The 49,996-nt window shown below is 68.2% G+C and carries 44 protein-coding genes, 2 pseudogenes and 1 riboswitch; of the genes and pseudogenes, 33 read left to right on the top strand and 13 right to left on the bottom strand.

Annotated elements, in window-relative coordinates:
- Positions 1-449 (top strand): annotated as a pseudogene (locus JMF86_RS23625) (MCP methyltransferase); the annotation flags it as partial.
- 63 nt (positions 450-512) lie between these two features.
- On the opposite strand, the pseudogene JMF86_RS23620 reads toward JMF86_RS23625, so the two are convergent.
- Positions 513-875, bottom strand: a pseudogene (locus tag JMF86_RS23620) (RNA-guided endonuclease InsQ/TnpB family protein); the annotation flags it as partial.
- A 44-nt stretch (positions 876-919) separates the two neighbouring features.
- Here JMF86_RS23620 and JMF86_RS23615 point away from each other — a divergent pair.
- The 5 genes from JMF86_RS23615 to JMF86_RS23595 all read left to right on the top strand — a co-directional run bounded on the left by JMF86_RS23615 (position 920) and on the right by JMF86_RS23595 (position 7,113).
- Positions 920-1,621: a chemotaxis protein CheW gene (locus JMF86_RS23615; RefSeq protein WP_011548225.1), complete on the top strand. Its 702-nt coding sequence runs from the start codon at positions 920-922 to the stop codon at positions 1,619-1,621.
- Complete coding sequence (locus JMF86_RS23610; RefSeq protein ID WP_011548224.1) at positions 1,618-3,927, top strand: hybrid sensor histidine kinase/response regulator; 2,310 nt, start codon at positions 1,618-1,620, stop codon at positions 3,925-3,927. The genes JMF86_RS23615 and JMF86_RS23610 overlap by 4 nt, the downstream gene beginning before the upstream one ends.
- Positions 3,924-4,943, top strand: coding sequence for a chemotaxis response regulator protein-glutamate methylesterase (locus JMF86_RS23605; protein ID WP_006479514.1), 1,020 nt, complete (start codon positions 3,924-3,926; stop codon positions 4,941-4,943). The genes JMF86_RS23610 and JMF86_RS23605 overlap by 4 nt, the downstream gene beginning before the upstream one ends.
- A 79-nt stretch (positions 4,944-5,022) precedes the next feature.
- A riboswitch (Fluoride riboswitch) is annotated at positions 5,023-5,127 on the top strand.
- 79 nt (positions 5,128-5,206) lie between these two features.
- Positions 5,207-6,448: a voltage-gated chloride channel family protein gene (locus JMF86_RS23600; protein ID WP_011548223.1), complete on the top strand. Its 1,242-nt coding sequence runs from the start codon at positions 5,207-5,209 to the stop codon at positions 6,446-6,448.
- 86 nt (positions 6,449-6,534) lie between these two features.
- Positions 6,535-7,113 carry a hypothetical protein gene (locus JMF86_RS23595; protein ID WP_012338504.1) on the top strand — a complete coding sequence of 193 codons (579 nt, stop codon included), beginning with the start codon at positions 6,535-6,537 and terminating at the stop codon, positions 7,111-7,113.
- Positions 7,114-7,131: 18 nt separating this feature from the next.
- Here the strand turns inward: JMF86_RS23595 and JMF86_RS23590 are convergent, their stop codons facing one another.
- The 3 genes from JMF86_RS23590 to JMF86_RS23580 form a co-directional block, all read right to left on the bottom strand.
- On the bottom strand, positions 7,132-7,845 hold the full coding sequence (locus JMF86_RS23590) for a riboflavin synthase (protein ID WP_011548221.1): 714 nt from the start codon (positions 7,843-7,845) through the stop codon (positions 7,132-7,134).
- A gap of 158 nt (positions 7,846-8,003) precedes the next feature.
- Positions 8,004-8,561, bottom strand: coding sequence for a GNAT family N-acetyltransferase (locus JMF86_RS23585; RefSeq protein ID WP_226292293.1), 558 nt, complete (start codon positions 8,559-8,561; stop codon positions 8,004-8,006).
- A gap of 77 nt (positions 8,562-8,638) precedes the next feature.
- A complete protein-coding gene (locus JMF86_RS23580) occupies positions 8,639-10,501 on the bottom strand; it encodes an ABC transporter ATP-binding protein (protein WP_011548219.1) in 1,863 nt (620 codons plus the stop codon).
- A gap of 492 nt (positions 10,502-10,993) precedes the next feature.
- Here JMF86_RS23580 and JMF86_RS23575 point away from each other — a divergent pair, with 492 nt between their 5' ends.
- Positions 10,994-11,875 carry a Dyp-type peroxidase gene (locus JMF86_RS23575; RefSeq protein ID WP_011548218.1) on the top strand — a complete coding sequence of 294 codons (882 nt, stop codon included), beginning with the start codon at positions 10,994-10,996 and terminating at the stop codon, positions 11,873-11,875.
- A 104-nt stretch (positions 11,876-11,979) separates the two neighbouring features.
- Here JMF86_RS23575 and JMF86_RS23570 read toward each other — a convergent pair whose 3' ends face one another.
- Both JMF86_RS23570 and JMF86_RS23565 read right to left on the bottom strand, forming a co-directional pair.
- Complete coding sequence (locus JMF86_RS23570) at positions 11,980-12,381, bottom strand: OsmC family protein (protein ID WP_011548217.1); 402 nt, start codon at positions 12,379-12,381, stop codon at positions 11,980-11,982.
- 97 nt (positions 12,382-12,478) lie between these two features.
- On the bottom strand, positions 12,479-13,402 hold the full coding sequence (locus tag JMF86_RS23565; RefSeq protein WP_011548216.1) for a LysR family transcriptional regulator: 924 nt from the start codon (positions 13,400-13,402) through the stop codon (positions 12,479-12,481).
- 495 nt (positions 13,403-13,897) lie between these two features.
- On the opposite strand from JMF86_RS23565, the gene JMF86_RS23560 reads away from it, so the two are divergent.
- The 6 genes from JMF86_RS23560 (at position 13,898) to JMF86_RS23535 (ending at position 19,921) form a co-directional block, all read left to right on the top strand.
- A complete protein-coding gene (locus JMF86_RS23560) occupies positions 13,898-14,962 on the top strand; it encodes a helix-turn-helix domain-containing protein (protein WP_034196433.1) in 1,065 nt (354 codons plus the stop codon).
- Positions 14,911-16,227, top strand: coding sequence for an Nramp family divalent metal transporter (locus tag JMF86_RS23555; RefSeq protein WP_011548214.1), 1,317 nt, complete (start codon positions 14,911-14,913; stop codon positions 16,225-16,227). Before JMF86_RS23560 ends, JMF86_RS23555 begins: the two co-directional genes overlap by 52 nt.
- An 80-nt stretch (positions 16,228-16,307) precedes the next feature.
- The gene (locus JMF86_RS23550; RefSeq protein WP_011548213.1) at positions 16,308-16,898 is read left to right on the top strand and encodes a phosphatase PAP2 family protein; all 591 of its coding nucleotides are present in this window, start codon (positions 16,308-16,310) and stop codon (positions 16,896-16,898) included.
- Positions 16,899-17,370: 472 nt separating this feature from the next.
- A complete protein-coding gene (locus JMF86_RS23545) occupies positions 17,371-18,159 on the top strand; it encodes an SDR family oxidoreductase (RefSeq protein WP_011548212.1) in 789 nt (262 codons plus the stop codon).
- Positions 18,160-18,196: 37 nt separating this feature from the next.
- Positions 18,197-19,213 (top strand): NADP-dependent oxidoreductase, encoded by a 1,017-nt coding sequence (locus JMF86_RS23540; RefSeq protein ID WP_011548211.1) that lies wholly within the window; start codon positions 18,197-18,199, stop codon positions 19,211-19,213.
- 195 nt (positions 19,214-19,408) lie between these two features.
- On the top strand, positions 19,409-19,921 hold the full coding sequence (locus JMF86_RS23535) for a hypothetical protein (protein WP_011548210.1): 513 nt from the start codon (positions 19,409-19,411) through the stop codon (positions 19,919-19,921).
- Positions 19,922-19,964: 43 nt separating this feature from the next.
- On the opposite strand, the gene JMF86_RS23530 is transcribed toward JMF86_RS23535, so the two are convergent.
- The 4 genes from JMF86_RS23530 to JMF86_RS23515 all read right to left on the bottom strand — a co-directional run bounded on the left by JMF86_RS23530 (position 19,965) and on the right by JMF86_RS23515 (position 24,443).
- Positions 19,965-21,017 (bottom strand): AI-2E family transporter, encoded by a 1,053-nt coding sequence (locus JMF86_RS23530; protein ID WP_012338503.1) that lies wholly within the window; start codon positions 21,015-21,017, stop codon positions 19,965-19,967.
- Between the two features lie 235 nt (positions 21,018-21,252).
- Positions 21,253-21,837: a YSC84-related protein gene (locus tag JMF86_RS23525; protein ID WP_011548208.1), complete on the bottom strand. Its 585-nt coding sequence runs from the start codon at positions 21,835-21,837 to the stop codon at positions 21,253-21,255.
- Between the two features lie 59 nt (positions 21,838-21,896).
- Positions 21,897-22,283, bottom strand: coding sequence for a YqjD family protein (locus JMF86_RS23520; protein ID WP_011548207.1), 387 nt, complete (start codon positions 22,281-22,283; stop codon positions 21,897-21,899).
- Positions 22,284-22,580: 297 nt separating this feature from the next.
- Positions 22,581-24,443 carry an ExeM/NucH family extracellular endonuclease gene (locus JMF86_RS23515; protein ID WP_011548206.1) on the bottom strand — a complete coding sequence of 621 codons (1,863 nt, stop codon included), beginning with the start codon at positions 24,441-24,443 and terminating at the stop codon, positions 22,581-22,583.
- Positions 24,444-24,649: 206 nt separating this feature from the next.
- Here JMF86_RS23515 and JMF86_RS23510 point away from each other — a divergent pair, with 206 nt between their 5' ends.
- The 8 genes from JMF86_RS23510 (at position 24,650) to JMF86_RS23475 (ending at position 31,683) form a co-directional block, all read left to right on the top strand.
- On the top strand, positions 24,650-25,003 hold the full coding sequence (locus JMF86_RS23510) for a YciI family protein (protein ID WP_011548205.1): 354 nt from the start codon (positions 24,650-24,652) through the stop codon (positions 25,001-25,003).
- Positions 25,004-25,128: 125 nt separating this feature from the next.
- Positions 25,129-25,548, top strand: a complete 420-nt coding sequence (locus JMF86_RS23505) for a YciI family protein (protein ID WP_011548204.1) — start codon at positions 25,129-25,131, stop codon at positions 25,546-25,548.
- A 26-nt stretch (positions 25,549-25,574) separates the two neighbouring features.
- Complete coding sequence (locus JMF86_RS23500) at positions 25,575-25,991, top strand: VOC family protein (protein ID WP_006479494.1); 417 nt, start codon at positions 25,575-25,577, stop codon at positions 25,989-25,991.
- Entirely contained in the window at positions 25,988-27,256 is a 1,269-nt protein-coding gene (locus tag JMF86_RS23495; RefSeq protein WP_011548203.1) for an RNA polymerase sigma factor, read from the top strand. The genes JMF86_RS23500 and JMF86_RS23495 overlap by 4 nt, the downstream gene beginning before the upstream one ends.
- A gap of 254 nt (positions 27,257-27,510) precedes the next feature.
- On the top strand, positions 27,511-27,933 hold the full coding sequence (locus JMF86_RS23490; RefSeq protein ID WP_006479492.1) for a rubrerythrin family protein: 423 nt from the start codon (positions 27,511-27,513) through the stop codon (positions 27,931-27,933).
- Between the two features lie 124 nt (positions 27,934-28,057).
- Positions 28,058-29,395, top strand: coding sequence for a heterodisulfide reductase-related iron-sulfur binding cluster (locus tag JMF86_RS23485; protein ID WP_011548202.1), 1,338 nt, complete (start codon positions 28,058-28,060; stop codon positions 29,393-29,395).
- 29 nt (positions 29,396-29,424) lie between these two features.
- On the top strand, positions 29,425-30,006 hold the full coding sequence (locus tag JMF86_RS23480; RefSeq protein WP_011548201.1) for a DUF3501 family protein: 582 nt from the start codon (positions 29,425-29,427) through the stop codon (positions 30,004-30,006).
- A 735-nt stretch (positions 30,007-30,741) separates the two neighbouring features.
- Complete coding sequence (locus tag JMF86_RS23475; protein ID WP_011548200.1) at positions 30,742-31,683, top strand: transposase; 942 nt, start codon at positions 30,742-30,744, stop codon at positions 31,681-31,683.
- Between the two features lie 118 nt (positions 31,684-31,801).
- Here the strand turns inward: JMF86_RS23475 and JMF86_RS23470 are convergent, their stop codons facing one another.
- The gene (locus tag JMF86_RS23470; RefSeq protein WP_011548199.1) at positions 31,802-33,358 is read right to left on the bottom strand and encodes a mannose-1-phosphate guanylyltransferase/mannose-6-phosphate isomerase; all 1,557 of its coding nucleotides are present in this window, start codon (positions 33,356-33,358) and stop codon (positions 31,802-31,804) included.
- 431 nt (positions 33,359-33,789) lie between these two features.
- Here JMF86_RS23470 and JMF86_RS23465 point away from each other — a divergent pair, with 431 nt between their 5' ends.
- The 10 genes from JMF86_RS23465 (at position 33,790) to JMF86_RS23420 (ending at position 46,608) form a co-directional block, all read left to right on the top strand.
- Complete coding sequence (locus tag JMF86_RS23465; RefSeq protein WP_012338501.1) at positions 33,790-35,163, top strand: undecaprenyl-phosphate glucose phosphotransferase; 1,374 nt, start codon at positions 33,790-33,792, stop codon at positions 35,161-35,163.
- Between the two features lie 75 nt (positions 35,164-35,238).
- Positions 35,239-36,651 carry a UDP-glucose/GDP-mannose dehydrogenase family protein gene (locus JMF86_RS23460; RefSeq protein ID WP_006479486.1) on the top strand — a complete coding sequence of 471 codons (1,413 nt, stop codon included), beginning with the start codon at positions 35,239-35,241 and terminating at the stop codon, positions 36,649-36,651.
- 30 nt (positions 36,652-36,681) lie between these two features.
- A complete protein-coding gene (locus JMF86_RS23455) occupies positions 36,682-37,125 on the top strand; it encodes a low molecular weight protein-tyrosine-phosphatase (protein ID WP_011548197.1) in 444 nt (147 codons plus the stop codon).
- Positions 37,119-38,297, top strand: a complete 1,179-nt coding sequence (locus tag JMF86_RS23450; protein ID WP_012338500.1) for a polysaccharide biosynthesis/export family protein — start codon at positions 37,119-37,121, stop codon at positions 38,295-38,297. Before JMF86_RS23455 ends, JMF86_RS23450 begins: the two co-directional genes overlap by 7 nt.
- A gap of 50 nt (positions 38,298-38,347) precedes the next feature.
- Positions 38,348-40,573 (top strand): polysaccharide biosynthesis tyrosine autokinase, encoded by a 2,226-nt coding sequence (locus tag JMF86_RS23445; protein ID WP_011548195.1) that lies wholly within the window; start codon positions 38,348-38,350, stop codon positions 40,571-40,573.
- Between the two features lie 62 nt (positions 40,574-40,635).
- On the top strand, positions 40,636-41,595 hold the full coding sequence (locus tag JMF86_RS23440) for a glycosyltransferase family 2 protein (RefSeq protein ID WP_011548194.1): 960 nt from the start codon (positions 40,636-40,638) through the stop codon (positions 41,593-41,595).
- A 43-nt stretch (positions 41,596-41,638) separates the two neighbouring features.
- Positions 41,639-42,784: a glycosyltransferase family 4 protein gene (locus JMF86_RS23435; protein WP_011548193.1), complete on the top strand. Its 1,146-nt coding sequence runs from the start codon at positions 41,639-41,641 to the stop codon at positions 42,782-42,784.
- Between the two features lie 10 nt (positions 42,785-42,794).
- A complete protein-coding gene (locus JMF86_RS23430) occupies positions 42,795-44,261 on the top strand; it encodes an O-antigen ligase (RefSeq protein ID WP_011548192.1) in 1,467 nt (488 codons plus the stop codon).
- A complete protein-coding gene (locus JMF86_RS23425; protein WP_011548191.1) occupies positions 44,258-45,442 on the top strand; it encodes a glycosyltransferase family 4 protein in 1,185 nt (394 codons plus the stop codon). Before JMF86_RS23430 ends, JMF86_RS23425 begins: the two co-directional genes overlap by 4 nt.
- The gene (locus JMF86_RS23420; RefSeq protein WP_011694671.1) at positions 45,442-46,608 is read left to right on the top strand and encodes a glycosyltransferase family 4 protein; all 1,167 of its coding nucleotides are present in this window, start codon (positions 45,442-45,444) and stop codon (positions 46,606-46,608) included. The genes JMF86_RS23425 and JMF86_RS23420 overlap by 1 nt, the downstream gene beginning before the upstream one ends.
- 321 nt (positions 46,609-46,929) lie before the next feature.
- Here the strand turns inward: JMF86_RS23420 and JMF86_RS23415 are convergent, their stop codons facing one another.
- Positions 46,930-48,165, bottom strand: a complete 1,236-nt coding sequence (locus JMF86_RS23415; RefSeq protein ID WP_011548189.1) for an MFS transporter — start codon at positions 48,163-48,165, stop codon at positions 46,930-46,932.
- A 152-nt stretch (positions 48,166-48,317) separates the two neighbouring features.
- On the opposite strand from JMF86_RS23415, the gene JMF86_RS23410 reads away from it, so the two are divergent.
- Positions 48,318-48,788, top strand: a complete 471-nt coding sequence (locus JMF86_RS23410; RefSeq protein ID WP_011548188.1) for a helix-turn-helix domain-containing protein — start codon at positions 48,318-48,320, stop codon at positions 48,786-48,788.
- Between the two features lie 40 nt (positions 48,789-48,828).
- Positions 48,829-49,002, top strand: coding sequence for a hypothetical protein (locus JMF86_RS23405; protein WP_155123311.1), 174 nt, complete (start codon positions 48,829-48,831; stop codon positions 49,000-49,002).
- Between the two features lie 10 nt (positions 49,003-49,012).
- Here JMF86_RS23405 and JMF86_RS23400 read toward each other — a convergent pair.
- Positions 49,013-49,996: MFS transporter (locus JMF86_RS23400; RefSeq protein ID WP_201317159.1), on the bottom strand; the 984-nt coding region annotated here is incomplete at its 5' end.

The raw sequence follows: 49,996 nt of genomic DNA, 5'->3' as shown, positions 1-49,996 counted from the left end.
CGGCCTGGCTCGGCGACGTGCGTCAGCCGTTTGCGGTGCCGCCGCCGGCCGTGACGACGGCTGCGATCGACGCACGGGCCGACCTGGCGGTGGCCGCCGCGGCGGCGGCCGCACCGGCCAACGACGGTATCGCGCCGACGCTCGACGAGGCGCCGACGCTGGAGGATGCGCAGGCGCTGGCGAACGCGGGCGCGTTCGACGAGGCCGAGCGCGTGCTCGCGCAGTTCTCAGCGCGCGTTGGCCCGCATGCCGATGCGTTCTACCTGAACGGACTGATCGCGGATGCGCGCGGGCGCGCCGCGGAAGCGAGCGACTTCTACCGCAAGGCGCTGTACCTGCGCCCCACGCATCACGAGGCGCTGACGCATCTCGCGACGCTGCTCGACGTCGGCGGCGATCGTGCGGGCGCGCAATGGCTGCTCGAACGCGCCCGGCGTTCGGCCGGCTGACACGACGACGGGAATGGGACCGACACCGCGATGACCAGAGGAACGCTTGACGTCCTCCACCGCCTAAAGGCGGAGGATTCCCACACCTGGCGATGCACGTCCGCATCGGAGAATGTTCAGCGCAGCGTTGATATCACGATCATGCTCGACACCACAGTCACTGCAGGCCCATTCTCTTATTCTCAGTCCCGCGATACCTTTCGGCCGCGTCGTGCTGTCTTTCGATCCGCACGACGAACAGGACTGGGTCGAACCGCTTTCGTCGACTTCCTCGAACGTGGCCCCGTGCGCGATCGCTTTGTAGCGAAGCTTGTGTCGGAAGGACGACCAGGATGCGTCGTAGACGCTCTTCGCCATCCTGGTTCTGGCGAGTTTTGCGGCCGACACGTTGCCGACCGCGATGTAATCGAAGCGCCGCACCAGATCGTCCTTCCCGCCATCAATGGCGGAGTTTCTCGGAGAAAATTCTGATGAACCGCGCCGCCACTGACGACGCGACGCTCGACGTCGACGATTGCTGGAACCGGATCGGCACGCGCGGCGACCGCTCGTGCGAGCGGTTGAACGACTGCCTGCGCTGCCTGAACTGCCCGGTCTACGCGTCGAACGCGGCCAAGCTGCTCGAGCGTCCGCTCGACGTGGCCGAGATGACCGACGTCACGCGCCGGATGAGCGCGTTCGGCACGGCACACGCGAGCGACGACGACGGCGTGGCGCGCCATGCGGCGCTCGCGTTCCGGGTGGCCGACGAATGGCTCGCGCTGCCGATCGGCGTGCTGCGCGAGATCGCCGGCACGCGCCCGATCCATTCGCTGCCGCATCGCCGCAATTCGGCCGTGCGCGGCGTGGTGAACATCCGCGGCACGCTGCGCATCGCGATCTCGATCGGCGCGCTGCTCGGCCTCGATGCCGGCAAGGCCGGCAGCGGCAGCGACGACGGCCGTTTCACGCGGCTGCTGGTGGCTGCGCACCAGGGCGAACCGGTCGTATTCCCGGTGGACGAAGTCGAGGGCGTGCTGCGCTTCGGCGCCTCCGACTGGGTGCCGGTACCGGCGACGGTCGGGCGCGCGAGCGCCGGCCTGTCGCGCGGCGTGCTGTCGTGGCGTGGCAAGTCGGTGGGGCTGCTCGACGACGATCGTCTGTTCGACGCCGTGACAAGGAGCATGCGATGAGCGGCGATGACGACCTGAGCCACCTGTCGCTGCTCGAACTGTATCGCGAGGAGACGCGCACGCAGACCCAGGCGCTGTCGGAGCGGCTGCTCGCGCTCGAATCGGGCGAGCCCGATGCCGTCGCGCTCGAAGCGTGCATGCGCGCCGCGCACTCGCTGAAGGGCGCCGCGCGTATCGTCGGCGTGCCGCTCGGCGTCGAGATCGCCGGGCGGATGGAAGAATGCTTCGTCGCCGCGCAGGCCGGCACGATCGCGCTGACGGCCACGCACGTCGACGTGCTGCTGGCCGGCGTCGATTTGCTGGTGCGGGTCGGCGATCCGCAGGGGCAACCCGTGTCGCAGACCGAGATCGACGTGTTCGCGGCGGCGCTGACGGGCGCCGACGGCGCGCAGACGATACAGGCGCCGGCCGCCGCGCCACCGCCCGTGCCGCCGTCGTTCGCGCCGTATCGCGATCACGACGGCGCCGCGAACGAGCCGGTCGGGGCCAGTGCCGCGGTGCCGCCGCTCGCCGTGTCGGGCGCGGTGCCCCATCCGGCCCAGGCCGGCCGCGTGTCGGGCGCCGGCGCGATGCGCCGCGTGCGCGCCGATACGCTGAACCGGCTGCTGAGCCTGTCCGGCGAATCGCTGGTCGAATCGCGCTGGCTCAAGCCGTTCGCCGAATCGATGCTGCGCGTGAAGCGCGCGCAGCGCGACGCAGCCCGTTCGCTCGACCTGATGGTCGAGCAGTTCGCCGACGATCTCGACGCCGGCATGCTCGCGTCGATGAACGAAGTGCGGCACATGCTCAACGACCTGCAACGCTCGCTCGCCGAGCGCATGGACGAATTCGACCGCTTCGAGCGGCGCAGCACGCATATCGCCGAGCAGTTGTACGACGAGGCGCTGCAATGCCGGATGCGGCCGTTCGGCGATGCGACGCGCGCGTATCCGCGCATCGTCCGCGATCTCGCGCGCTCGCTCGGCAAGCAGGTGCGTTTCTCGATCGTCGGTGAAGGCACGCAGGTCGATCGCGACATCCTCGACCTGCTCGACGCGCCGCTCGGCCACCTGCTGCGCAACGCGATCGACCACGGCGTCGATTCGCCCGACGCGCGCCACGCGCGCGGCAAGCCGGCCGAGGCGAGCGTCACGCTCGAGGCGCGCCACAGCGCCGGCTCGCTGCTCGTCAGCGTGATCGACGACGGGCCGGGGGTCGACATGGACGCGCTGCGCGCGGCCGTCGTGCGCCAGCGCCTGACCGACGACGAGACGGCCGCGCGGTTGTCCGATCCGGAATTGCTCGAATTCCTGTTGCTGCCGGGCTTCTCGATGCGCGATGCGGTGACCGACGTATCGGGCCGCGGCGTCGGTCTCGACGCGGTGCAGGAGATGGTGCGCGGCGTGCGTGGCGCGGTGCGGATCTTCAACGAGCCGGGGGCCGGCATGCGCTTCGTGCTGCAGTTGCCGCTCACGCTGTCGGTGATCCGCAGCCTGCTCGTCGAAGTCGGCGGCGAACCCTATGCATTCCCGCTCGCGCACGTGCGCCGCACGCTCGAACTCGCGCACGACGACATCGACGTGCTCGAAGGGCAGCCGCATTTTCCGTTCGACGGCCGGCGCGTGGGCCTCGTCGCCGCGCACCAGCTGCTCGATGCGGGCGAACCGGACGTGGCGCGCGCGAGCACGGCGGTCGTGGTCGTCGGCGGCGAGCCGGAGTTGTACGGCGTCGCGGTCGACCGTTTCCTCGGTGAGCGGATGCTCGTCGTGCAGCCGCTCGACAGCCGCCTGCACAAGATCCAGAACATCGCGGCCGGCGCGTTGCTCGAGAACGGCGACCCGGTGCTGATCGTCGACGTCGAGGACCTGATCCGCTCGGTCGACAAGCTCGTGCGCGGCGGCCAGCTCGCGCGGCTCACGCGCGATCCGCAGCTCGCGCTCGCCGACCGGCGCCGCCGCGTGCTCGTCGTCGACGATTCGCTGACGGTGCGCGAGCTCGAACGCAAGCTGCTGGAAAAGCGCGGCTACGACGTGACGGTCGCGGTCGACGGGATGGAAGGGTGGAACGCGGTGCGCAGCGATGCGTTCGATCTCGTCGTGACCGACGTCGACATGCCGCGCATGGACGGCATCGAACTCGTCACGCTGATCAAGGGCGACCCGATGCTCAAGCGCGTGCCGGTGATGATCGTGTCGTACAAGGATCGTGACGAGGATCGCCGCCGCGGGCTCGACGCCGGCGCCGATTACTACCTCGCGAAGAGCAGCTTCCACGACGAGGCGTTGCTCGATGCCGTGCACGACCTGATCGGAGATGCGCGCGGATGAACATCGGTATCGTCAATGATCTGCCGCTGGCCGTGGAGGCACTGCGCCGCGTGATCGCGCTGCGCGCGGATCATCGCGTGCTGTGGGTCGCGACCGATGGCGACGAGGCGGTGGATTTCTGCGTCGCGCATCCGCCCGACGTCGTGCTGATGGACCTCGTGATGCCGAAGGTCGATGGCGTCGCCGCGACGCGCCGGATCATGGCACGCGCGCCGTGCGCGATCCTGATCGTGACGGCGAGCGTCAGCGCGAACACGTCGTCGGTGTACGAGGCGATGGGCGCCGGCGCGCTCGACGCGGTCGACACGCCGACGCTCGCGCTCGGGCTGTCGACCGACGCATCGCCGCAGGCGCTGCTCGCGAAGATCGACCAGATCGGCCGGCTGCTCGAAAGCCGCACCACGGCGCTTGTGCCACCGGGGCCGGCCCCCACGCGCGGACAGCCGACGCTCGTCGCGATCGGTGCGTCGGCGGGCGGCCCGACCGCGCTCACCGCGCTGCTGCGCGCGCTGCCGGCCGATTTTCCGGCGGCGATCGTGATCGTCCAGCACGTCGACCAGGCATTCGCGTACGGCATGGCCGAATGGCTCGACGGCTATACGCGGCTGCCGGTGCGCGTCGCGCGGCAGGGCAGCGTGCCCGAGGCCGGTGCGGTGCTGCTCGCGGCGACCAACGACCATCTGATGCTGTCGCCGCGCGGCGTGCTCGGCTATACGCGGCATCCGGCCGAAACGCCGTACCGGCCGTCGATCGACGTGTTCTTCAACAGCGTCGCGGACGGCTGGCAGGGCGATGCGCTCGGCGTGCTGCTGACCGGCATGGGACGCGACGGCGCGCTCGGCCTGAAGGCGATGCGGGCGAAGGGCTGCTACACGATCGCGCAGGACCAGGCGACCAGCGCCGTGTACGGGATGCCGAAGGCCGCGGCGGCGATCGGCGCGGCGTCGGCGATCCTGCCGCTCGACCAGATCGCGCCCCAGTTGATCGCGCGGATCGCACTGACATCGCGCGACTGACCGTGCATCGGGCAGACGCCGTCGTTTCGGGGTGTGCCGGCGGCTGCATTGCGTGCGTGGCGAGGCGTCGCGTACAATTGCGGCCTGCGGAGATGGCATGCCTCCCTGCGGTCGTTCCGGCGCATGGCGCGCGCGGTGCGGCCCTCAACCGCCGGTTTGCCCGGCTGATGATGCCTGCGTGTTCCTGGGTCGTCAGGAGGTCGCAGGCCGTCCACGCGGTATTCTGCCGCCCAGGTTTTGATATCCCGTCGAATCTGGAAATCATGTTTTTCACCACTTCTGCCGATCTTTTCGCGACCGTGCGCTACGTGTGCCGCTGGCTCGCGCTTTCAGCCTTGCTCGGCGCGCTCGCCGGCACGGCTTCCGCGCTGTTCCTGATCGCGCTGGACTGGGCGACCGGCACGCGGGTCGCGCATCCGTGGCTGCTGTGGGGGCTGCCGGCCGCCGGTTTCGCCACCGGCTGGGTCTACCATCGGTTCGGCCAGTCGGTCGCGCGCGGCAACAACCTGCTGATCGACGAGATTCACGACCCGAAGGCACTCGTGCCGAAGCGGATGGCGCCGCTCGTGCTCGTCGCGACCGTCGTCACGCACCTGTTCGGCGGCTCGGCCGGCCGCGAGGGCACGGCCGTGCAGATGGGCGGCGCGCTCGCCGATCGCATCACGCACGTGCTCCGGCTCGATCGCGAGCATCGCCGCGTGCTGTTGATGGGCGGCATCGCGGCCGGCTTCGCGTCGGTGTTCGGCACGCCGCTCGCGGGTGCCGTGTTCGGGCTCGAGGTGCTCGCGATCGGACGCCTGCGGTACGACGCGCTGCTGACCTGCGTTGCATCGGCGATCGTCGCGGACGTCGTGTGCCGCGCGTGGGGCGTTCATCACACGGCCTATGCGATTCCGTTCGTGCCGGCCGTATCGGCGACGGGGCTCGCCGTGACGGTCGTTGCCGGCATCGCGTTCGGCGTGGTCGGGCGGTTGTTCGCGTTCGCGACGCATGCGCTGACCGCGTGGTTTCGCCGCGTGATCCGCCATGCGCCGCTGCAGCCGGTGCTCGGCGGCCTGCTGGTCGCGGTGGCCGCGACCGTGCTGAACGTGCCGCAGTACCTCGGCCTCGGCATCCCGACGATCGAGGCCGCGTTTCACGGCCCGCTGCCGCTTTACGATTTCGCGGGCAAGTTCGCGTTCACCGTCGTCACGCTCGCGTCGGGGTTCAAGGGCGGCGAAGTGACGCCGCTGTTCTACATCGGCGCGACGCTCGGCAATGCACTGGGCCAGGTGCTCGCGCTGCCGGTGCCCGTGCTCGCGGGGCTCGGCTTCGTCGCGGTGTTCGCGGGCGCGGCGAACACGCCGATCGCGTCGACGATCATGGCGATCGAACTGTTCGGCGCGGATATCGGCGTGTATGCGATCGTCGCGTGCGTCGTCGCGTATCTGTTTTCCGGGCACGCGGGGATTTATCGCGCGCAGCGCGTGGCGGTGGGGAAGGGGGCGCAGGGAGAGGCGGAGTGAGGTAGGGCGTGCGGCCGCGGATGATGTCGCTCGACCGCGGCGGTTCCATGCGATACCCAGGATGCAAAACGACTGACGGACATCCCATGACACTGGACGATTTCCTGACCGAAGCAAAACGGCTTGCGAGGCCGAGCCGTCAGTACCGCTTCGCGGACGACGGCGAACCCGTCACCGGCTACTGGCATGGGGTTGATGCCGGCGCGTTGTGTATCTCCGTCGAGCGCGACGGCGTCTGGCTGAACGTGTGTCTCGACGAAAGCGGCACGTCGGGCCGCGTGGAGACTGCCACGCAACCCGTCCGTTCCGACCGCCCGCTGTGCCGATCCGATGCGATGTCGCTTCCGTCCGTCGACGCGGTGTTCCGCTTCGGCTCCGCCGCGATCGGCGCGTACCTCGACGCACACGGCTGGCAGCGCGACTGGGGATTCAACGGCAACTTCAAGGGCGCGGCCGCGCACGACTACGAGCGCGAATGGATGGCGCAATGCCCGCTCTACACGGGCGGCGTGGTGGCCGTCGCGGGCGGATGGAACATGCCGTGGCCCGAGGACGACGAACTCGACGATCGCGAGCTCGTCCTCTGGACATTCGAGGCATCGGAACCGTGGGTCGAGGTGTTTTCGGACGGTAGCCGTTACTCAGTGATCCAGCGGATCACCTAGCACGCGCTTAATCAGCCTTTACTGCTTCGGCAGCCGCGCGACGTTGCGCGCCAGCAGTTCTTCGATATCGATGCCTTTTTCCGCCAGCAGCGCGGTGACGACACCGTTCAATTCGCCGAGCGTTTCCTTGACCGATTCGCGAATCGTGTCCACGACGACCTGCGTGCTGCGCTCGATCTCGATGTTGACCTTGTCGTCGACGCCCTTCGCATCGAACGTGGTCGCGCGGCGCGTTTCGGGAATCAGCCAGACGTCGAACCAGCCTTCGTCGCGATTGACGTCCGACACGGTCAGGCTGCAACCGTTGATCGCGATGTAGCCTTTCGCGAATACATAGCGCTTGAACTCGGCCGGCACGCCGATGCGGATCATCCGGTTGTGCTCGGACGACGCGATGTGCGCGATGGTCCCCGTGAAATCGACGTGACCGGACAGCGGATGCCCGCCGATCTCCGCGCCGTCCTTCGCGGCCCGCTCGACGTTGACCCGCGCGCCGGTCGCGAGGTCGGCCAGCGTCGTGATCCGCAGGCTCGGCAGCATCACGTCGAAGTCGATCAGCACCGGTGAATGGATGGTCGTCACGGTCAGGCACACGCCGTCGACCGACACGCTCGCGCCGATCTCGATATCGTCGGTGAACCGCTCGGGGAATGCGATGCTGAACGTTCTCAGCTCGCCGTGATCCTTGATGGCGTCGATGGTGCCAACACCCTGAACAATGCCTGTAAACATGATCTGCCTTTCGTCGCGAATTGCCTGGCCGACATGATAAGTGATCCGCGGGAGAGGCGCGTGACGATGGCAGGCTGGCGGCGGTAGGCCGCTTTCGTGAAAGCCCCGGCCGTGGGCAGGACCACTGCGCACAAGATCGATCGTCACGAGTCGGCCGCTTACGCCTGCCCCGGGCTTTCGCATGTCACCGGGGCCGGTATCTGATAAATGACCGACACGAATTTCGAGGTCTCGCTATGGCCCGTTACAGTGCCGCCGAGGGACTCGGCGATACGTCGGCTCGGATGGTTCTCTTCGGCGACGGGATAGTTGAAGCGCTGAACGTTGAGCGTCGAGCACGCCCATTCCACGACGAGCCTGACCGCCTCTCGTCCGATCCCTTCGCGATGCCGATCTTCGCGGATCCAGACGCCCAATTCCGGGATGGCCTGCTTGACGTGATGAACCCCCACCAGGCCGAGGAAGGATCCACCGTCGCGTTGTCGAATCACGAACACGTAGTCCGTGCCGTCGGTTTGTGCGTGCAGCCACGTCTGCCAGATGCGATCGAAACTTTCCCTGTTGGCCGGAGGGTCCCAGCCCATATAGCGAGTCAGCGACGGCGTAATGCATGCAAGCGTCGCATCCGCGTCTTTCGCCGAGAATGGTGTGAGCCAAAGGCGATTCGATTCGATACGGGTTTCGTCCGGTTGCAGCATCATTTCCTCGTCGTGCATCGACCACGCCAATCGGATCGCCGGCATGACCCGGCGATTGAAGCCATGTCGCCGGGTCATGTGACGACCTGCCTGCATCAAACCTTCGCCGGCTCTCCCAGCGCGCCGGCATCGCGATCCGCCACGCGCCGCGGCGAATCGGCGAGCCCCTTCGCCAGCTCCAGCGCCTGCCGCTCGAACAGCCGGCGGTAGATACCGCCGTCGATACGGATCAGCGCGTCGTGGTTGCCTTCCTCGATCACCTTGCCGCGATCGAGCACCAGCAGCCGGTCGAGCGCACGCACGGTCGACAGCCGGTGCGCGACGACGAGCGTCGTGCGGCCGACCATCAGCCGCTCCATCGCCTGCTGGATCAGCAGCTCGCTTTCGCTGTCGAGGCTCGACGTCGCTTCGTCGAGGATCAGGATCGGCGCATCGGCGAGGAACGCGCGCGCGATCGCGACACGCTGGCGCTCGCCGCCCGACAGCTTGATCCCGCGTTCGCCGACGAGCGTGTCATACCCGTCCGGCAGCGCGGCGATGAAGTCGTGCGCGCTGGCCAGACGCGCGGCGCGCTCGATGTCGGCGCGGCTCGCGCCGGGCCGTGCATACGCGATGTTCTCCGCGAGCGTGCGGTGGAACAGCACGGGCTCCTGCTGGACGATCGCGATCTGGCTGCGCAGCGAATCCTGCCGTACCTGCGCGATGTCCTGCCCGTCGATCGTGATGCGGCCGCCCGACACGTCGTACAGGCGCTGGATCAGCTTGATGAACGTCGTCTTGCCCGACCCCGAATGACCGACGAGGCCCACGCGTTCGCCGGGCGCGATCCGCATCGAGAAATCGTCGTACAGCGGCACCGGATGGTTGCCGTAGCGGAACGTCACGTGCTCGAAGCGGATCTCGCCTTGCCCGATCCGGATCGCCGGCGCCCCGGGACGATCGTCGATGCCGAGCGGCTGGCGTTCGAGCGCGACGAGTTCCTCCATGTCGTTCACCGAGCGCTGCAGGTTGCGGATGTGCATGCCGACGTCGCGCAGGTAACCCTGCAGCATGAAGAACATCGTCAGCGCGAACGCGATGTCGCCGACGCTCGCTTCGTCGTTCATCCACAGCCGCAGCGCGACGCCGATCATCGCGGCCTGCATCGCGACCAGCATCGCCCCCTGCAGCCCGCCGTTGAACGTGCCGCGCACCCACGTGCGGCGCGTGCGCTGCCGCCACTTGTCGATCACGCGTGCGAGCCGCGCTTCCTCGCGCGTTTCCGCGCCGAACGCCTTGACGACCGCGTTGCAGCTCACGGCGTCGGCGAGCGCGCCGCCCATGCGCGTATCCCACAGGTTGCCGAGCCGCGCGGCCGGCGCGACGATGCCGAGCGACACCGCGACCGTCACCGCGATGTACAGCAGCGAACCCGCGCCGACGACGAGCCCCATCACGGGCCAGTGGGTGCCGAGCAGCACGGTCGCGCCGACCAGCATCGCGACCGACGGCAGCAGCGCGATCAGCACGGTGTCGTTGAGCAGGTCGAGCGCCCAGATCCCGCGCGTGATCTTGCGCACGGTCGAGCCCGCGAAGCTGTTCGCGTGCCAGTCGGTCGAGAAGCGCTGCACGCGGTGGAACGACGCGGCGGCGATCTCGCTCATCATCTTCAGCGTGAGCGTGATGATGTTCAGGTAGACGCCCTGGCGCAGCACCGTCGCGCCGATGCCGAGCGCGGCGAGCGTGCCGAACGCGACGAGGGCCGAGTGCCACGCGGCGGCGCGGTCGGTCAGGCCGGTCGACAGCGCGTCGACGAGGCGGCCGGCGAACAGCGGCGTGAGGACGTCGGCGAGCGCGGCGAGCAGCGCGAGGCTCGCGACCGTGGCGATGCGCGCCGGCTGCTTGCGCCAGTAACGGATGGTGAAGCCGAAGACGGCCTGGAATGCCTGGCCGCCCAGATGGGAGGTTTTTCTGGTCATGTATCGTTGCCCGGCGCATCGCGCGACGGGACTTTCCGGTTCGGAGAACGTCGAAAACGCAACAGCCGGGCCGCGCGAAACACGCGGGCGGAGCGAAACGGGCTGTCGGGAAAAGCGCGGCTGACGGGTTAGAGGAAAACTCGGGAGCCGGCGCGGACGGCGGGCTGGATCAGCTGCGCCGCGAGACCACGTTCGGGAAGGTGGCTGGCATTCGGAACATCTGCACCTCCCTGAAGTGAACGGTTGAATGAAAGGACGCCGAAAAGACGTGCTGCGATTTTATCAGGAGTGTCACGCGCGCCGCAACGTCTGACGAATGCGGCGTTGCAGCGTCGATACGGTTAGTATTCAGGGTTTTGGCCCCTTTTCGCGTACGTTCGACGTGGCGGCTGGGGGCCGGGGGCCGGTGGGCGCATCGATTACACTTGCGCGTCCGCGGCGCGCGACGATGCGGCCCGCACAGATTCACTCCGAACCATTCCCGAGGAAACGATGAGCGACGTTCAGCAAGGCATCCTGGCTCCGATCGATACGGCAGCCCGATACCTCACTTTCACGATGTCGAATGACGGCAATATCGCCGCGGCGCTGGCCGCGCTGCGCGAGATCGTCGACGGACGCGACACGGTCGTCGGGTTCGGACACGCGCTGGCCGCCTGGCTCGGGCATTCGGTGCCGGGCCTGACCGAGTACCCGGCGTTCGCGGTGAACGACCGCACGCTGCCGAGGACGCCGGCCGACGTGTGGGTCTGGCTGCGCTCGGACGACCGCGGCGAGATCGTACTGCGCGCGCGGGAGATCGAACGCGCGCTCGCGCCGGCGTTCACGCTGCAGGAGGCCGTCGACGGCTTCCGCTATTCGAACGATCGCGACCTGTCCGGCTACGAGGACGGCACCGAGAACCCGGAAGGCGACGACGCGGTGGCCGCGGCGATCGTGACGGGGCAGGGCGCGGGGCTCGACGGCTCGAGCTTCGTCGCGGTGCAGCAGTGGGTACACGACTTCGACCAGATGGAGCGCATTCCGTCGGGCGAGATGGATCACATCATCGGGCGCCGCCGTTCGGACAACGAGGAACTCGACGACGCACCCGAATTCGCGCACGTGAAGCGCACCGCGCAGGAAAGCTTCGAGCCCGAGGCGTTCATGCTGCGCCGTTCGTCGCCGTGGTCGGACACGCGCCGCGCGGGCCTGTACTTCGTCGCGTTCGGCTGCTCGTTCCGCGCGTTCGACGTGCAGATGCGCCGGATGAGCGGCGCGGAAGACGGCATCGTCGACGGCCTGTTCCGCTTCACGCGGCCGCTGACGGGCGCGTATTTCTGGTGCCCGCCGATGAAGGACGGCAAGCTGGACCTCGCCGCGCTGGGACTGTAAGCGTCGGGCGGGATCGATGAACGGGCGGGTCGCGCCGGATGCGCGGCCCGCCCGTTTCGTTTTTCAAGCTTTCAAGTGGCAGTGCGTATGGCCTGCCGCGTGCGTCAGTTCAACGTCGTTTCGATCCGCGTGCCGCGCTTGATGAACTGCGTCACCGGGGTTTTCTCGCAGATTTCCGTGAGACGCTGGCGTTGCGCGTCGTCGAGCGGGCCGTCGAGCGTCACGACGCGGCGCACGTACTGCACGCCTTCGCGATCGGCATGCAGTTCGGTGCGCACCGCGATGCGCGCGGCCGGCCACGTCTTGCGCTGCATGTACATACGCAGCGTCGCGGCCGTGCATTGCGCGAGCCCGGCGAGCACGAACTCGTACGGCGCCGGCCCGCGATCCTGGCCGCCTTCGCGCGGCGCTTCGTCGCCGGTCAGTGTGTGCGTGCCGGCCTGTAACTGGACGACGTAGTCGGGCGCATCGGCATCGAGGACGGCGGCGGCGTGGATGAGCGACATGGCGAGTCTCCGGTAAGCGGATCAGGGAAAGCGGGCGCCGGGTGGCGGCGTGCAGCCGTCAGCATACCGTCCCGGCCGCGCGGGCGTGCGCTGCGTGCTACGCGTCGGCGATGCCGGCGCTGCTGCGCACGAGCGTGGCGATGCGTTCGCGCACCCACTGATGTGCGCGATCGGTGTCGCGCGACTCGTGCCAGTACGCGAGCAGCGGGAACGGCTTGAGCCGCAGCGGCAGTGGCCGCACGACGATCGGCAGCAGCGCGGCCATGCGCAGCGCATAGGTGTGCGGCAGCGTGACGAGCAGGTTGCCGGCCGCGGCGATCTGGCAGGCGGCGAAATAGTGCTGGCAGGTGAGCCGGATGTCGCGGAAGCGTCCGTCGTTGCCGAGCAGGACGTCGAGCGATTGCGGCTCGCCGAGCGACGACACGGCGATATGCTGCGCCGCGAAATAGTCGCCGCGTCGCAGCGGGTCGTGCGCGAGCGGATGATCGCGGCGCAGCGCGACGACGAGCGAATCGTCGAGCAGGTGTTCGGTGGCGATGCGCGGGCCCGTCTGCACGCGACGGTCGACGACGAGATCGAGGTTGCCCGACGCGAGTTCGCGTTCGATGTCCGGTACCGCGATGCGGCGGCTGACGAGCCGGAGGCCCGGCGCTTCGTCGGCGAACGCGGCGACGATGCGCGGCAATGCGATGGATTCGAGCACGTCGCGAATGCCGACCGCGATACTCAGGTCGAGCGTCGCGGGATCGAAGGCGGACGGATCGCGTGCGGTACCTTGCAAGCCTTTCAGATGCAACTGCACGTCCGCGATGATCGACCGCGTGCGCTCGGTAGGCACCACACGGTTGCCCTGACGTACGAACAGCGGATCGTCGAAATGCGCGCGCAGCCGGTTGAGCGCATGCGTGACGGCCGGCTGCGTGAGATGCAGCGCACGGGCGGCCGCGCCGATGCCGCCGTGCACGTAGACGGCGTCGAGCACGCGAAACAGGTTCAGGTCGAGACGGTGATCGGCGGGCACGGAGCGCGGGCGGCGAGGTGAAGGACGGATCGATTCTAAAGGATGCGTGGGCAACCGATGCGCCGGTTGGCATGCGTGGCGATCGTGCGCGTTCGATGCGTGTCGATGCGTGTCGATGCCGTTCGCGCCAATACGCGAGCATCCGTTTGACCGATGCGCAACGCAATCGAACACGCATGTCATTACGCATGACGGCCGCAATAATCGGCCGCATCGCCTATGCATTTCCGTGCCGGCATACCAGCGGCGCACGCCAGCCTGTAGTAATCCGCCATCATGCTGTCCCGGTCGGCCATTTCGCGCCAAAGGCGCTACCCGTTCGGCTAAGATGCCGTCGCTTCATATTTCGGGATAGCCGTCCTGTCGCACGCATTCAAACCAAATATAAGCCTGACAGTTCGACGGTATTAGAAGAAGTCGAACGAGTCGGGGGCTTGGCCAGTGAATGCAGCAGATCAGCGGTGGGTCGTTATCTATTTGAGTACGGGGTTTTCGTTGGCCCAGGCCGCGCGCCTCGGCGAAGCCTTCAACCTGGCGAATCGCCTGCATGCGTACAGCGCGGATTACCAGCTCAAGTACGTATCCGAAAGCGGGGGACTGTTGCAGTCGTCGTCCGGCGTGCGCATCGCGGCCGAGCCGTTCGGCGACGAACATAGCCGCCGTGCGCGCGCGTTCTTTCATCTTCATGGCGAGCGCGCGGCCGTCAATTGGGACGACGCATTGCAGCGGCGCCTGTCCGACATTCGCCAGCATGCGCGCTGGATCGTCGATGCGATGGAGTTGCCCGCGCTCGCCGCCACGCGGCGGCCGTCGTCGTCAATCGACGTGCGGCCCGGCCGGGCCGGGCGCCGCGCCACCACGACGATCGAATTGCAGGCCGGCGAGACCGACGTGTTCGCCGCCGCGCTCGACATGTTTCGCGTCGACCTCGGCGACGGCGCCGCGCAGGAGATCGCCAGCAACATGATGCGGCCGGTCGAGCAGCGCTACGCGCAGTCGATGTGGGCGTTTCGCGAACTGAGCGCGAGCCCGTCGATCCGGATGTCCGCGCAGCGGTTGCGTGCGCAGAGCGTGAACCGCATCTCGATCGCGAACGCCGCGCAGGCGGCCGCGATGAGCGAGCGCAATTTCCTGCGGCGCTTCAAGAAGGAAATCGGCGTGACGCCGACCGAGTTCGTCCAGCACGTGCGGCTCGAGCGGGCGTGCCACATGCTGATCCATACGACGCTGCCGGCCGACAAGGTCGCGCGGCGCACCGGCTTCGGCAGCGGCGAGCGGCTCGCGAAGCTGTTTCGTCAGCGGCTGTTGATGTCGCCGACCGAATTTCGCGTCGCCGAGCGGGAAAAGATCCTCGCGCACGGCGCGGCGTCGCCCGATCCTGACGAACGGCTTGCCGCCGCGTGTTGCGACGGCGACGGGGCGGATTGCGACGCCTGCGTGGCCGCGCGCGGGAAAACGGGACGGATACCCGTAAAATCGACGGATCGCGATCTCGATTCCCGGTTTCCATGCCCTTCCTCCCCACTACCGCCACCGCCCCTTTCTGCCCGTCGGAAGTAAAGGGCAGCATCACGATCGACGCCGCCGCGCCGCGCTGGCAGAAGCTCAGGCGTTTCTTCGGCCCCGGCCTGCTGGTCGCGATCGGCTACATGGACCCCGGCAACTGGGCGACGGATATCCAGGCCGGCTCGCAGTTCGGCTATTCGCTGCTGTGGGTCGTCGCGTTCTCGAGCCTTGCGGCGATCTTCCTGCAGATGCTCGCGGCGCGGCTCGGCCTCGTCGCGGGCAAGGATCTCGCCCAGGCGAGCTACGAGCGCTACGGCCGGTTCGGCCGCGTCGTGCAGTGGATCACCGCCGAAGTGTCGATCATCGCGTGCGACATCGCGGAGGTGCTCGGTTGCGCGCTCGCGTTCAAGCTGCTGCTCGGCGTGCCGCTCGCGTGGGGCGTCGTGCTCACCGCGCTCGACACGGTGATCGTGCTCGGCCTGCAGGGCAAGGGCTTCCGGCAGATCGAGGCGATCGTGCTCGGGCTGATCGCGACGATGGCGTTCTGCTTCGTCGCGCAGGTGGCGATCACGCCGCCCGACTGGCATGCGGTGGTGGGCGGCCTCGTGCCGGGCGACCCGGGCCACGACCGCAAGGATGCGATCGTGCTCGCGCTCGGCATCGTCGGCGCGACGATCATGCCGCACAACCTGTACCTGCATTCGTCGGTCGTGCAGACGCGGCACGTCGTCGGCGGCGCGCGCGGGGTGATCCGCGACACGCTGGCGCTCGTGCGCATCGATACCTGCGTGTCGCTGTTCGTCGCGATGCTCGTCAATGCGGCGATCCTCGTCGTCGCGGGCGCGGCATTCCATGCGACGGGCCAGCACAACGTGACCGACATCGAGCAGGCGTACCGGCTGATCACACCGATCGCGGGCGGCGCGGCCGCGCTGTTGTTCGGCATCGCGCTGCTCGCGTCGGGGCAAAGCTCGACGCTGACCGGCACGATCGCCGGCCAGGTCATCATGGACGGCTTCCTGCATACGAAGATCCCGTGCTACCAGCGCCGGCTGATCACGCGCGGGCTCGCGCTCGTGCCGGCGCTGATCGGCGTGCTGTGGCTCGGCGACGGCTCGGTCGGGCAACTGCTCGTGTGGAGCCAGGTGCTGCTGAGCCTGCAGTTGCCGTTCGCGATGTGGCCGCTGATCCGCTCGGTCAGCGATCGGCGCACGATGGGCGAGCACGCGATCGGGCGCGGGATGCAGGTGGCCGCGTGGGCGCTGTTCGCCGTGATCACCGGCACGAACCTGCTGTTGATTACCGGTGTCGCGGGCTGATACAGCCTGTCACAGGCTGACACAGGCATGCTGCGTGCCTGCGGTAAACTGCGGTCTTTCGATCGTCTCCGAAGTCCATCATGTGGAGTGAAATCAGCAACATCGGCGATGCCGCGCTGACCCTGCCGATCGCGGTGACCTGCGCGGCGTGGCTCGCGCTGACCGACTGGCGCCTCGCCGCCCGCTGGGGCGTGCTGCTGGCCGCCGGGATGGGCGTCGTCGGCGCCACGAAGATCCTGTATGCCGGCTGCGGCATCGAGCTTGCGCGGTTCGATTTCCGTGTGATCAGCGGCCATACGATGCTGTCGACGTCCGTATGGACGGTCGCGCTGTCGATGCTGTGGCAGGCGTTCCGGCCCGGCAAGGCGCCCGGCGTCGCGGCCGGGCTGGCCATCGGCGCGATCACGGCCGTTGCCCGCGTATTCGATCACTCGCACACCGTGCCGGAAGTCGTCATCGGCTGGCTGCTCGGCGCGCTGGTCGCGCTGGTGTTCCTGCGCGGCTACGACGGCGTGCGGCAGCGCGCGTTCTCGCCGCGCGTCGCCGCGGTCTGCCTGCTGCTCGTGTCGGGCATCGCGTACGGGCACCGCGCGCCGTTCCAGCAGATGATCGACACGCATTCGCCGCAGCTCTGCGCGTTCGTGCGGGCGCCGTCGGGCGAAGGCTTCTGACTGGTGCCGATGGCGGGTGCTCCGGCACCGCCTTCCTGCCGCCGGCATTCGGTCCGGTGTTTTCCGGCCGGCGCACGATGGCAAGTCGGTTCATCTTCCCCCAGGGCGTTCTCTTCCGTGCGGGACGCCACACTTCCGTTATCCCGATAATCGATTCGTCTGCCCGTTCATCCGACTGGTCGCGCCGGCCTCTTTGCGCACCGTCGCCGGTACGCGCAAGTCATGAATGAGGTCTATGACCGGGCATAACGAATATTCATTTCATCGATTGGCGGCATTCGCGTACGCTGGCTGTCGTTCAACCGCGGGCAAGGCTGTGCGGCCGGTTCCGCGCGCGTCGCATTCATCTCGATATACTCGCGGAAAACCCGTGCGATGCGTCGCCATGCCGGCGCACGTCGGCTGGAAGATGCACGGGAAACCCCGTCGCGGCAGCGTTCCGCGACGACGATTCACGACAGGAGCAGGTCACATGACAATCCTTTCTCCGCGCCTCGCGGGCAAGTGCGCATACATCACGGGCGCCGCGGGCGGCCTCGGCCGCGCGATCGCGCGCCGCATGGTCGAGCAGGGCGCGCGCGTGTTCGTGACCGACATCGCGGAAGCGGCGGTGCTCGACGCGTTCGCGCAGGAACTCAACGCAGGTCACGCGACGCCGGTCGCGTTCGCCGCGACCCAGGACGTGCGCGACGAAGCCCGCTGGCAGGCGCTGCTCGCGCAGGCGACCGATGCGATGGGCGGCCTGTCGGTGCTCGTCAACAACGCGGGCGTCGGCTCGATCGGTTCGCCCGCGCAAATCGAGCTGGACGAATGGCGGCGCGTGATGGCGATCAACGTCGAAAGCATCGTGCTCGGCTGCAAGCATGCGCTGTCGTATCTGGCCGAGAGCTATCCCGCGTCGATCATCAACATCTCGTCGGTCGCCGCGTTCAAGGTCGAGCCGGATTTCACCGCGTACAACGCATCGAAGGCGGCGGTCGCGTCGCTGACGAAGTCGGTCGCGATCGACTGTGCGCGCCGCGAGATCGACGTGCGCTGCAATTCGATTCACCCGGCGTTCATTCGCACGGGGATCGTCGAGCCGCTGTTCCAGTCGCTCGGCGAACGCGACGCGACCCGCAAGCTCGCGCGCGGCATTCCGCTGCGCCGGCTCGGCGAGCCGGACGACGTCGCGCATGCGGCCGTGTATCTCGCGTCCGACGAGAGCCGCTTCGTGACGGCCGCCGAACTCGTGATCGACGGCGGCATGTGCGCGGTCTGACGCGTATCCCGAACCACAACGATTGGAGGAGAACATCATGTCGACACCCGTGAACCGCCAGCTGCTGCTGAAGACGCGCCCGGAAGGGCGGGTCGGCCGCGACCATTTTTCGCTCGTCGAGACGCCGGTACCGGCGCTCGCCGACGGCGAGGTACTCGTGCGCGTGCTGTATCTGTCGATGGACCCGACCAACCGCGTATGGATGAGCGACGTGCCGCAGTACTTGCCGCCCGTCGCGATCGGCGAGGTGATGCGCGCGCTCGGGATCGGCCGCGTGGTCGCGTCGCGCCATGCGGGTTTCGCGGAAGGCGATCTCGTGCAGGGGCTGGTCGGCTGGCAGGACTACGCGGTCGTGCCGGCCGAGCAGGTCGCGCAACTCGTGAAGCTGCCCGCGCAGTCGGGCCTGCCGCTGCCCACGCTGCTCGGCGCGTGCGGGATGAGCGGGCTGACCGCGTACTACGGGCTGACCGACATCGCGCCGGTGCAGCCGGGCGAAACGCTCGTCGTGTCGGCGGCGGCCGGCTCGGTCGGCTCGATCGCCGGGCAGATCGGCAAGATCCACGGCGCGCGGGTGGTCGGCATCGCGGGCGGTGCGGACAAGTGCCGCTACCTGACCGAGACGCTCGGCTTCGACGCGGCCGTCGACTACAAGGCCGACGATTTCCGCCAGCAACTGAAGGCGGCGACGCCGGACGGCGTGCACGTGAACTTCGAGAACGTCGGCGGCGAGGTGATGCGCGCGGTGCTGTCGCGGATGGTGATCGGCGGGCGTGTCGCGCTGTGCGGCGTGATCTCGAACTACAACAGCGGCCGCGCGGCCGACGACGTCGGCGTGCTGATCTCGAAGCGGCTGACGATGCGCGGCTTCCTGATCCTCGACTACCGCAAGAGCCGCGAAGCCGTGCAGACGCTCGCGGGCTGGCTGCGCGACGGCCGGCTCAAGGCCGAGGAGACCGTGGCCGACGGTCTCGAAAACGCGCCGGACGTGTTGAATCGCCTGTTCGACGGCGACCATCGCGGCAAGCTCGTGTTGCGTGTCGATCCGGACGCGTGACGGGCGTGTCACGCCTGTCGGATCGGGCCGCGGGCGCGGATCGACCGCGCTGAGTTCGATCAACCCGGCTGCAGTTTAGGACTTGTCCCATATATTGTCCGAGCCGCTCTCCCTACAGTGATTGCCAGCACACAGGCGGCGTGACGACGCGTCACGCCGCCTGTTTTTCTGGTGACGCGGCAGAGGGGAGGGAACATGCGGAACAACGCGAAGCGATCGGCATCGGTAACGGCAATGAGCGCCGGGGCCGTGCGGAAGAGGGTGTTCGGGCTCGGTATCGTGCTCGCGATGTCGATTGCCATGTCGAGCGCGATGGCGGCCGGACAGCCCGCATCGGATGGCGTCGTGCGGTTCACCGGCTCGCTCGTCGATCTGTACGACGTGACGCTCGATGCTCCGGTGGGCGCGCTCGTTGACGCGGGACAGGCGGCCGATGGCGGGGCAACGGCCACGGTCCGGTTCGATGCGCATGGCCGGCGTTTGCCGGGTGCGCAGGTCGCGCTGGTGAAGCCCGACGGTGCGGCGTTCGCGCCGGATGACGGCACGGCGGTGCGTGCCACGTGGCGCGATGCGCACACCGAGCGAAGTATGCCGCTGGCGCCGGGCCGGGTTCATCGCGTCGGCCCGTATGGCGGCGTGATGACGGTCGCGGCGGATGAAGCAACGGGCGCCGTGGCGCCCGTCGTGATTCATATCCGTCATCCTTGACCCGCTCTCCGCACGCGTGCGGTTCGCCGGCGGCCGGAGGGCGTCATTCGCCCTGTTCGGAGCGTGCGTAGATGTCCCAACTGGCCATGAACAGCGCGGCGACGAGCGGCCCGATCACGAAGCCGTTGATGCCGAACAGCGCCATCCCGCCGAGCGTCGAGATCAATACGACCCAGTCGGGCATCTTCGTGTCCTTGCCGACGAGGATCGGGCGCAGTAGGTTATCGACGAGGCCGATCACGCCGACGCAGAACGCGACGAGGATCACGCACTTCCAGACCGCACCGATCATCAGGAAGTAGAGCGCGGCCGGCACCCAGACGAGGCTCGCGCCGATCGCCGGCAGCAGCGACAGGAACGCCATCAGCGCACCCCACAGCACCACGCCCTCGATCCCGAGGATCCAGAAGATCAACCCGCCGAGCGCGCCTTGCACGAGCGCGACCGCGATGTTGCCCTTCACCGTCGCGCGCACGACCGTCGTGAATTTCGCGAGCAGCAGGTTCTTGTGCTCTTCGTCGAGCGGCAGCGCACGGCGCACGCGGCGGCCGATCTCGCCGCCGTCGCGCAGCAGGAAGAACACCATGTACAGCATCACGCCGAAGCTCACGACGAACTGGAACGTGTTCTGGCCGATGCTGAGCGCCTGGGTGGCCGCGAACTGGCTGATCTGCGCGGCGCCGTCGGTCAGCTTCTTCTGGATGCCCGGGATGTTGGTCAACCCGTATTTCTGCAGCAGGTTCTGGATCGACGTCGGCAGCGCGTGAATGATGTCGTGGAAGTACTGCGAATAATTCGGCTGCGCGTCCTTGAGCTCCTGGTACACGTAGGCGATTTCCTGCACGAGCGTGGCCGTGACGAACACGAGCGGCAGGATCACGATCAGGATGATGAGCGACATCGTGACGAGCGCGGCCAGGTTGCGCCGCTTGCCGAAGCGCGCGGCGAGCCAGCGTTGCACGGGCTGGAACAGGATCGCGAGAATGGTGCCCCAGAAGACGGCGCCGGAAAACGGCGCGAGGATCCAGCACAGTCCGACGGTGACCGCGAACAGCAGGAAGTAGAAGAATTTTTGGTGGTCTTGTCCGCTATCCATGAGTGGCATTCGCGCAGATTGATGCGTGGTTGGATTGAATCTCGTTGTCCCGCGCGCGATCGGTTCGCGAACGTCACGGGTTCGCGGCGCAACGCGCCGCCGGGCGGCCCATGCGGAGTATGCCCGCAAAGGTGCCGCCATCATAGCCGCTGCGAGAGACGCATGCGAAAACGCCGCGGCCGGGGCCGCGGCGCTGCCGGGAAGCGAACGCGGCGCGAGGCCGCGTGCCGCATCGTCAGATGTTGAGCTTGGTGACCTTCGTGCCGTTCACCGACAGGTCGCCCATCAGGCCCGCGTTGGTCAGGACCAGCACTTCCACCGGTGCGGTAGCCGTGTTGGAGTCGACCGCGCCGTTCGCGCCGACCTTCACGACCGCGACCGACGCGTCGGCGCCGGCCGACCAGCCGTCCGACTTGCGGAACGAGTCGAGCGCATCCTGCGTCATGAACAGGAACACGACCGCCTTCGACTGCGCGCCGGCCTGCAGGCCGACCGACAGCGACGACGTGTTGTAGTAGCCGACGGTGCTGCCGCCGACGCGCAGCGCGCCGTTGCCGGACTGGGCGCCGACGATGAAGCCGGCCTGCAGCACATTCGGGAACACGAGGACGCCGCGTGCTTTCGAGACGAGGTCGCGCGAACCCGGTACCGTCGAATATAGGCGCGACAGCGTTGCGTTCACGCTGGCGTCGATCGACTGGCGCTTCGACGCGCTGGCCGCGGCGCTATCGGGTTTGCCGGGCGTGGTCGTGCAGCCGGCGAGGGCGAGGCTGCCGAGCATCACGGCGGCGGCGGCTTTCATGGCGAGGGACTTCTGCATGGCGGTTCTCCTTCGTTGTCTGATGGATGACGGGCGGGCGGCGGTGCACGCCGCCCCGTTCAACGGCGGGAAAGGAGCAGGCCCGCAACGAACGCAAGGCCCGCGACGACGCCGGCGGTTTGCCACGGGTTCTCGTGCACGACCTGCGATACGCGCTCGGCCGAATCGCGCAGCCGGGCGGCCGCGCTGCCCGACGCATAGTCGAGCGCGCCGCGCGCTTCATCGAGCCGGGATTGCACGCGCTTGCGCAGCGCGGCGATATCGCCATCGCCATCGTTTTTCAGCAGATCTTCCAGTTCGTCGACCAGCCCGCGCAGATCGTCGGTCACGTCGGCATGCAGGTCGCGGGCAGCCGCGCGCGTCGTGCGGCCCACGCGCCGGCCGGTGCGACGAATATCGGACAGGCCGCGGTCCAGCTTGTGTTCGATCGAGTCGGTAAGCGCCATGGTGTTTATCCTCCTTTGATTCCAGGCAATTTGAAGATAAGACGAATCCCAGCAACTGATGTGATTCACTTGATCCGATTGAGTTTCGAGACAAATTTTCAATTCGTCGGCAGGATCGCCGGGAAGCCCCGCCGCACGGGGCGGCGCAGCGGTTGAAAAAATTTCGCGTTTCGCGGCGATACAGCGTGTCGAGCAGCGGGTCGCAGTGAAGGTCCGGTAAATATGGCGTCGCCAGGGGCGTCAGGTAAATAGTGCCATTGCAGGTTGGACGCTGATGCAAATGCACTACTCGACGCGTCATCGATGCGCACGATTTGTGCCCGGTGCCGGTTGCGTGGCGGCGTCGTCCAGCGCGACGTCGATGACGACGGGATCGTGGTCCGACGAGCGGTAGGCGTCGGGTGCGTAATAAGCCGATCGTTGCGCGGACGTTTTGTAATCGGGCACGGGTTGCAAGACCACCGGTTCGTCCGCGTTGATGTGCCAGAACCGCACGGCCTTCACGCGCGCGGCGAGCGCCGGCGTGGCAAGCGCATGGTCGAGATTGCCGGCTTCGCCGCGAAATACGTAGCTGTACGCAGCATCGCCGACGAAGCGCACAACCAGGTTCGCGTAGCCGCGCGCTTCGAGCGTGCGAAGCGGGTCTTCCTTCGCATAACTGTTCAGATCGCCGATCAGCAGCACGCCGTCGGCCGCGATGCCCGTCGGCGAGGTGGCGAGCCAGTCGGCGACGCGTGCGGCCGCCCGCGTGCGCGCCGCGTTCCAGCAGCCCTGGCCGTCGGACTGGTCGAGATTGGCGCCGCTCGCATGCGGGCAGTTCTTCGACTTCAGGTGATTGACCGCGACGGTGAACGTGCGTGTGCCGTCGATGCGCCGGAACGTCTGCGCGAGCGGCGGGCGGTGGCGGCCGCCGAGTGCGACGGTGACGGCGCGCCCGACCGGCTCGACCGTGCGGCTGTCGTACAGCAGCGCGACCGCGATCGCGTCGCGGCCCAGCCGCGCCGTGCCGGGATCGACCGCGCGCCAGCCGTCGCCGAGTTGCGCGGCGAGCCGACGGATGGCGCTCGTGTCGCCGTGGCCGTTGTTCGCGATTTCCATCAGCCCGATCACGTCGGCGCGCAGCGCGCGCAACGACGCGACGATCTTCGCTTCCTGCCGCGCGAACGCGGCGGGCGTTTTCGCGCCGCGGTTGCCCGGCGCGTCGAATCCGCCGCCATGGCCGTCGCCGTTGAAATAATTGAAGACATTGAACGACACGATGCGCACGTCGGCATCAGGATGTCGGGCCGGTGGCGCGGGACGCGGGTTCGCCGCGGCATCGAACACGGGCGCCGCGCCGGCCACCGGTTGCAGCCGCCATGCGCCGTAGCGCCATTCGAGCACGCCTTCGACGCCGCGTACGGTGGTGCCCGCGCGCAGCGTGTTGGCGGCGCTTAGCGCGGGCGGCGGATAGCGGACGGTCGCCGGGTCGCGGCGGCTCGAGCCGTCGTCGAGCACGATGCGGTTCAGTGCGTTGGCCGCGGCCTGCGCGGCAGCGTCGGCCGGCGGCGCGACCTGGGTCGGCACGCGCAGCCGGCCGTTGCTCAGCACGATGCTGCCGTAGCGACCGAGTGCGTAGGTATCGCTGACCGTCAGCGTTTGCGGCAGGCGTACGCGCATGGCTTCGTGCGCGGCCAGGACGGCAAGCGACGCGACGGGCAGCGTGAGCGTCGCCGGTGTGACCGTCTGCCCGCGTGCGCAAACGGCCATGCGGCTCGTCAGCGTGAATTGCGTCCGGCCGTATTTCTCGTCGACCTTGCCGGTCAGATGCACGAGGTCGCCGGGCGTCGCGCGCGTGTTCGGTGCGTAGACGAACAACCCTTCCGGGACGCCCGGCCGGCGCTGCCGCTGCGCGTCGGCCTGCTGGACGAAGAAGCCGCCCAGGCCGTCGGCGCCGCCGAACGCCGCGGTGACGACCGCTTCGATCGACGTCGTTTGCCCGGCGAGCGGCGACGGCCCGCCGCCGCGCCGGAGCTCGGCAATCGCCGTGGCCGCACCGCCGCAGCCGCTGCTGACCGGCAGTGCAGCGGCGGCGGCCGGCGGGGCGAGGAGCGCCACGGACAGCACGGCGGACAACACCACGAACAGCGCAACGGCAGAGAGGGGAAGCGGGCGTGACATGAGACGGTCCACAGGATGAAAATCCGACAGTTCGGGACCGCATCTTGAAGGCAAAATGTCAGGCTGCGGCCGAAATGGCCGTCCGGCCAGTGCCGGTTGGCCAACGATGCGGCAAGCCGCTCGGCGGCTGTTACGCTTTCGCACCGGGCGTCGTGTGCCGCTCGCCCGGCGCATGTCGCCGCGCCCCGTCCCCACAGGAGAAATCCATGTCTTACATGCTGTTGATTGTCGAACCGACCGAACAGCGCGCCGAGCGCACGCTCGACGAAGGCCAGGCGCTTTATGCGCGGATGGTCGATTTCGCCGAGTCGCTGAAGGCGCGCGGCGTGCTGCGCGGCGTCGAGTCGCTGGAGCGGTCCGAACGCGGCACGCGCGTGCAGGTGCGCGACGGCGAGACGCGGCTGCTCGACGGCCCGTTCGCCGAGGCGAAGGAGATGGTCGGCGGCTTCTTCCTCGTCGACGTCCCCACGCGCGAAGAAGCGATCGAGATCGCGCGCCAGTGCCCGGCCGCGCAATGGTGCACGGTCGAGGTGCGCGCGGTCGGCCCGTGCTTCCTGTGAACGTCGCGACTCGGTATTTACCCTGATTTGTCGTGGCGCGTGTCGATCCGGCCGTCTTTCGTCCGTCGTCCGGATAAGGCGCCGCGGAACGGGCGCCGCCTTCCACCGACGACAAGGAGTAAACGATGCGATTCATGATCATGATCCGGGCGAACGCCGTCAGCGAATCCGACGCGTTGCCGGACAACCGGCTGGTCGAGGCCATGACGGTCTATCACGAGGAACTGGCGAAGGCCGGCGTGCTGCTCGACGCCAACGGCCTGAGGCCGAGCGCCCACGGCTGGCGGGTGCGCTACACCGGCGGCAAGGGCACGGTGATCGACGGCCCGTTCGCCGAAACGAAGGAACTGATCGCCGGCTATACGCTGATCCAGGTGCGCTCGCGCGACGAGGCGCTCGAATGGACGCGCCGGTTCCCCGCGCCGTTCGGCGCCGAGCTCGATTGCGAGATCGAGGTGCGGCCGCTGTTCGAGCTCGACGACCTCACGCCGAGCGACGCGGTCGAGCGGTTCCGCGATCTCCACGTCGGCCGCAGCCACGCCTGAATCCAACCTCACCGGGAGCACCCGTCATGCACAAGATGGTTTTCATCAACCTGCCGGTAGCCGACCTGCCGCGCGCGAAGACGTTCTACCAGGCGCTCGGCTTCGAGGTCGTGCCGGCCTATACCAACGAGCAGGCCGCGTGCATCCAGATCAGCGACACGATCTTCGCGATGCTGCTCGTGCGGCCGTTTTTCCAGACCTTCACCGACAAGACCATCATCGATCCGGCGACGCACATCCAGGTGCTGTCGTGCCTGTCGTGCGACAGCCGCGCCGAAGTCGACACGCTCGTCGCGAAGGCGCTGGCGGCCGGCGGGGCCGCGCCGCAGGCGCCGCGCGAGTACCCGAACATGTACGGCCACGGGTTCACCGATCCGGACGGCCATACGTGGGAGCTGATGGCCATGCCGCTGGATGCGTCGGCCCAGGGGCAGGCGTCGTGACGCATGAGGCGACGCATCGTGCGATCGAAGCGGTCTGGCGAATCGAGGCGCCGAAAATCATCGCGCGGGCCGCGCGGGTGGTGCGCGACGTCGGCGTGGCCGAGGAACTGGCGCAGGACACGCTCGTCGCGGCGCTCGAGCACTGGCCCGTCGACGGCGTGCCCGACAACCCGGCCGCCTGGCTGATGACGGCCGTGAAGCGGCGCGCGCTCGACCGGGTCCGGCAGGAGTCGCTTCATGCGGCGAAGCGCGACCAGCTCGGCCACGAGATGGACGCGCTCGAGGCGCACGTCGTCCCCGACATCGCGGACGCGATCGCCGATGCGGGCGACGACGACATCGGCGACGACCTGCTGCGGCTGATCTTCACGTCGTGCCACCCGGTGCTGTCGACCGACGCGCGCGTCGCGCTGACGCTGCGGCTGCTCGGCGGGCTGACGACGGGCGAGATCGCGCGCGCATTCCTGACGCCGGAGCCGACGATCGCGCAGCGGATCGTGCGCGCGAAGCGCACGCTCGCGGCGGCGCACGTGCCGTTCGAGGTGCCAGCGGCCGATGCGCGGCCGGCGCGGCTCGCGTCCGTGCTCGAAGTGATCTACCTCGTGTTCAACGAAGGCCATGCGGCGACTGCCGGCGACGACTGGATGCGTCCGGCGCTGTGCGACGAGGCGTTGCGCCTCGGCCGCGTGCTGGCCGGGCTGGCGCCGGACGAAAGCGAAGTGCTCGGGCTCGTCGCGCTGATGGAACTGCAGGCGTCGCGCATGCATGCCCGCGTCGACGCGCAAGGCCGGCCCGTGCTGCTGCTCGACCAGGACCGCAGCCGCTGGGATCCGTTGCTGATCCGGCGCGGCCTCGCGGCGCTGGAGCGGGCGACGAAGCTCGGCGGCGTGCGCGGGCCGTATGCGCTGCAGGCCGCGCTCGCCGCGTGCCATGCGCGTGCGCGACAGGCGGCGGACACGGACTGGGCGCAGATCGTCGCGCTGTATGACGCGCTCGCCGAAGTCGCGCCGTCGCCGGTCGTCGAACTCAATCGCGCGGTGGCGGTGGGGATGGCGTTCGGGCCGGCCGCGGCGCTCGAACTCGTCGACGTGCTGCGCGACGATCCGGCGCTCGCGCGCTATCACTGGCTGCCGAGCGTGCGCGGCGATCTGCTCGCGAAGCTCGGCCGTGCCGACGAGGCGAAGCTGGAGTTCCGCCGCGCGGCGGAGTTGACGCGCAACGAACGTGAGCGCGAGTTGCTGCTCAAGCGTGCGATGGATGCGTGACGCGCTGCCGTATGACGCATTCTCTATGACGCACGACGCACGACGCACGACGACCGCGCCCAGTCCATCTTCCCGGCCGTCCGCCCACCGCCCGCGCAGCACACTATCGCCCGCATTGAAAAAGCCTATTGGGGGATGCGAACTTGAGCGCCTAGATTGAAGAGCACGATGCGCGCCCGGTGCATGCATCGTTCCCCACATATCTGATCGGCCCGGCGTCGCACGCGGCCGCGCCGACTCGAACGGAGGCGCAAATGGCTCAGCTCAAGGGCAGCAAAACCGAAGAGAACCTGAAGGCCGCATTCGCGGGCGAATCGCAGGCGAACCGGCGCTATCTGTATTTCGCTTCGAAGGCCGACGTCGAGGGGCAGAACGACGTCGCCGCGCTGTTCCGCTCGACCGCCGAAGGCGAAACCGGCCATGCGCACGGCCATCTCGAATATCTGGAAACCGTCGGCGATCCGGCCACCGGCTTGCCGTTCGGTTCGTCGCGGCTGAATCTCGAATCGGCGATCGCCGGCGAAACGCACGAATACACCGACATGTATCCGGGCATGGCGAAGACCGCGCGCGACGAAGGTTTCGACGAAATCGCGAACTGGTTCGAGACGCTCGCGAAGGCCGAACGCAGCCACGCGAACCGCTACACGAAGGCGCTGGACAGTCTCGTCGACTGACGGGCCGCCGCGCGGCCTCCCGGCAGCGCCGCGTGACCGGCTCGCGGCCGGCTGTTCGTTCCGTCGCCGCCCGCACCGTGCGGGCGGTGCGCTTGCGCACATGCGCGCCACGCGGGAGCGCCCCATGCCCCACAAGGAAGGCAGTCTCGAAGCGCCGACCCGGCATCCGCTCGACTGGCAGTCCGAAGCGTTCTACGACCAGGCGGCGATTGATGCGGAAATGACGCGCGTATTCGACATTTGCGCCGGCTGCCGGCGCTGCGTGTCGTTGTGCGGCGCGTTCCCAGCGCTGTTCGACCTGGTCGACGACACGCCGATGGGCGACGTCGAGGAAGTGCCGAAGGCCGCGTTCGGCAAGGTCGTCGACCAGTGCTATCTGTGCGATCTCTGCTACATGACGAAATGTCCGTACGTGCCGCCGCACGCATGGAACGTCGATTTCCCGCACCTGATGCTGCGCGCCAAGGCCGCGCGCTACAAACGCGGCGAAGCGCCGCTGCGCGACAAGGTGCTGTCGAATACCGATGCGCTCGGCCATTTCGCGGGCATTCCGGTCGTCACGCAGACGATCAACGCGGTGAACCGCACGCCGCCCGCGCGCCACGCGCTCGAAGCGGCGCTTGGTGTCGATCGCCATGCGTGGCTGCCGGAATTCGCGCCGCGCACGTTCCGGCGCGCCGCCACGCGCTCGGACGACCCGCCCGTGCGCGACGGCGAACGCACGCCCGGCAAGGTCGCGATCTACGCGACGTGCTACGTGAATTTCAACGAGCCGGGAATCGGCCACGACCTGCTCGCGATCCTCGCGCACAACGAGATCCCGTACGAACTCGTCACGCGCGAAGCGTGCTGCGGGATGCCGCTGCTCGAGCAGGGCAATCTCGACGGCGTCGCCGCGAAGAAGGCCATCAACATCCCGGTGCTCGAGCGCTACGCGCGCGAAGGCTATGCATTGATCGGCGCGATTCCGAGCTGCGTGCTGATGTACAAGAGCGAGCTGCCGCTGATGTTCCCCGGCGACGCAGCCGTGCGCGCGGTGGCCGACGCGTTCTGGGACCCGTTCGAATACGTGATCGCGCGGCACCGCGACGGGTTGCTCAAGACCGATTTCAAGACCGGCCTCGGCACCGTGTCGTATCACGTGCCGTGCCACGCGCGCGTGCAGAACATCGGCCGCAAGACGGCCGATGCGCTGTCGCTGGTGCCCGATACGCGCGTGAACGTCGTCGAGCGTTGCTCCGGCCATGCGGGCACGTTCGGCGTGAAGAAGGCATTTCACGCGGACGCGATGCGGATCGGCGCGCCGGTGTTCAAGGCGATGGCCGAGCCGCGGCCGGATGTCGTGTCGTCCGACTGCGCGCTCGCCGGCCATCACATCGCGCAGGGCATCGACGAGAAGGGGCTGCCGGAAGCGCCGCTCGCGCATCCGCTGACGCTGCTGCGTCGCGCGTACGGCATCTGAGCCGCTGCCGGCCATTCACGAGGACATCCATGACGCTGACCCGCGACTCCCTGCTGACGCTCGAAGCGTACGCGAAGATCCGCAAGGCCGAACACGCGCGGCTCGTCGCGTACAAGCGCCGCCGCGCGGTGGCGCTCGGCAACCACCTGCGTTTCCTGTTCGAGGACGAGACGACGATCCGCTACCAGATCCACGAGATGCTGCACATCGAGAAGATCTTCGACGAAGCCGGCATCGAAGGGGAGCTGGAAGCGTATCTGCCGCTGGTGCCCGACGGCACCAACCTGAAGGCGACGATGCAGATCGAGTACGAGCACGAGATCGAACGGCGCGCGGCGCTCGCGCGGCTGATCGGTGTCGAGGATCGCGTGTACCTGCAGGTCGACGGATACGCGAGCGTCTACGCGATCGCCGACGAGGATCTCGAGCGCGACAACGCGGAGAAAACCTCGGCCGTGCACTTCGTCCGCTTCGAGTTCGATGCGCCGATGCGCGCGGCGCTCAAGGGCGGGGCGGCGCTGTCGATCGGCTGCGATCACCCGGCCTACACGATGCCGCCGCAGCGGGTGGACGCGGACGTGGCCGCATCGCTCGCGGGCGATCTGCGCTAGCGCCACGGTTGCCGCCGTCGCGTGCCCGTGCACGCCGGTCTGCGCTTTTCCGTTCCGACCCGAAGAAAGCAGCGCCTCACGCCCTGCGGCGCGGCCGCGTGGCGCTCGCCGCGAAGTTGTAACAAGCGTGACGGATTTGCATGCGGGGACACATTGGGCATGCGGCGTCAGCGTGTTTTCATCACTCGCAGGGAAACAATAAAGAGATTGTGCATGAAGATAATTTGATTCAGCTCAATTTGAACGATTTACCGATTCGTGAATATCTTGTTACGAATTTTCCCCTGATTTACCGATTTTCGGAGGCTATTCCGGGTGGTGTCGCCGGCAGGGGCCGGAGCAGCCCGAAACCGCCTGTTTAAGCGCATTCTTCAGACGCTGCGGAGCCCCGCCAGACGGGCCTTTGCAGCCATCGGCATAAAGATCTCGCAAAAAAATTCAAGCATAAATGGTTTGCCCGCCCATGGCAGGTTGTTTCAGTGCGTAACATTAAGTCATTGTCATATTGAGATAAACCCTAGGGATGGTATGCTTCGTGCACAAAAATTCCCACATTGGAGTGAGACCGCGATTTGTGCGCCATTGCCGGGAATCGCGGCACCGAGAAAGTGCGGTGTCGCCCGGTATGCACAACGCCGGATAACCATAATGTGCAACCTGGCCGCCCCGCGACGCGAAGTGTCGCGACGGCGCCGCCAATCGCAGCCCCGGCCTGGCTGCGTGGAGAGATCGACTATGTTCTTCGATGAGCTTAACGATGAAGAGTGGTTTCGCCTTTCAGCGCTGATCGCCGATGAACCCATCCGGCTGAACCGTCGCGGGCGTCCACGCGCCGAACCGCGTGTCGTCGCCAACGCGGTGCTGTGGATCCTGACGACCGGGGAAGCCTGGTCAAAGCTGCCCGGCCGCTATCCGTCCGGGCCGACGTGCCGCCGCCGCTACGAGGAGTGGCTCGCGAACGGCACGCTGCTGAAGATGATCGACGTGCTGACCCAGTTCAGCGGGCGCACGTTCGCGTATATTCCGCCGCCGCCGGAGGCGGTCGTGCCGGCTCGCCGCGCGGAGCCGGTGCCCGACAACGACCGTTTGCGCGGCGTGTTCTGGCAGAACCCCGAGTCGTGGCAATTGCCGGTTGCGCAGGCAAACGTTTGGGAGGGCGAAGGTGCGTCGTTGAGCACGCTGTCGGCCGACCAGGTGGACGGCCGCGCCGACGTGTCGTTCGCGGTGCCCGGCGCGCCGGCTGCGGAGCTGCGCCATGTGCGCGCGTCGGCGGCGAGCTTCGCCGCGGCCGAGCCGCAGGTCGACGAGTATCGCGGCTATACGATCAGCGGCATCGCGCAGCCCGTGCAGAACCTGATGTATCGCGCGTGGGCCGAGATCTCGCAGGACGACCGGCGCGTCGAACGCTCGGGCCTGATCGGCCCGCGCTTCACCGACGCCGAGGCAGCGGAGCAGTATGCGCTCGAGTGGGCGCGCCAGTGGATCGATCGCCACGGTGCGAGCGACGCGCCGGCGCGCGAGCCGCAAGGCGAGGTGCTGGCCGGCTTGTCGGCGCTGGCGCGCGCGGAATCGGACATCAAGCGCTTCATCGCCGAGCGTCGCGCGGGCGTGTTGTCGGAAAGCCGCAACGATCCCGTGCAGTCGGAGCGTCGCGAATATGCGTACCGCGTAGGCTGATCGCCGTTGCCGTGCAACGCGCGGGCCGTCGTGTGCCACGACGCCCGCGCGAAAATCCCGTATCTCCATGTCTGCCCGGGCGCCGCTGTATAAGCGGCGCCCTTTGTTGCATGACGCGTTACTGCCGACCGTAGGTATCGTCGAAGCGGACGATGTCGTCCTCGCCGAGATACGCGCCCGACTGCACTTCGATCAGCTCGAGCGGCATCTTGCCCGGGTTCTCCAGGCGGTGCGAGACGCCGAGCGGAATGTACGTCGATTCGTTTTCGGAGAGCAGGAACGTTTCGTCGCCGCGCGTGATGCGCGCGGTGCCGCGCACGACGATCCAGTGTTCGGCGCGGTGATGGTGCATCTGCAGCGACAGCTGCGCGCCCGGCTTTACGACGATGCGCTTCACCTGGAAGCGCTCGCCGGTGTCGACCGAGTCGTAGTGGCCCCACGGACGATGCACCTTGCGGTGATCGGTCGCTTCGGTGCCTTGTCGCGCCTTGATGTGCCCGACGATCTTCTTCACGTCCTGCACGCGCGATTTATCCGCGACGAGCACGGCGTCGGGCGTTTCGACGACGACCAGGTTCTGCGTGCCGACGCAGGCGACGAGCCGGCTTTCCGAATGCGCGAACGTCGAATCGGCGCCTTCGAACAGCACGTGGCCGCGGCCGACGTTGCCGCTCTCGTCCTTCGGCGAGATCTGCCAGATCGCGTCCCACGAACCGACGTCGGACCAGCCCGCATCGAGCGGCACGACGACGCTTTCGCACAGTTGCGGCTGGCTCGCGAGCGGCTCCATCACTGCGTAGTCGATCGAGTTCGACGGCGACGCGGCGAATGCGTCGCGATCGACGCGGAAGAAATCGCCGTCTTCCTTGCCCTGTGCGACGGCCTGTGCGCAGGCCGCGTAGATTGCCGGTTCGAGCTGCCGGATCGCGTTCAGCCACACCGACGCGCGCACGATGAAGATGCCGCTGTTCCACCAGTATTCGCCCGACGCGACGTACTGCTGCGCGAGCTCGAGGTGCGGCTTCTCGACGAAACGGTCAAGGCGGCGCACGTCGAGAGTGCCCGTTCCGGCGTCGCCGAGCGGTGCGCCGACGCGAATGTAGCCGTAGCCGGTTTCCGCGTGCTTGGGCACGATGCCCATCGTCGCGATCTTGCCTTGCGCCGCGCAGTGCACGCCGGCCGCGACGGCCGCGTGAAAGCGCGGCAGGTCGGCGACCGCATGGTCGGCCGGCATCACGGTCATCACCGCGTCGTTGCCGTTCGCGACGAGCCGCAGCGCGGCGAGCGTCAGCGCCGGCGCGGTGTCGCGGCCGAGCGGCTCGAGCATGATGGTCGCGTTCCTGGCCGTCAGGCGCAGCTGTTCGGCGGTCGTGAAGCGATGATCCTCGCCGCACACGATCAGCACGTCGTCGTTCAGCGGGTAGTCGGCCGTCAGGCCGTCGAGGCGCAGCGCGGTGGATTGCAGCAGCGAGTGATCGCCGAGCAGTCCGATCAGCTGTTTCGGAAAACGCTCGCGCGACATCGGCCACAGGCGCGTGCCGGAACCGCCGGCGAGAATCACGGGCTGCACGGCGAGACGTGTGCCGACGGCGGGCATACCGGCTGCGGGTGTGCCAGCTGCGGGTGCGGCGGAAGAAGAATGGCGCGTTTCGGCGACCACTGCCGGAGCATTCATGATGACACTCTCCACGGTTGAAGTCAGTGCCTGTCGTTGTAGCATGAAGTAAATCGACAATAAAACCGGACCCAATGGCGGATATCCGCCACGCATTCATCCGGGAGAATTTTCCGCGGTAGCATCGGCCGGAAATAAAAAAGTAAAAAATAATTCCGGGCGCCGGCCGGACGCGACCGCCCGCAAAGGGTGAGCGGAAGGCGTAACGACTCAGAAAAAATCTCCATTTCCCGCCCATTCGGGAAAACCTGCCGATTTAATTAAAAAAGATCGCGGCAAGAATTTCCGATTATTTTTCGAAATACTTGTGCGCTTGAGGATGAATTTTCTTGTCGCTTCAATAGCGTCATGCAACGTTTGATTCGAATGTGCGGCACGGGCTGCACAAGGCGCTGTTCGGCAAACGCCTGTTCAAAGAAGAGGAAACAGACATGTTGAGCGTGCTGGCGAGAGTCATCGATATCGCGATGGTCGTGACGGGCGCGCTGATCGCGGCCGCGCTGCACGGCGGCAGCATCGGGCTCAGCGACCTGCAGCGCACGACGGTGCTGTTCGACTGCCTGCTGGTCGTCGTGTTCTTTCCGGCCTTCGGCATCTACCAGTCGTGGCGCGGCAAGCGCCTCGTCGGACTGATGGGGCGGGTCGTGTTCGCGTGGCTCGCGGTCGAGCTCGCGGGCATCCTGATGAGTTTCAGCTTTCACCAGTCGGGCGACCTGTCGCGGCTGTGGCTCGGTTACTGGGCGCTCGCGACGACGGTGCTGCTCGCCGGCTCGAAGGCTTGCGTGCACGTCGTGCTGCGGCAATTGCGCCGCGGCGGCTACAACCTGAAGGCGGTGGCGATCGTCGGCGGCACGCCGGCGGCGCGGCGGCTGATCGCGCAGATGCGGGCGCGGCCGGAAGCCGGCTTCAACCCGGTGTGCGTGTACGACGAAAGCGAGGCGCCGGGCGAAGTCGCGCTCGACGACGTGCGGATCGAGCGGCAGTTCGAATCGCTGGTGTGGCTGGTGCGCAGCCGCGCGATCAGCGAGCTGTGGCTCACGCTGCCGATCACGGAGGAGCGCCGGATTCATCAGATCGTGACGGTGTTTCGCCACGACTTCGTGAACATCCGCTTCATTCCGGACGTGCGCACGCTGTCGTTCTTCAACCAGGAAGTGGTCGAGGTGCTCGGCGTGCCGGCGATCAACCTCGCGGCGTCGCCGATCACCGACGTGCGGATCTTGCCGAAGTTCGTGTTCGACCGGCTGTTCGCGCTGGCGGCGCTCACGGCGCTCGCGCCGGTGATGGTGCTGATCGCGGCGCTGATCAAGCTGACCTCGCGCGGGCCGGTGTTCTTTCGGCAGAAGCGCAAGGGTATCGACGGGCACGAGTTCGAGATCTACAAGTTTCGCTCGATGAAGGTGCACCAGGAAGTGGCCGGGCAGGTCACGCAGGCGACCAAGAACGACTCGCGCGTGACGCCGGTCGGCCGGTTCCTGCGCCGCACGAGCCTCGACGAGCTGCCGCAGTTCATCAACGTGCTGAAGGGCGAGATGTCGGTGGTGGGGCCGCGTCCGCATGCGCTCGCGCACGACGACATCTACAAGGATCTGGTCAAGGGCTACATGTTCCGCTATCGGATCAAGCCGGGCATCACCGGGTGGGCGCAGATCAACGGCTATCGCGGCGAGACCGACCAGATCGAGAAGATGATGGGCCGCGTGAAGCTCGACCTTTACTACATGCAGAACTGGTCGTTCTGGCTCGATATCAAGATCGTCGTGCTGACGCTGTGGAAAGGCTTCACCGGCAGCAACGCGTACTGACACCGACGCGCCGCGTCACGCAGGCAATTCCGGTTTTACGAATTTCGAATCATTGGTCAAGGGGTCCGACACATCATGAATCTGACTATCATCGGCAGCGGTTACGTAGGGCTCGTCACCGGCGCCTGTCTCGCCGACATCGGGCACGACGTGTTCTGTCTCGACGTCGACCAGGCAAAGATCGACATCCTGAACAACGGCGGCGTGCCGATCCACGAGCCGGGCCTGAAGGAAGTCATCGCGCGCAACCGCTCGGCCGGCCGCCTGCGCTTCTCGACCGACATCGAGGCCGCGGTCGCGCACGGCGACGTGCAGTTCATCGCGGTCGGCACGCCGCCCGACGAGGACGGCTCGGCCGATCTGCAATACGTGCTCGCGGCGGCGCGCAACATCGGCCGCTACATGACCGGCTTCAAGGTGATCGTCGACAAGTCGACGGTGCCGGTCGGCACGGCCGAGCGCGTGCGCGCGGCGGTCGCCGAGGAGCTCGCGAAGCGCGGCGGCGACCAGATGTTCTCGGTCGTGTCGAATCCGGAATTCCTGAAGGAAGGCGCGGCCGTCGACGATTTCACGCGGCCGGACCGCATCGTGATCGGCTGCGACGACGACGTGCCGGGCGAGCGCGCCCGCGAGCTGATGAAGAAGCTCTACGCGCCGTTCAACCGCAATCACGAGCGCACGCTGTACATGGACGTGCGCTCGGCCGAGTTCACGAAATACGCGGCGAACGCGATGCTCGCGACGCGTATCTCGTTCATGAACGAGCTGGCGAACCTCGCCGACCGCTTCGGCGCCGACATCGAGGCCGTGCGCCGCGGGATCGGCTCCGATCCGCGCATCGGCTATCACTTCCTGTACGCCGGCTGCGGCTACGGCGGCTCGTGCTTCCCGAAGGACGTCGAGGCGTTGATCCGCACGGCCGACGAGCACGGCCAGTCGCTGCAGATCCTGAAGGCCGTGTCGTCGGTCAACGCGACGCAAAAGCGCGTGCTCGCCGAGAAGATCGTCGCGCGCTTCGGCGAGGACCTGAGCGGCCGCACGTTCGCGCTGTGGGGCTTGGCCTTCAAGCCGAACACCGACGACATGCGTGAAGCGCCGAGCCGCGAGCTGATCGCCGAGCTGCTGTCGCGCGGCGCGCGCGTCGCCGCGTACGACCCGGTCGCGCAGCAGGAAGCGCGCCGCGTGATCGCGCTCGATCTCGCCGATCACCCGAGCTGGCTCGAACGCCTCTCGTTCGTCGACGACGAGGCGCAGGCCGCGCGCGACGCCGATGCGCTCGTGATCGTCACCGAATGGAAGGCGTTCAAGAGCCCGGACTTCGTCGCGCTCGGCCGCCTGTGGAAGACGCCGGTGATCTTCGACGGCCGCAACCTGTACGAGCCGGAGACGATGAGCGAGCAGGGCATCGAGTACCACCCGATCGGCCGGCCGGGCTCGCGCCAGGCGGTCGCCGCTCGCGTGCCGGGCGCCGCGCGCGCCAGCGCGTAACCCGTTTTCCGTCACTCGTTACGAGACGCCATGTTCCGGAACATCCTGATCGTCTGCCACGCGAACGTCTGCCGCAGCCCGGCGGCGGAAATGCTGTTCAAGTCGCACGCCGCGTCGCGCGGCGGCCCGCGCCCGACGTTTCATTCGGCCGGCGTGCACGCGAACGACGGCGACGGCATCGATCCGGTGATGCGGCGACTGCTGGCCGAGCGGGGCGTCGATGCGACGACCCATCGCTCGCGGCGGCTGTCGCGCCGGATCGTGCGCGACGCCGACCTGATTCTCGTCAGCGAGCGCGAACAGATCAAGGCCGTCGAAGCGGTCGATCCGTTCGCGCGCGGCAAGGTTCACCTGCTCGGCAAGTGGGAAGGGGCCGAGATCGCGGACCCGCACGGCGGCCCCGAGGCCGACTACCGCGAGAGCTACTCACTGATCGAACGTCTGGTTCAAGGATGGCTACAGAAACTATGCTGAAACGCCCGATGCGCCCGGTGGCGCTTGCCGTCGCGCTGACGACTTTCCTGTCAGCCTGTGCAACCGCGCCCGGCAACTACCTCGACTCGTCGAACCTGAAGGACGAAGGCCGGCAGGAAGCGGCCGAAACCTATCCGGTTCATTACATCGACGCCAAAGTGGTGATGGACCAGCTGCAGAAAGCGCAGGTCGATCATCCGCTGCCGCCCGGGCGCTATACCGATCCGTCGCAGTACACGTATCGCGTCGGCCCGCAGGACATCCTCGGCGTCACCGTGTGGGACCACCCGGAGCTGACGACGCCGCAGGGCCAGTCGTTCTCGAGCGGCGGCAACACGACGCAATCGGTCGCGGGCGCGCTGCAGCAGCCGTATACGACCGCGCTGCCGGGCCAGGCCGATCCGTACGGCCAGACGGTCGCCGCCGACGGCACGATCTTCTTCCCGTTCGTCGGCCGCATCCGCGTGGCGGGCAAGACGGTCGCGCAGATCCGCGACGAGATGGCGTCCAGCCTGTCGCGCTACGTGAAGAATCCGCAGCTCGACGTGCGCGTGCTGTCGTTCCGCAGCCAGAAGGTACAGGTGACGGGCGAGGTGAAGCAGCCGGGCCCGCTCGCGGTGAGCGACGTGCCGCTCACGCTCGTCGACGCGATCTCGCGCTCCGGCGGCTCGACCGCCGAGGCCGACCTGCAGCGCGTGCGCCTGACGCGCGACGGCAAGCTCTACACGCTCGACGCGAACGGCGTGCTCGATCGCGGCGAAGTGAAGCAGAACGTGATGCTGCAGCCGGGCGACATCGTCAACGTGCCGGACCGCAGCGACAGCCGCGTGTTCATCATGGGCGAGGTCAAGACGCCGGTCACGGTGCCGATGCTCAAGGGCAAGCTGACCATCGCCGATGCGCTGACCGCGGGCGGCGGGATTCTCGACACCGACGCGAACCCGCGCAAGATCTACGTGATGCGCGGGATGCGCGACAACCCGACGAAGCCCGAGGTGTACCGCCTCGACATGACGCAGCCCGATGCGCTGATGCTGTCGAGCCGCTTCCCGCTTCAACCGCTCGACGTCGTCTACGTCAGCACGGCCGGTTCGGTGCAGTTCAACCGTGTGCTGCAGCAGGTGCTGCCGACGATCCAGACGATCTTCTACATGCGGCAAATCACGCGCTGATAGCCCGCCGGGGCGGCGTCCGCCCCCCGGCACCACTCAAGCGGGAACGAATGGTGAACACGCAAGCGAAACACTCCTACGCGGACCTGACCGCGAAGACCGAGGAAGAGGACTTCGTTCTCGGCCAGTTGCTCCAGGTGATCATGGACGACATCTGGCTGCTGATCGGCATCGCGGTGACGGTCGTCGCGCTCGCCGGCCTCTACTGCTTCATCGCGAAGCCGGTCTACCAGGCGGACGTGCACGTGCGGGTCGAGGGCAACGACAACACGTCGCAGGCGCTCACGCAGACGCAGACGGGCGCGTCGATCAACAGCGGCCCGCAGCAGGCGCCGACCGACGCGGAAATCGAGATCATCAAGAGCCGCGGTGTCGTCACGCCGGTCGTCGAGCAGTTCAAGCTGAACTTCTCGGTCGCGCCGAAGACGCTGCCGGTGCTCGGCAGCCTCGCCGCGCGCCTCGCGACGCCCGGCGAGCCGTCGCGGCCGTGGCTCGGCCTGAAGTCGTATGCGTGGGGCGGCGAAGTCGCCGACGTCGACTCGATCAGCGTCGTGCCGGCGCTCGAAGGCAAGAAGCTGACGCTGACGGCCGGCCCGAACGGCACCTATTCGCTGGTCGACGAGAACGGCACGCGGCTGCTGGCGGGCCGTGTCGACGAAGCCGCGCAGGGCGGCGGCGTGACGCTGCTCGTGCGGAAGCTGGTCGCGCGCCCCGGCACGCAGTTCACGGTGGTGCGCTACAACGATCTCGACGCGATCAGCGGCTTCCAGGCCGGTATCCAGGTGAGCGAGCAGGGCAAGCAGACGGGCGTCGTGCAGATCTCGCTCGAAGGCAAGGACCCGGACCAGACCGCCGCGATCGCGAACGCGCTCGCGCAGTCGTACCTGAACCAGCACGTGGTCGCGAAGCAGGCGGAAGCGACCAAGATGCTCGACTTCCTGAAGGGCGAGGAGCCGCGCCTGAAGGCCGACCTCGAACGCGCGGAAGCCGCGCTCACGCAATACCAGCGCACGTCGGGCTCGATCAACGCGAGCGACGAGGCGAAGGTCTACCTCGAAGGCAGCGTGCAGTACGAACAGCAGATCGCCGCGCAGCGGCTGCAGCTCGCGTCGCTCGCGCAGCGCTTCACCGATTCGCATCCGATGGTGATCGCCGCGAAGCAGCAGCTCGCGGAGCTGCAGGGCGAGAAGGACAAGTTCAGCAACCGCTTCCGCAGCCTGCCGGCGACCGAGGTGAAGGCGGTCCAGCTCCAGCGCGACGCGAAGGTCGCCGAGGACATCTACGTGCTGCTGCTGAACCGCGTGCAGGAACTGTCGGTGCAGAAGGCCGGCACGGGCGGCAACATCCACCTGATCGATTCGGCGCTGCGTCCGGGCGCGCCGGTCAAGCCGAAGAAGGTGCTGATCCTGTCGGCCGCCGTGTTCCTCGGGCTGATCCTCGGCACGGGCGTCGTGTTCCTGCGCCGCAACCTGTTCCAGGGCATCGAGGACCCGGACCGCATCGAGCGCACGTTCAACCTGCCGCTGTACGGGCTGGTGCCGCAAAGCGCCGAGCAGGTGAAGCTCGACGCGGCGGCGGAGAAGGGCGGCAGCCGTGCGCGGCCGATCCTCGCGAGCCTGCGTCCGAAGGACCTGAGCGTCGAGAGCATGCGCAGCCTGCGCACCGCGATGCAGTTCGCGATGATGGACGCGAAGAACCGCGTGATCGTGCTGACCGGCCCGACGCCGGGCATCGGCAAGAGCTTCCTGACGGTCAACCTCGCGGTGCTGCTCGCGCATTCGGGCAAGCGCGTGCTGCTGATCGACGCCGACATGCGCCGCGGGATGCTCGACCGCTACTTCGGTCTCACCGTGCAGCCGGGCCTGTCCGAGCTGCTGAGCGATCAGTCGCCGCTCGAGGAAGCGATCCGCGAGACGCCGGTGCAGGGCCTGTCGTTCATCGCGGCCGGCACGCGCCCGCCGAATCCGTCGGAACTGCTGATGTCGACGCGCCTGCCGCAATACCTCGAAGGGCTCGGCAAGCGCTACGACGTCGTGCTGATCGATTCGCCGCCGGTGCTGGCGGTGACCGACGCGACCATCATCGGCCGCATGGCCGGCTCGACGTTCCTCGTGTTGCGCTCGGGCATGCATACCGAAGGCGAGATCGCCGACGCGATCAAGCGCCTGCGCACCGCGGGCGTCGATCTGGAGGGCGGGATCTTCAATGGCGTGCCGCCGAAGGCGCGCGGCTACGGCCGCGGCTATGCGGCCGTACACGAATACCTGAGCGCTTGACCGCATTTCACGACACCGGGCCGGCGCGAACGGCACCTGCCCGGCCGACTGGAGAATCCTTGATGAAAATTTCCGTGCTCGTTCCGACCTACCGGCGTCCCGCCGACCTCGCGCGCTGCCTGCTGGCGCTGCAGCGGCAGCAGCGGCTGCCCGACGAGGTGATCGTCGTCGCGCGCCCGGAGGACGACGCCACGCACGAACGGCTCGCCGATCCGGCGGTCGGCGGCGCGCTGCCGCTGCGCATCGTGCCGGTCGACGTGGGGGGGCAGGTCGCCGCGCTGAACAAGGGGCTCGACTCGGCGAACGGCGACATCGTCGCGATCACCGACGATGATGCGGCGCCGCGCCCCGACTGGCTTGCGCGCATCGAAGCCGTATTCCAGGCCGATCCGCGCGTGGGCGCGGTCGGCGGACGCGACTGGGTGCACGAGAAGGGCCGCCTGCTCGACGAATCGCGCGAGCTCGTCGGCCAGCTCACGCTGTCCGGCAAGATCATCGGCAATCATCACCTCGGCGTGGGCGGCGCGCGCGAAGTCGACATGCTCAAGGGCGCAAACATGAGCTATCGACGCGCGGCGATCGAACGGCTGCGCTTCGACACGCGGCTGCGCGGCGCCGGCGCGCAGATGCACAACGACATGGGCTTCAGCATGCACGTGCAGCGCGAAGGCTGGAAGCTCGTCTACGACCCGGCGATCGCGGTCGATCATTTTCCGGCCGAGCGCTTCGACGACGATCGGCGCGATGCCGCGTCGCTGAACGCGATCAGCAACGGCGCGCACAACCTGCACCTGATCCTGCGCGAGCATCTGTCGCCGCTCCGGCGCGAGATCGCGTGGTGGTGGTGGGCGCTGGTCGGCACGCGCGTCTACCCGGGCTTCGCGCACCTGCTGCTGGCGCTGCCGACCGCGCGGCGCGCCCGCGTGCTCGCGCACTGGCGCGCGGTGCGCCGCGGCGCCCGCGATGCGCGTCGCACCAACCTTGCCCCCCACCGTGCGGCGATGCCGCCGGTGACGTCTTGAACGGCCTGCGCGCACCGCGCGCGGCCACATCCGGAGGGCTCGCATGACCACGAAGGCTGCAACCCAAGTCCACGTCCATCTGTTCTATGGCGCCGATCCGCGTACCTACCGGAAGGGCGACGACATCGGCTGCCTGTACGGCTATCACCACGCCGAATCCGACGAATTCCGGTTGACCTATTCGCAGGACGTCGGCGAGAACCGCGTCGTGAGCGTCGCGCGCCGCGCGCTGAAGGCGGCGCTCGGCTTCGACATCGTGCATGCGTGGCGCAATCGCGCGGCGCTGCTCGCGACCGACGTGATCTGGACGCACACCGAGCAGGAGCATCTGGCCGCCGCGCTGATCCTCAAGCTCGCCGGCGCGCAGGGCAAGCGCCCGCTGCTGCTTGCGCAGAGCGTGTGGCTGTTCGACAAGTGGGGCAGTTTCGGCGGCCCGCGCCGCTGGCTGTACCGCAAGCTGCTCGCGCGCGCCGACGCGCTGACCACGCTCGCCCGCGACAACGCCGACCTGTGCCGACGCTATCTCGGGCGCGAAGCCGAATTCGTCTATTACGGGCTCAACACGCAGGATTTCCCGCCGGTCGAGCCGCGGCAATGGCAACCGAACCGGCCGCTGCGGATCGCGGCGATCGGCAACGACCGCGACCGCGACTGGCGCACGTTCCTCGCCGCGTTCGGCGGCGACGAACGCTACGAGGTGCGGCTCGCGACGCGCCGCCGCGTGCCGCGCGAATGGCATGCGCCGAACGTGAAGATCGGCCCGGCGTCGGGGCTCGCGAAGCAGCACGAGCTGTACGCGTGGGCCGACGTGATCGTCGTGCCGCTGCGGCCGAATTTCCATGCATCGGGCATCACGGTGATACTCGAGGCGGCGGCCGTCGGCAAGCCGATGATCGTATCCGACGTGGGCGGCCTGAGCGACTATTTCCCGCACGATACGGCCGCCTATGTGCCGGCGTTCGACGCGCAGGCGATGCGCCAGGCCGCCGACCGCTTTGTCGCCGACCCGGCGGCGGCGCTCGACTGCGCGCGGGCGGCCGCCGCCTGCCTGCGCGAACGCGACCTGACCACGCAGGCGTTCGCCGAGCAGCACGTGCGGATCACGCGCGACATGCTGCGCCGGCGCCGCACGCCCGCGCCGGCCGGCGTCGCGATGCCGCTCGCCGATTCGAGCGCGTCGTCGCAGTGAGCGCGGATCGATGAGTACGATTGCCGCCGAACGCGCGCCGTCGCGCGCCCGCAGCTGGTTCGCCGAGCCGAAGCACTGGGCCGGGCAGGCCGGGCTGTGGGCGTTGACCGCCGCGCTGATCGCCATCCACCAGGGCAAGGTGCTGACGCTCGCGTTCCCGGTGCTGGCCATCGGGGTCGGCATCTGGCTGTATTTCAAGAGCCCGGCACGCTACGTGGGCTTCATGTGGTGGGTGTGGTTCCTGAGCCCGGAAGTGCGGCGCCTGGCCGACTGGTCGAAGGGCGCGTTCACGCCGACGAGTTTGATCCAGGTCGCGCCGCTCGCGGTGACGATGATCGCCGGCCTGGGGCTCGTCAGGCATTACCGCGTGCTCGCGCAGCGGCGCGGGATTCCGGTGCTGCTGATCCTGTTCGGGCTCGTGTATGCGTACCTGGTCGGGATCGTGTCGAGCGGCGTGATGGCCGCGACCTACGACCTCGCGAACTGGCTGTACCCGATCCTGATCGGCTTTCACATCATGGTGAACGCGCGCAACTATCCGGAGTATCGCGACGTGCTGCTGTCCACCTTCATGTGGGGCATGCTCGTGATGGGCCTGTACGGCGTCGTGCAGTATTTCGTGATGCCGCAGTGGGACGTGCTGTGGATGGTCGGCTCGCAGATGGGCTCGCAGGGCGAGCCGGTGCCGTACGGCGTGCGTGTGTTCAGCACGATGAATTCGTCCGGGCCGTTCGCGTTCGCGATGATGGGGGCACTGGTATTCGTGCTGGTCGCGCCGCAGAAGATCCGCTGGTTCGCGGGCGCGGCCGGTTTCGTGTCGTTCGCGCTGTGTCTCGTGCGCTCGACCTGGGGCGGCTGGGTGATCGCGCTCGCGATCCAGCTCGTGCAATCGAGCAACCGCGTGCGGATGCGGATTCTGATCAGCGGCGTCGTGCTGGTCGGGCTGTGCGTGCCGCTGCTGACCGTCGGGCCGGTGGCCGACCGGCTCGGGGCGCGCCTGCAGTCGATCACGAACCTGAAGGACGACCGCAGCTACGACGACCGCAACAAGTTCTACGCGACCTTCGCGCAGACGGCGTTTACCGACGTCGCCGGCGAAGGGATGGGCGCGACCGGCGCGTCCACGAAGCTGTCGAGCGACAGCGGCGAACTCGGCAAGTACGGCAGCTTCGACAGCGGCGTGATGAACGTGCCGTTCGTGCTCGGCTGGCCCGGCACGCTGCTGTATCTCGCCGGCGTCGTGATGCTTTTCGGCCGCACGCTGCGCGCGGCGTTCAAGCTGCGCAAGGACAAGTTCGTCGGCGCGTGCCTGAGCCTGTGCCTGTCGACCTTCGCGATGCTCGTGTTCACGAACTCGCTGATCGGCACCGGCGGCCTGCTGATGTTCACAGCCATTTTTTCGATACTTGCCGCGGCGCACTGGCAGAAGGCGCAACGCCTGCTGGCCGCCGCGCGTTCACGGGGAGGCGACCATTGAGAATCGCGATCGTCACGCACGTCGTGCGACATAACGACGGGCAGGGCCGCGTCAATTACGAAATCGCGCGCGCGGCGCTGGCCGAGAACTACGAGGTCACGCTGGTCGCGTCGCACGTCGCGCCCGAACTGCTGGCCGACCCGCGCGTGCGCTGGGTGCCGGTGAAGGTCGGCGGCTTCTGGCCGTCGAATCTCGTCAAGCAGCAGGTGTTCGCGCTGAAGAGCGCGGCCTGGCTGCGCGCGCACCGCGGTGAATACGACGTACTGCACGTGAACGGCTTCATCTCGTGGATCAAGGCCGACGTCAATACCGCGCACTTCGTGCACGGCGGCTGGTTCAAGAGTCCGTACTATCCGTTCGGGCCCGCGAAGGGGCTGTGGTCGGCCTACCAGTACGTCTACACGCGCGTGAATACCGTGCTCGAGCGCTGGGCGTACAAGCGTTCGCGCGCGATCACCGCCGTGTCGCAAAAGGTGGCCGACGAGATCGCCGGGCTCGGCATCGACAGCCGCAAGATCAGCGTGATCTACAACGGTGTGGACGGCAGCGCATTCGCCGGCGCGCAGGCCGATCGCGCGGCGTTCAAGCTGCCGGACGACGCGTTCCTGCTGCTGTTCGTCGGCGACCTGCGCACGCCGCGCAAGAACCTCGGCACCGTGCTGAAGGCGCTGACGAAGCTGCCCGCCAACGTGCATCTGGCGGTGGCCGGCTATCTGCCCGGCAGCCCGTATCCGGAGGAGGCGCGCGCGCTCGGCATCGATTCGCGCGTGCATTTCCTCGGGCTCGTGAAGAACATGCCGACGCTGATGCGCTCGGTCGACGCGTATGTCTTTCCGTCGCGCTACGAAGCGATGAGCCTGTCGCTGCTGGAGGCGATGGCGGCCGGGCTGCCGGTCGTCACCGCGCGCACGGCGGGCGGCGCGGAAATCATCACGCGCGAATGCGGGATCGTGCTGGAGGACCCGGACGATCCGGCCGCGCTCGCGCAGGCGATCGGCGCGCTCGCGGCGTCGCGCGACACCTGCCGCGCGATGGGCGACGCGGCCCGCGAACTGATGACCCGTTTCGGCTGGGCGCACATGGGCGCCCAGTACGTCGCGCTTTACCGGCGCATCGGCCAACCCACGCAGCCGTCCGCCTTCGAGCGGGTCGAGCATGCAATCACGCAGGAGCAACCGTGATGTCCCACTCTTCCCGGCCGATCAAATCGTTGCAGATCGGCATGCACTGGTTTCCCGAACGCGCGGGCGGCCTCGACCGGATGTACTACTCGCTCGTCGGCGCGCTGCCCGGCGCGGGCGTCGAGGTGCGCGGGCTCGTGGCCGGCTCGCCGAAGGTCGCCGACGACACGGGCGGGGCGATCCAGGGTTTCGGTCCCGCGTCGGAGCCGCTCGCGCGCCGGATGCTCGCCGCGCGGCGAGCGTTGCGCGACGAGATCCGCAGCGCGCGGCCGGACGTGATTTCGTCGCACTTCGCGCTGTATACGTTCCCGGGCCTCGACGTGACGCGCGGGATTCCGCAGGTGTCGCACTTCCAGGGGCCGTGGGCCGACGAAAGCCAGGTCGAGGGCGCCGCGTCGCTCGGGCAGCGCGCGAAGCGCTATCTCGAGCAGGCGGTGTATACGCGCTCGTCGCGGCTGATCGTGCTGTCGCAGGCGTTCGGCCAGATCCTGACGAACCGGTACGGGATCGATCCGTCGCGCGTGCGCGTGATTCCCGGCTGCGTCGATACCGCGCAGTTCGACACGCCGCTCACGCCCGCCGAGGCGCGGCACAAGCTGCAACTGCCGCAGGACCGGCCGATCGTGCTGGCCGTGCGCCGACTCGTGCGGCGCATGGGGCTGGAGGACCTGATCGATGCGATCGGCATCGTCAAGCGCCGCCACCCGGACGTGCTGCTGCTGATCGCCGGCAAGGGCAAGATCGGCGAGGAACTGCAGCAGCGCATCGACGAAGCCGGGCTGCAGGACAACGTGAAGCTGCTCGGCTTCGTGCCCGATCACCATCTCGCGGCGCTGTACCGTGCGGCGACGGTCAGTGTCGTGCCGACGGTCGCGCTCGAGGGCTTTGGGCTGATCACGGTCGAATCGCTGGCGTCCGGCACGCCGGTGCTGGTCACGCCGGTCGGCGGGCTGCCGGAGGCGGTCGCCGGGTTGTCGAACGATCTCGTGCTGCCGTCGACGGGCGCGGATGCAATTGCCGAAGGGCTCGGCGGCGCGCTGTCGGGTGCGATCGCGCTGCCCGATGCGGCCGCATGCAAGCGTTATGCACGCGATCATTTCGACAATGCGGTGATCGCGCGGCGCGTGGCCGGCGTGTACGAAGAGGCGATCCAGGCGGCAGGTTGAACGTTCGCGGCGCGCACCGTGTGCGTCGAACCCCGGCGGGACCACAGCGGGACCGAAGCGGAACCGACATGCGCCGCGACGTTGCCGGCGCGCCCGCTTCCATGCCGCGGCGATGCCCCAAGCCGAACCGCAGCGGAACCGAAAGCCCGATCGGCGCGCGTGCGCGGCCGCTTCGCATGCCGGCCGCCAGCCGAGGGCGGGCCGGCGTTTCCCGTTCGATCCGCACAGCCGGCGCGCCTCATGCGCGCCGCAGCTGGCCCCACACGCCGAGCACGGCCACTCGCCCCCGCGCGGAGCACGGAGACCGCATGGCCGCGCGCCTCACGCGCGCCGCAGCGTCGCCACCCACACCCCGAGCGCGGCCACGCTCACCCCCGCGCCGAGCACGCAGACGCCGGTCCAGCCGGCGCGCGCATACATCATCGTCGCCGCGATCGCACCGAGCCCGCTGCCGGCCGAATAGAACAGCATGTAGCAGCCGACGAGGCGCGCATGCGCATCGGGCCGCGCGCCGAGAATCATGCTCTGGTTGACGACGTGCACGGCCTGCCCGCCGACGTCGAGCAGCACGATGCCGACGACCAGCCATGCAATCGACGTATTGCCGAACGCGAGCGGCAGCCACGCGCACGCGAGCAGCGCGAGTGCCGCGCCGGTCGTCGCCTCGCCGCGCCCGCGATCCGCGAGCCGGCCCGCGCGGGCCGCCGCCGCTGCACCCAGCGCGCCGACGAGGCCGAATGCGCCGATCTGCGTGTGCGACATCGCGTGCGGCGGCGCGCTCAGCGGCAGCACGAGCGCGCTCCAGAAGATGCTGAACGCCGCGAACATCAGCAGTGCGATCGCGCCGCGCACACGCAGCACGCGTTCGTCGCGCAGCAGCGACACCATCGAGCGCAGCAGCGCCGCGTAGCCGATGCGTGTGCGCGGTTCGCGCATATCGGGCAGCAGCCGCGACAGCACGACGAGCATCGCGATCGCGAGCGCACCCGACACGAGATAGACGGCCCGCCACCCCGCGATGTCGGTGACGACGCCCGCCAGCGAGCGCGCGGCCAATAGTCCGACCACGACGCCGCCTTGCGCGGCGCCCACCACGCGCCCGCGTTCGCCCGCACCGGCGAGGGCGGCCGAGCACGCGATCAGCCCTTGCGTCATCGCGGTGCCGAGCAGCCCGATCGCGACCATTCCGGCCAGCAGCGCGCCACGCGTCGGTGCAGTGGCCACGCCGATGCAGGCCGCGCTCAGCAGCACGAGCTGCACGGCGATCAGGCGCTTGCGGTTCAGCAGGTCGCCGAGCGGCACGACGAACAGCAGCGCGAGCGCGCAGCCGAGCTGCGTCGCGGTGATGACGCCGCCGACGGCGGCCTGCGACACGCCGAAATCCCGTGCGATCGAATCGAGCAGCGGCTGCGCGTAGTAGACGTTCGCGACGCTCGCCGCGCAGCAGACGGCCAGCAGCGCGACGCGTGCCGACGACAGGCGGCCGTCCTCGGCCGGATGGATCGCGTCGGTCGACGCGTTCGATGCAACGGTGCCGGAATGACAGGACGATTCCATGGTTCCTCGCGCAATGTAGTTGCAATTTGAAACTAGGTTGGAGTGTAGGGAAAGTAGTTTTAAAATGCAACTTGTTGGGTGGCGGGCCTGAGGCCCGCGCACGGATGGCCGGCATGCCCGCGAAGGCGGCCGGCACGATTGCGGAGAGAAAGATGGCCAGGCAGAAAAGTCTTGCGGATTCGCCGTGCCCGGTGGCGCGCGCGACCGATATCGTCGGCGATCGCTGGGCGTTGCTGATCGTGCGCGATGCATTCGACGGCGTGCGCCGCTTCGGCGATTTCCGCGCGAGTCTCGGCGTCGCGAGCAACATCCTGTCCGACCGGCTGAAGATGCTGGTGGACGCGGGCGTGTTCGACGTCGTGCCGGCGTCGGACGGCACCGCGTATCAGGAGTACGTGCTGACGAAAAAGGGCGAAGGGCTGTTTCCGGTCATCGTGATGCTGCGGCAGTGGGGCGAGGCCAACCTGTTCGCGCGCGGCGAGCGGCATTCGGTGCTGGTCGATCGCGGCACCGGGCGTGCGATCCGCAAGCTCGCGCTGCGGCACGACGACGGCCGGCCCGTGAAGGCGGCCGACACGGTCGTCAGGAAGGTCGACGACGAGGCGAGCGCGACACGGCGATGAGCATCAGGCGCGATGGCCCGACCGGCCAGCAGCTCCCGCGTTGTATCTGGGAAATACCTGTCTCGATCCCGATGCACCCGACACGCTGCACGGGCCGCATCCGCGCTTGCAGTTCATGGTGATTCAGGCGAGCCGCGGTGGGCACGTGAGCCACTTCGGGCGTAACGTCTTTCCATGGCGTCACCTGATCCAGCCCGACCCCGGCGACGCATGACCGCACGCGCTCAATCGTGCGCCGACAAGGTCTGACGCGACCGCGGCGCACCGCGATCCGCATCGGTCCGCACGCGGGTCGCGAGCAGCGCGGCCGCGACCAGCAGCGCGACCGACACGACGGTTTCGATCCGCAACCCGCTGACGACCTGCGCTGCACCGCCGCCGCCGGCGAGCGCACCGAACGCCGCGACGCCGATCGCGCCGCCGGCCTGCCGCGCGGTATTGAGCACGGCCGACGCGATGCCGGCCCGCTCGGGCGCGACCGAGGCGAGTACGGCCGTCGTCATCGCGGGCACCGCGAAGCCCATGCCCGACGGAATCAGCAGGAACGGCACCAGCAGCACGCCGAGCGGCGTCGCGGCATCGACGAAATGCAGCGACCCGTAGCCGAGCGCGGCGACGAGCGCGCCGGCCACCATCGGCACGCGCGGGCCGTGGCGGGCGACGACGCGTCCGCTCGCGAGATTCGACAGCAGGAAGCCGCCGGTGAGCGGCAGGAACGCGAGCCCGGCCTGCAACGCCGATTCGCCGCGTGCGCGTTGCAGGTACAGCGCGAGCACGAACACGGTGCCGTAGTACGTGAGGTTCACGCAGATCCCGAACAGCACGGCCGTGCTGAACGCAGGGTGGCGGAACAGCGACAGCGGCAGCATCGGCGTGGCCGTACGCGATTCGACCGCGACGAACGCGAGCGCGGCCAGCGCCGCCAGCACGAAACCGCTGGCCACGACGGGATGCGTGAAGCCGAGCGGCCGCCATTCGATCACGGCGCCGGTCAGCACGGTCAGCATCGCGATCGCGATGAACTGGCCGCGCGGATCGAGCGAACGGGTCGAGCGCGCCGGGGCAGCCTGCTCGCGGCGCGCCGGCACCCACGCGAACGTGGCGGCGAGCCCCGCCGCACACAGCGGCAGGTTCACGAGGAAGATGCCGCGCCAGCCCCACGCGGCGATCAGCAGGCCGCCGACGACCGGGCCGGCCGCGATCGCGAT

Source organism: Burkholderia sp. E168m15 (genome assembly GCF_016586105.1).
GTDB classification, from domain to species: domain Bacteria; phylum Pseudomonadota; class Gammaproteobacteria; order Burkholderiales; family Burkholderiaceae; genus Burkholderia; species Burkholderia orbicola.
This window is presented reverse-complemented; position numbering and strand designations above follow the sequence as displayed.

Coding starts and splice junctions, on each gene's coding strand:
- JMF86_RS23615 (WP_011548225.1), top strand. CDS start 920: ATGAACCGCGCCGCCACTGACGACGCGACGCTCGACGTCGACGATTGC.
- JMF86_RS23610 (WP_011548224.1), top strand. CDS start 1,618: ATGAGCGGCGATGACGACCTGAGCCACCTGTCGCTGCTCGAACTGTAT.
- JMF86_RS23605 (WP_006479514.1), top strand. CDS start 3,924: ATGAACATCGGTATCGTCAATGATCTGCCGCTGGCCGTGGAGGCACTG.
- JMF86_RS23600 (WP_011548223.1), top strand. CDS start 5,207: ATGTTTTTCACCACTTCTGCCGATCTTTTCGCGACCGTGCGCTACGTG.
- JMF86_RS23595 (WP_012338504.1), top strand. CDS start 6,535: ATGACACTGGACGATTTCCTGACCGAAGCAAAACGGCTTGCGAGGCCG.
- JMF86_RS23590 (WP_011548221.1), bottom strand. CDS start 7,845: ATGTTTACAGGCATTGTTCAGGGTGTTGGCACCATCGACGCCATCAAG.
- JMF86_RS23585 (WP_226292293.1), bottom strand. CDS start 8,561: ATGCACGACGAGGAAATGATGCTGCAACCGGACGAAACCCGTATCGAA.
- JMF86_RS23580 (WP_011548219.1), bottom strand. CDS start 10,501: ATGACCAGAAAAACCTCCCATCTGGGCGGCCAGGCATTCCAGGCCGTC.
- JMF86_RS23575 (WP_011548218.1), top strand. CDS start 10,994: ATGAGCGACGTTCAGCAAGGCATCCTGGCTCCGATCGATACGGCAGCC.
- JMF86_RS23570 (WP_011548217.1), bottom strand. CDS start 12,381: ATGTCGCTCATCCACGCCGCCGCCGTCCTCGATGCCGATGCGCCCGAC.
- JMF86_RS23555 (WP_011548214.1), top strand. CDS start 14,911: ATGCCCTTCCTCCCCACTACCGCCACCGCCCCTTTCTGCCCGTCGGAA.
- JMF86_RS23550 (WP_011548213.1), top strand. CDS start 16,308: ATGTGGAGTGAAATCAGCAACATCGGCGATGCCGCGCTGACCCTGCCG.
- JMF86_RS23545 (WP_011548212.1), top strand. CDS start 17,371: ATGACAATCCTTTCTCCGCGCCTCGCGGGCAAGTGCGCATACATCACG.
- JMF86_RS23540 (WP_011548211.1), top strand. CDS start 18,197: ATGTCGACACCCGTGAACCGCCAGCTGCTGCTGAAGACGCGCCCGGAA.
- JMF86_RS23535 (WP_011548210.1), top strand. CDS start 19,409: ATGCGGAACAACGCGAAGCGATCGGCATCGGTAACGGCAATGAGCGCC.
- JMF86_RS23530 (WP_012338503.1), bottom strand. CDS start 21,017: ATGGATAGCGGACAAGACCACCAAAAATTCTTCTACTTCCTGCTGTTC.
- JMF86_RS23525 (WP_011548208.1), bottom strand. CDS start 21,837: ATGCAGAAGTCCCTCGCCATGAAAGCCGCCGCCGCCGTGATGCTCGGC.
- JMF86_RS23520 (WP_011548207.1), bottom strand. CDS start 22,283: ATGGCGCTTACCGACTCGATCGAACACAAGCTGGACCGCGGCCTGTCC.
- JMF86_RS23515 (WP_011548206.1), bottom strand. CDS start 24,443: ATGTCACGCCCGCTTCCCCTCTCTGCCGTTGCGCTGTTCGTGGTGTTG.
- JMF86_RS23510 (WP_011548205.1), top strand. CDS start 24,650: ATGTCTTACATGCTGTTGATTGTCGAACCGACCGAACAGCGCGCCGAG.
- JMF86_RS23505 (WP_011548204.1), top strand. CDS start 25,129: ATGCGATTCATGATCATGATCCGGGCGAACGCCGTCAGCGAATCCGAC.
- JMF86_RS23500 (WP_006479494.1), top strand. CDS start 25,575: ATGCACAAGATGGTTTTCATCAACCTGCCGGTAGCCGACCTGCCGCGC.
- JMF86_RS23490 (WP_006479492.1), top strand. CDS start 27,511: ATGGCTCAGCTCAAGGGCAGCAAAACCGAAGAGAACCTGAAGGCCGCA.
- JMF86_RS23485 (WP_011548202.1), top strand. CDS start 28,058: ATGCCCCACAAGGAAGGCAGTCTCGAAGCGCCGACCCGGCATCCGCTC.
- JMF86_RS23480 (WP_011548201.1), top strand. CDS start 29,425: ATGACGCTGACCCGCGACTCCCTGCTGACGCTCGAAGCGTACGCGAAG.
- JMF86_RS23475 (WP_011548200.1), top strand. CDS start 30,742: ATGTTCTTCGATGAGCTTAACGATGAAGAGTGGTTTCGCCTTTCAGCG.
- JMF86_RS23470 (WP_011548199.1), bottom strand. CDS start 33,358: ATGAATGCTCCGGCAGTGGTCGCCGAAACGCGCCATTCTTCTTCCGCC.
- JMF86_RS23465 (WP_012338501.1), top strand. CDS start 33,790: ATGTTGAGCGTGCTGGCGAGAGTCATCGATATCGCGATGGTCGTGACG.
- JMF86_RS23460 (WP_006479486.1), top strand. CDS start 35,239: ATGAATCTGACTATCATCGGCAGCGGTTACGTAGGGCTCGTCACCGGC.
- JMF86_RS23455 (WP_011548197.1), top strand. CDS start 36,682: ATGTTCCGGAACATCCTGATCGTCTGCCACGCGAACGTCTGCCGCAGC.
- JMF86_RS23450 (WP_012338500.1), top strand. CDS start 37,119: ATGCTGAAACGCCCGATGCGCCCGGTGGCGCTTGCCGTCGCGCTGACG.
- JMF86_RS23445 (WP_011548195.1), top strand. CDS start 38,348: ATGGTGAACACGCAAGCGAAACACTCCTACGCGGACCTGACCGCGAAG.
- JMF86_RS23440 (WP_011548194.1), top strand. CDS start 40,636: ATGAAAATTTCCGTGCTCGTTCCGACCTACCGGCGTCCCGCCGACCTC.
- JMF86_RS23435 (WP_011548193.1), top strand. CDS start 41,639: ATGACCACGAAGGCTGCAACCCAAGTCCACGTCCATCTGTTCTATGGC.
- JMF86_RS23430 (WP_011548192.1), top strand. CDS start 42,795: ATGAGTACGATTGCCGCCGAACGCGCGCCGTCGCGCGCCCGCAGCTGG.
- JMF86_RS23420 (WP_011694671.1), top strand. CDS start 45,442: ATGTCCCACTCTTCCCGGCCGATCAAATCGTTGCAGATCGGCATGCAC.
- JMF86_RS23415 (WP_011548189.1), bottom strand. CDS start 48,165: ATGGAATCGTCCTGTCATTCCGGCACCGTTGCATCGAACGCGTCGACC.
- JMF86_RS23410 (WP_011548188.1), top strand. CDS start 48,318: ATGGCCAGGCAGAAAAGTCTTGCGGATTCGCCGTGCCCGGTGGCGCGC.